The organism is Hyphomonas sp. (assembly GCF_037969335.1).
GTDB lineage: Bacteria > Pseudomonadota > Alphaproteobacteria > Caulobacterales > Hyphomonadaceae > Hyphomonas.
In genome coordinates, this window is the sequence record NZ_JBBKXE010000006.1 from 1 (window position 1) to 56,469 (window position 56,469).

Annotated in this window: 48 protein-coding genes, 1 tRNA gene and 1 pseudogene; 15 read left to right on the forward strand and 35 right to left on the reverse strand. The window is 57.1% G+C overall.

The window, feature by feature from the left end; all coding sequences use genetic code 11:
• Positions 1 to 401: 401 nt before the first annotated feature.
• Entirely contained in the window at positions 402 to 2,630 is a 2,229-nt protein-coding gene (locus AADA04_RS00255; RefSeq protein WP_340691219.1) for a TonB-dependent receptor, read from the reverse strand.
• A gap of 227 nt (positions 2,631 to 2,857) precedes the next feature.
• A complete protein-coding gene (locus AADA04_RS00260; RefSeq protein ID WP_340691220.1) occupies positions 2,858 to 4,129 on the reverse strand; it encodes an MFS transporter in 1,272 nt (423 codons plus the stop codon).
• A gap of 136 nt (positions 4,130 to 4,265) precedes the next feature.
• Here AADA04_RS00260 and AADA04_RS00265 point away from each other — a divergent pair, with 136 nt between their 5' ends.
• Genes AADA04_RS00265 through AADA04_RS00280 form a run of 4 tightly spaced genes read left to right on the forward strand, consistent with a single transcriptional unit; the run spans position 4,266 to position 9,831 of the window.
• Positions 4,266 to 5,999 (forward strand): alpha/beta fold hydrolase, encoded by a 1,734-nt coding sequence (locus AADA04_RS00265; RefSeq protein ID WP_340691221.1) that lies wholly within the window; start codon positions 4,266 to 4,268, stop codon positions 5,997 to 5,999.
• A gap of 3 nt (positions 6,000 to 6,002) precedes the next feature.
• The gene (locus tag AADA04_RS00270; RefSeq protein ID WP_340691222.1) at positions 6,003 to 7,394 is read left to right on the forward strand and encodes an MFS transporter; all 1,392 of its coding nucleotides are present in this window, start codon (positions 6,003 to 6,005) and stop codon (positions 7,392 to 7,394) included.
• Positions 7,387 to 9,000 carry an FAD-binding oxidoreductase gene (locus tag AADA04_RS00275; RefSeq protein WP_340691223.1) on the forward strand — a complete coding sequence of 538 codons (1,614 nt, stop codon included), beginning with the start codon at positions 7,387 to 7,389 and terminating at the stop codon, positions 8,998 to 9,000. The genes AADA04_RS00270 and AADA04_RS00275 overlap by 8 nt, the downstream gene beginning before the upstream one ends.
• Positions 9,001 to 9,009: 9 nt before the next feature.
• Positions 9,010 to 9,831 carry a hypothetical protein gene (locus AADA04_RS00280; RefSeq protein WP_340691224.1) on the forward strand — a complete coding sequence of 274 codons (822 nt, stop codon included), beginning with the start codon at positions 9,010 to 9,012 and terminating at the stop codon, positions 9,829 to 9,831.
• Positions 9,832 to 9,907: 76 nt separating this feature from the next.
• On the opposite strand, the gene AADA04_RS00285 is transcribed toward AADA04_RS00280, so the two are convergent.
• From AADA04_RS00285 to AADA04_RS00315, 7 genes are all read right to left on the reverse strand, one after another.
• On the reverse strand, positions 9,908 to 10,636 hold the full coding sequence (locus AADA04_RS00285) for a hypothetical protein (protein WP_340691225.1): 729 nt from the start codon (positions 10,634 to 10,636) through the stop codon (positions 9,908 to 9,910).
• A 30-nt stretch (positions 10,637 to 10,666) separates the two neighbouring features.
• Positions 10,667 to 11,323 carry a hypothetical protein gene (locus AADA04_RS00290; RefSeq protein ID WP_340691226.1) on the reverse strand — a complete coding sequence of 219 codons (657 nt, stop codon included), beginning with the start codon at positions 11,321 to 11,323 and terminating at the stop codon, positions 10,667 to 10,669.
• Position 11,324: 1 nt separating this feature from the next.
• A complete protein-coding gene (locus tag AADA04_RS00295) occupies positions 11,325 to 12,188 on the reverse strand; it encodes an alpha/beta hydrolase (protein WP_340691227.1) in 864 nt (287 codons plus the stop codon).
• A 35-nt stretch (positions 12,189 to 12,223) separates the two neighbouring features.
• The gene (locus AADA04_RS00300; protein WP_340691228.1) at positions 12,224 to 13,111 is read right to left on the reverse strand and encodes a VOC family protein; all 888 of its coding nucleotides are present in this window, start codon (positions 13,109 to 13,111) and stop codon (positions 12,224 to 12,226) included.
• A gap of 98 nt (positions 13,112 to 13,209) precedes the next feature.
• Positions 13,210 to 13,818, reverse strand: a complete 609-nt coding sequence (leuD, locus tag AADA04_RS00305) for a 3-isopropylmalate dehydratase small subunit (protein WP_340691229.1) — start codon at positions 13,816 to 13,818, stop codon at positions 13,210 to 13,212.
• A complete protein-coding gene (gene leuC, locus AADA04_RS00310; protein ID WP_340691230.1) occupies positions 13,815 to 15,251 on the reverse strand; it encodes a 3-isopropylmalate dehydratase large subunit in 1,437 nt (478 codons plus the stop codon). Before leuC (AADA04_RS00310) ends, leuD (AADA04_RS00305) begins: the two co-directional genes overlap by 4 nt.
• A 46-nt stretch (positions 15,252 to 15,297) precedes the next feature.
• Complete coding sequence (locus AADA04_RS00315; RefSeq protein ID WP_340691231.1) at positions 15,298 to 16,539, reverse strand: CaiB/BaiF CoA-transferase family protein; 1,242 nt, start codon at positions 16,537 to 16,539, stop codon at positions 15,298 to 15,300.
• 54 nt (positions 16,540 to 16,593) lie between these two features.
• On the opposite strand from AADA04_RS00315, the gene AADA04_RS00320 reads away from it, so the two are divergent.
• From AADA04_RS00320 to AADA04_RS00350, 7 genes are read left to right on the forward strand one after another with little or no spacing between them, the layout of a single operon-like run.
• Positions 16,594 to 17,556 (forward strand): hydroxymethylglutaryl-CoA lyase, encoded by a 963-nt coding sequence (locus AADA04_RS00320; protein ID WP_340691232.1) that lies wholly within the window; start codon positions 16,594 to 16,596, stop codon positions 17,554 to 17,556.
• A gap of 20 nt (positions 17,557 to 17,576) precedes the next feature.
• A complete protein-coding gene (locus AADA04_RS00325; protein ID WP_340691233.1) occupies positions 17,577 to 18,257 on the forward strand; it encodes an isochorismatase family protein in 681 nt (226 codons plus the stop codon).
• On the forward strand, positions 18,257 to 19,159 hold the full coding sequence (locus AADA04_RS00330) for a polysaccharide deacetylase family protein (protein ID WP_340691234.1): 903 nt from the start codon (positions 18,257 to 18,259) through the stop codon (positions 19,157 to 19,159). Before AADA04_RS00325 ends, AADA04_RS00330 begins: the two co-directional genes overlap by 1 nt.
• A complete protein-coding gene (locus AADA04_RS00335) occupies positions 19,156 to 20,076 on the forward strand; it encodes a polysaccharide deacetylase family protein (RefSeq protein ID WP_340691235.1) in 921 nt (306 codons plus the stop codon). Before AADA04_RS00330 ends, AADA04_RS00335 begins: the two co-directional genes overlap by 4 nt.
• Before the next feature lie 31 nt (positions 20,077 to 20,107).
• Positions 20,108 to 21,490 (forward strand): 3-isopropylmalate dehydratase large subunit, encoded by a 1,383-nt coding sequence (gene leuC / locus AADA04_RS00340; RefSeq protein WP_340691236.1) that lies wholly within the window; start codon positions 20,108 to 20,110, stop codon positions 21,488 to 21,490.
• Positions 21,487 to 22,077: a 3-isopropylmalate dehydratase small subunit gene (leuD, locus tag AADA04_RS00345; RefSeq protein WP_340691237.1), complete on the forward strand. Its 591-nt coding sequence runs from the start codon at positions 21,487 to 21,489 to the stop codon at positions 22,075 to 22,077. Before leuC (AADA04_RS00340) ends, leuD (AADA04_RS00345) begins: the two co-directional genes overlap by 4 nt.
• Positions 22,078 to 22,085: 8 nt before the next feature.
• The gene (locus tag AADA04_RS00350) at positions 22,086 to 22,940 is read left to right on the forward strand and encodes an isocitrate lyase/PEP mutase family protein (protein ID WP_340691238.1); all 855 of its coding nucleotides are present in this window, start codon (positions 22,086 to 22,088) and stop codon (positions 22,938 to 22,940) included.
• Positions 22,941 to 23,069: 129 nt separating this feature from the next.
• On the opposite strand, the gene AADA04_RS00355 is transcribed toward AADA04_RS00350, so the two are convergent.
• The 7 genes from AADA04_RS00355 to AADA04_RS00385 all read right to left on the reverse strand — a co-directional run bounded on the left by AADA04_RS00355 (position 23,070) and on the right by AADA04_RS00385 (position 32,761).
• The gene (locus AADA04_RS00355) at positions 23,070 to 24,947 is read right to left on the reverse strand and encodes a hydantoinase B/oxoprolinase family protein (RefSeq protein WP_340691239.1); all 1,878 of its coding nucleotides are present in this window, start codon (positions 24,945 to 24,947) and stop codon (positions 23,070 to 23,072) included.
• Between the two features lie 5 nt (positions 24,948 to 24,952).
• On the reverse strand, positions 24,953 to 27,004 hold the full coding sequence (locus AADA04_RS00360) for a hydantoinase/oxoprolinase family protein (protein ID WP_340691240.1): 2,052 nt from the start codon (positions 27,002 to 27,004) through the stop codon (positions 24,953 to 24,955).
• 81 nt (positions 27,005 to 27,085) lie between these two features.
• Positions 27,086 to 28,093: a zinc-binding dehydrogenase gene (locus tag AADA04_RS00365; protein WP_340691241.1), complete on the reverse strand. Its 1,008-nt coding sequence runs from the start codon at positions 28,091 to 28,093 to the stop codon at positions 27,086 to 27,088.
• Positions 28,090 to 29,703, reverse strand: a complete 1,614-nt coding sequence (locus tag AADA04_RS00370; RefSeq protein ID WP_340691242.1) for an FAD-binding oxidoreductase — start codon at positions 29,701 to 29,703, stop codon at positions 28,090 to 28,092. Before AADA04_RS00370 ends, AADA04_RS00365 begins: the two co-directional genes overlap by 4 nt.
• A 99-nt stretch (positions 29,704 to 29,802) precedes the next feature.
• Positions 29,803 to 31,167 carry an FAD-dependent oxidoreductase gene (locus AADA04_RS00375; RefSeq protein ID WP_340691243.1) on the reverse strand — a complete coding sequence of 455 codons (1,365 nt, stop codon included), beginning with the start codon at positions 31,165 to 31,167 and terminating at the stop codon, positions 29,803 to 29,805.
• A gap of 23 nt (positions 31,168 to 31,190) precedes the next feature.
• Positions 31,191 to 31,544: a hypothetical protein gene (locus AADA04_RS00380; protein WP_340691244.1), complete on the reverse strand. Its 354-nt coding sequence runs from the start codon at positions 31,542 to 31,544 to the stop codon at positions 31,191 to 31,193.
• On the reverse strand, positions 31,544 to 32,761 hold the full coding sequence (locus AADA04_RS00385; RefSeq protein WP_340691245.1) for a class I SAM-dependent methyltransferase: 1,218 nt from the start codon (positions 32,759 to 32,761) through the stop codon (positions 31,544 to 31,546). The genes AADA04_RS00380 and AADA04_RS00385 overlap by 1 nt, the downstream gene beginning before the upstream one ends.
• A 77-nt stretch (positions 32,762 to 32,838) precedes the next feature.
• On the opposite strand from AADA04_RS00385, the gene AADA04_RS00390 reads away from it, so the two are divergent.
• Both AADA04_RS00390 and AADA04_RS00395 read left to right on the forward strand, forming a co-directional pair.
• Positions 32,839 to 33,153, forward strand: a complete 315-nt coding sequence (locus AADA04_RS00390; protein ID WP_340691246.1) for an REDY-like protein HapK — start codon at positions 32,839 to 32,841, stop codon at positions 33,151 to 33,153.
• Complete coding sequence (locus tag AADA04_RS00395; RefSeq protein WP_340691247.1) at positions 33,150 to 33,986, forward strand: SDR family oxidoreductase; 837 nt, start codon at positions 33,150 to 33,152, stop codon at positions 33,984 to 33,986. The genes AADA04_RS00390 and AADA04_RS00395 overlap by 4 nt, the downstream gene beginning before the upstream one ends.
• A gap of 80 nt (positions 33,987 to 34,066) precedes the next feature.
• On the opposite strand, the gene AADA04_RS00400 is transcribed toward AADA04_RS00395, so the two are convergent.
• The 11 genes and pseudogenes from AADA04_RS00400 to AADA04_RS00450 form a co-directional block, all read right to left on the reverse strand.
• A complete protein-coding gene (locus AADA04_RS00400) occupies positions 34,067 to 35,428 on the reverse strand; it encodes an MmgE/PrpD family protein (protein WP_340691248.1) in 1,362 nt (453 codons plus the stop codon).
• A complete protein-coding gene (locus tag AADA04_RS00405; RefSeq protein WP_340691266.1) occupies positions 35,425 to 36,054 on the reverse strand; it encodes an NAD(P)-dependent alcohol dehydrogenase in 630 nt (209 codons plus the stop codon). The genes AADA04_RS00400 and AADA04_RS00405 overlap by 4 nt, the downstream gene beginning before the upstream one ends.
• 15 nt (positions 36,055 to 36,069) lie before the next feature.
• Positions 36,070 to 36,438, reverse strand: a pseudogene (locus tag AADA04_RS00410) (alcohol dehydrogenase catalytic domain-containing protein); the annotation flags it as partial.
• A gap of 166 nt (positions 36,439 to 36,604) precedes the next feature.
• The gene (locus AADA04_RS00415) at positions 36,605 to 37,387 is read right to left on the reverse strand and encodes a GntR family transcriptional regulator (protein WP_340691249.1); all 783 of its coding nucleotides are present in this window, start codon (positions 37,385 to 37,387) and stop codon (positions 36,605 to 36,607) included.
• A 189-nt stretch (positions 37,388 to 37,576) separates the two neighbouring features.
• Entirely contained in the window at positions 37,577 to 39,028 is a 1,452-nt protein-coding gene (locus tag AADA04_RS00420) for an NAD-dependent succinate-semialdehyde dehydrogenase (RefSeq protein WP_340691250.1), read from the reverse strand.
• Positions 39,029 to 39,141: 113 nt separating this feature from the next.
• Positions 39,142 to 40,269, reverse strand: a complete 1,128-nt coding sequence (locus AADA04_RS00425; protein ID WP_340691251.1) for an iron-containing alcohol dehydrogenase — start codon at positions 40,267 to 40,269, stop codon at positions 39,142 to 39,144.
• Between the two features lie 533 nt (positions 40,270 to 40,802).
• Complete coding sequence (locus AADA04_RS00430) at positions 40,803 to 41,267, reverse strand: hypothetical protein (RefSeq protein ID WP_340691252.1); 465 nt, start codon at positions 41,265 to 41,267, stop codon at positions 40,803 to 40,805.
• A 63-nt stretch (positions 41,268 to 41,330) separates the two neighbouring features.
• Positions 41,331 to 42,146 carry a hypothetical protein gene (locus AADA04_RS00435; RefSeq protein WP_340691253.1) on the reverse strand — a complete coding sequence of 272 codons (816 nt, stop codon included), beginning with the start codon at positions 42,144 to 42,146 and terminating at the stop codon, positions 41,331 to 41,333.
• Between the two features lie 119 nt (positions 42,147 to 42,265).
• Positions 42,266 to 43,990: a LuxR C-terminal-related transcriptional regulator gene (locus AADA04_RS00440; protein ID WP_340691254.1), complete on the reverse strand. Its 1,725-nt coding sequence runs from the start codon at positions 43,988 to 43,990 to the stop codon at positions 42,266 to 42,268.
• A gap of 725 nt (positions 43,991 to 44,715) precedes the next feature.
• Positions 44,716 to 44,791, reverse strand: a tRNA-Thr gene (locus AADA04_RS00445).
• Positions 44,792 to 44,855: 64 nt separating this feature from the next.
• Positions 44,856 to 45,470 (reverse strand): GNAT family N-acetyltransferase, encoded by a 615-nt coding sequence (locus AADA04_RS00450; RefSeq protein ID WP_340691255.1) that lies wholly within the window; start codon positions 45,468 to 45,470, stop codon positions 44,856 to 44,858.
• Between the two features lie 207 nt (positions 45,471 to 45,677).
• Between AADA04_RS00450 and AADA04_RS00455 the strand changes: the two genes are divergently transcribed.
• Positions 45,678 to 46,151, forward strand: a complete 474-nt coding sequence (locus AADA04_RS00455) for a hypothetical protein (protein ID WP_340691256.1) — start codon at positions 45,678 to 45,680, stop codon at positions 46,149 to 46,151.
• 109 nt (positions 46,152 to 46,260) lie between these two features.
• Here AADA04_RS00455 and AADA04_RS00460 read toward each other — a convergent pair whose 3' ends face one another.
• The gene (locus AADA04_RS00460) at positions 46,261 to 46,671 is read right to left on the reverse strand and encodes a DUF1761 domain-containing protein (protein ID WP_340691257.1); all 411 of its coding nucleotides are present in this window, start codon (positions 46,669 to 46,671) and stop codon (positions 46,261 to 46,263) included.
• Between the two features lie 117 nt (positions 46,672 to 46,788).
• Here AADA04_RS00460 and metG point away from each other — a divergent pair, with 117 nt between their 5' ends.
• On the forward strand, positions 46,789 to 48,519 hold the full coding sequence (metG, locus tag AADA04_RS00465) for a methionine--tRNA ligase (RefSeq protein ID WP_340691258.1): 1,731 nt from the start codon (positions 46,789 to 46,791) through the stop codon (positions 48,517 to 48,519).
• On the opposite strand, the gene AADA04_RS00470 is transcribed toward metG, so the two are convergent.
• From AADA04_RS00470 to AADA04_RS00500, 7 genes are all read right to left on the reverse strand, one after another.
• On the reverse strand, positions 48,516 to 49,433 hold the full coding sequence (locus tag AADA04_RS00470) for an HAD family acid phosphatase (protein WP_340691259.1): 918 nt from the start codon (positions 49,431 to 49,433) through the stop codon (positions 48,516 to 48,518). The two genes, metG and AADA04_RS00470, sit on opposite strands and share 4 nt — an antisense overlap.
• A 468-nt stretch (positions 49,434 to 49,901) precedes the next feature.
• The gene (locus AADA04_RS00475; protein ID WP_340691260.1) at positions 49,902 to 50,564 is read right to left on the reverse strand and encodes a DUF938 domain-containing protein; all 663 of its coding nucleotides are present in this window, start codon (positions 50,562 to 50,564) and stop codon (positions 49,902 to 49,904) included.
• A complete protein-coding gene (locus tag AADA04_RS00480) occupies positions 50,561 to 52,312 on the reverse strand; it encodes a class I adenylate-forming enzyme family protein (protein WP_340691261.1) in 1,752 nt (583 codons plus the stop codon). Before AADA04_RS00480 ends, AADA04_RS00475 begins: the two co-directional genes overlap by 4 nt.
• A gap of 154 nt (positions 52,313 to 52,466) precedes the next feature.
• A complete protein-coding gene (locus tag AADA04_RS00485) occupies positions 52,467 to 53,126 on the reverse strand; it encodes a hypothetical protein (RefSeq protein ID WP_340691262.1) in 660 nt (219 codons plus the stop codon).
• A 119-nt stretch (positions 53,127 to 53,245) separates the two neighbouring features.
• Positions 53,246 to 53,842, reverse strand: coding sequence for a hypothetical protein (locus tag AADA04_RS00490; protein ID WP_340691263.1), 597 nt, complete (start codon positions 53,840 to 53,842; stop codon positions 53,246 to 53,248).
• Between the two features lie 61 nt (positions 53,843 to 53,903).
• On the reverse strand, positions 53,904 to 55,826 hold the full coding sequence (gene dxs / locus AADA04_RS00495) for a 1-deoxy-D-xylulose-5-phosphate synthase (protein WP_340691264.1): 1,923 nt from the start codon (positions 55,824 to 55,826) through the stop codon (positions 53,904 to 53,906).
• A 75-nt stretch (positions 55,827 to 55,901) separates the two neighbouring features.
• The coding region (locus AADA04_RS00500; protein ID WP_340691265.1) for a polyprenyl synthetase family protein at positions 55,902 to 56,469 on the reverse strand (568 nt) is incomplete at its 5' end.

A 56,469-nucleotide genomic window follows, 5' to 3' on the forward strand; every position in this document is an offset into this window, starting at 1 on the left:
AAGGCAACACCGAACGAGGCATATGGACCTGGAAACGAACTCAAGAAAGCGGCCTGATCAACAACCCGGATATACCTTAGCAAGGCCGGAAAACTGTGCAGGAAAACAGGACCACCTCAGACCACCTCAACGTCGGAAGGTACATCAGCTCCCTAACAAGATTAATGCTGAAGCGAGACGTCGCACTTGGCCAATGACGCAGCCGGCTCGTCTTTCAAGACCTGCTGGATCATGAATGTTGGAGAGGGGCTCGCATCAGAATGAGAACGCCATTGGGAGAGCACGCAGTTGCTTGAACAACCGCGTGCTGACCTAATCATCTGAACGGGCTGTTGCCCGAAAACGAAGAAGCAGAAAATCCGCGCGGCGGGAGGACACCGCGCGGATTCCATTGCGAAGCCCTAGAAGTTAACCCAGAGCTTCAGGTTCACCCGGCGGGGTTGCCCGGGGAACAGCGACAGGAAGTTCGCAGTAATCGTCTCCTGTTCGGTGAGATTCGTTCCACGCAATTCCATGCCCCACTCACCCGACTCATGGATATAGCCGACAGAGAGATCAACGTAGTTCTCTTCCGGGGCTCTGGACGTGTTCAGCGTCGAGACATAGTAGGGCTCATTGTGACGGTAAGCCAAAGTGGAACGAATATTCCCTCCAATCGCAGGCACTGCCTGGTCATAGGTAATGCCACCTGCAAGCTGGAAATCAGGTGTGCGAACCGGCTCGGTGTCGGTTGTCACCTGAAGGTTATCCGGAACACCTGGTGTTTCGACAACAGATGCATATTTGGCATCCATAATCGCGCCATTGAGAAAGCCAGAAAGGTTATTGTTGAAGATGTATGCCGTCTCGAACTCAATTCCTTTTGACTCAAGTGTACCTGCGTTGCGCGCGAGGCTGACAATCGCCGTTTCGCCGGGAAGGATCACACCAGAGGTGACCTGAAGATCTTCCGTTTCGCTATAGTACAGGTTGCCGTTGAGGCGCAGACGATGATTCAAGAGCTCGGTTTTGGCTCCGAGTTCATAGGACCAGGTCTTTTCCGGATCGAAAGGCAGGACCAGACGTGGTGAAGAGGCGTTGCCGTTCCAACCGCCAGATTTGAAACCATTTGTCGCCGAAGCGAAGAACATCAGGTCATCTGTGGGCGAATAGGACAGTGCCACACGCGGTGTCACGCGAAACTCTTCAAGCTCCTCGGGGATACCTGCAGCGACGAGGTCCGCGTTCGTGAAGCCCATACCGGCAACACGTGCCGAACCAAGGAAAGCAAGGTTCTTCTTCTCATAAGTATAGCGCGCACCGAGCGAAAGCGTCAGCTTGTCGATGAGGTCGTAGTCGCCCTGCAGGTAAAATGCAGCTGTTTCTACGTCGTGCTTGAAGCGATTGGACGACAGCTGGACATAACCGTCAGCAGTTGAATTTCCGACGAACGCGTTCGCGTCATAATCTGTCGATTCATTCAAATAGTAGAGACCCGCCACATAGCGCAGGCGTCCACCCATAAGGGAATCATCCCATTTGACCTCAACGGACCCCTGCTCATTACCTGTCTGATCCGCCAGGAGAAAGCCGCCATAGGGGCTTCCCGCGCTGCCGCTATACTGGTTGATGTAGCCGGAGTCGAAAGAACGGCGACCAAAAATCACTTCCAGAGAACCCGTATCGGTGGCCTCGAATGTGATCTTGCCGTTCAAGCCGAGAGTTTCCGTCAACGCACAGTTCCCTGCCGATTCTGTAAGCAGAATATCCACGACATCACCGTCGCAGTCGGTTTTGGGCAAGCCGTTGTAAGTATTGTAGAAGTCCGGGGTTGTCGTGGTTTCGAACTTGTCCGACGCCCCTGGCGCACCATAAACACCCAGATATGTGCCTGTGTCGGAGAAGTATTCTACAGCCAGGTCGACCGTTAGCCTGTCAGTGGGCAAAAGGCGCACGTCGCCGCGAAATCCGAAATTCTCTGCGCCATTCAGCGTATCGCCGGTGACTTTATCCTCGAGGAATCCATCATCGGTCAGATAGTAACCGGCTACTTTTGTCAGCACTGTATCCGACACAGGCATGTCAACGCTGCCTTTGACCAGATAGCGATCAAAGGAGCCGGCATTGACTTCAAATTTTCCGCCAAACTCATCGCCTGGCTTGGCCATGATGACATTGACTGCACCACCTGTGGTGTTGCGGCCAAACAGCGTTCCTTGTGGACCGCGCAAGACTTCTACGCGCTCAGTGTCGAGAAACGCATAATTGTTGGCATTCTGACGGGCGATGTAGATATCATCCACATACGATCCGACTGGCGGATCAAACGTGGCAACTGACTGAGAGTTACCCAGACCACGGATCCAGTACGAGTTTGCAGATGCCAATCCGGCATTGTGCGACGCAATCATGGACGGAACATATTGTGCCAGTTCCAAAGTATCCGTCAAATTGAGATCGTTGATGAGTTGCTCATCAAACGCGGTTACCGGCACCGGCACGTCCTGAAGACTCTCGGCCCGACGCTGCGCAGTGACTGTAATCGTAGGGAGCGTCGCTTGCTTGTCTTCGACGACACCCGCTTCCTCAGCATCCTGAGCCGATGCAGCTCCCGTCGCTGTCAGCACAGCAATACTCGCCGCCGTGCTCATGATTATATTCTTCAGGCTTATTCTCATCGCCCAATTCCCCTCTTTCAATTGCTCAATCGCACTCAGGCAAGCGTGAACCACCGCCGACTGACTATGACATTATGTCATATTAACATAACAATTAAACGCGCATGTAATGTCAAGAGCCGTTTATGAAAACGCGAGAAAAAGAGAAGCAGTATGACTTAATTGCATAACAATTTGTCAGATTTCGCGGCCGCAATGCCTCAAACTTGAGCAGGCCGGACATTTGCCTTGAAATCGGGATATCTCCCAAGCAGCAAAAGCAGTGCCCCACCCAAGATTACAGCCAATGTGCCCCCCGTCAGGGTCATCGTGTAATTACCAAGCGTGTCATAGAAGTGTCCGTACACGACAGGGCCCAGGCCACCACCGAATGCAATTACCGCATAGAAGCACCCATATATCAGACCGTACTGACGCAGCCCGAAATAGCGGCTGATAAGATAGGCGAGAAGATCGAATTCGAAACCTGCGCCAAACCCGATTCCCGCCACCGCGATAAACGCCATCGTCGAATCGACCTCCGGAAGTGAAAGGATATAACAACCAGCAGCCGGAATCAGAAGGATGAAGAAAGCACACAATGGCGCCCATGCCCGATCGAGCAACCACCCGCCCAAAAGACGACCGGCGATCACGGCCAGGCCAAAACTGGCTGTGATGGTTCCGATCTCTGCAAGCGCAAACCCTTGCGTGCGTAGTATGTTTTCCAAGTTCGGCGTCGGCGCAGTCAGCGCAAAGGCAATAAGCAGGAATGCCGTGGACATCACCCAGAAATTCTTCTGCCTGAGAACTTCTCTGAGCGTGTAGCCTGCCGCGATTTGCACGACCTCATCCACGGCGCCTTCATCGGGCAGCACAGCCGCATCTTCGGAGAATCGCCTCTCTCGGAGAAAGAGAAGTATGACCGGCAAGCCAACGACAATCGGCAGCATGCCGATCGCCACGAACGCCGTCCGCCAGCCAAATTCTCCGATGAGCCAAGCAGCGAATGGTTTGATTAGAAATCCCGTAATGCCCGTGCCGGCGCTTGCCAGCCCAAGCGCAAGCCCCCTGTTTTTGTCAAACCAGCCATTTACAACATAAGTCCAAGTTGCCGAGAGTGTGCCGGCACCCAGCACCGCCATCACAACCCATTGTGCATAAAAAATGGCAAGCGAGCCGTTATTGAGCGACAGGCTCATGAAGCAAAGTCCGAAACATGTCAGCGACACAGTCGCGACTTTTCGGGCACCGAAACGGTCGACCGCATAGCCTGCAAACGGGCTGACGATCATCACAACAATCGACTGGACGGCGATGCTTCCCATCAGCGAGGAGAAGCTCCACCCAAATGCTTCCGACAACTGCGGGGCAAACATCCCGATCGTGTAGAAGGGAATCGGACTTAGCCCGACCGAAACGCCAACCATGGCCGCGACAACGACAAGCCAGGCACGCACTGCATTGCGATCAAATGCGGGCAGAAAAGACACTTTTTTGAGAATGATATCACCGTTCAGACTAGACTCGCGGACTCAATTACCGCACCAATCGTTATATTCCTATAACATTTACACGTTGAGCAATAGCCTTGATCGAACTTGGGACAAAATTAGTGAGCATGCATACATGAAAGACACCGCCTTGAACGCGAGCGTGCAGTCTATTGACATCAAGCGCGCATTTGTCTGCTCCGGAACACAGCACGTGCATTATCGTGTTTGCGGATCCGGGCCAGCTGTTGTGATGCTTCACGACTCTCCCAGGTCATCCCGCCTTCATTTGCCAACCATGCAACAGCTTGCGCGCCATTTCACCGTCTTCGCACTCGATACACCAGGCTACGGTAACTCCGGCCCGATTTCAGTCGATCAGCCGGAGATTTCTGACTTTGCGGAAGCACTGCATGCTGTACTTCGCGCCCTAGGACTGGAAAACGCACCGCTCTATGCAACGCATACCAGTGCGAAGATTGCACTCGAATACGCAGCAAGTTTTGGCGGCCCGCCGCGTCTCATTCTGGACGGCCTGTCGATTCCAAAGGCGCCGACGCCTCCAGCCTTTATCCAGGCCTATATGCGCCCCTTCCGGAAAGATGATGCGGGTGGCTTCATTGCCAATGAGTGGACGCGCATTCGCGATATGCTGCGTTGGTTCCCATGGTTTGATCCCTGCGCCGGGAATCGAATGCAGCTGGAAGTCACGCCGGAATGGATCCAGGAATACACAATCGACCTGTTTGCCGCAGGACCGCACTATTCAGACGCTTATGCAGCCGCCATGCGTTATGATCCTCTATCCGCACTTAAACGGGTCTGCGCGCCAACGGTCGTCGGAGCACGCGCAGATGACGTTCTCTTTGAGAGCCTCCAGCGCGTTCCAACAGGCGACAATTCCAAACTTGCGACAGCCCCCCTGCCCGCGGACAAATCGGTTTGGCTAGACTGGCTCATTGCTGAATTCAAAAAAAGCCCGGACGTCGCGTTGACACGCCCAGACCAGAGTGCGGGTCCAAGCGGACGCCGCGTCTATGTGCAAGCATCAGAGGGTCAAATGTGCGTATATCAATATGGCGATCGTTCATCCGATACCGTCCTCGTGCTCGACACACCGACAATCGTTCAGGGACAACAATGGGCCAAGCAGCTTGAGTCGCGCTTTCATGTCATTCTTCCCGAATTGCCGGGCCTCGGTGAGTCCGATCCGCTGACAACTCCGTCAACTGACGCATTCGTTGAAGCGCTTGTCGCCGCGATTGACGCACTTGCAAATGGATCAGTAACGATCCTCGCGACCGGGTTGTCTGCTCCACTCGCCATAAGGCTGGCCGCAGATGCACCCGATCGGGTCAAGTCACTCATCATAGATGGCGGTATATCGCGATCAGCGTTTCCGGAAGCGCATCAGATCAGCGAGCTCACACCGCATTTTGAATTCAGCTATGCTGGTACTCATCTGCACGAGATCTGGCAAATGTTGAGAGATAGTCAGGCGAGTTGGCCTTGGCATGATCGCATTTGCGGCAGTCACAGAAAACTCCAACCATTGATGAACCATAAGGCCTTGTACGACAGCTTCTTGGGTATTCTCAAACAGCCTGAGCATTATGGAGATGCCATTGAAGTCTGCTTCAACCTGTCCTCCTCGCTACCTATACTACGAGAGACAGTCGATATCCTGTTCCTGAACCTCGAGGGTGATCCCGCATTTGCTGATGTCGAGAGCATAGCGAGCACCCTAAGCAACGCCGTCGTCCGCGAGCGCCCTAATTCCACGGATGAGGCCGTTTTAATCGTCCATGACTTCCTACAGGCGTCACAAGGCGCCCGCCTCCCAAATTTGCCCCCTCATCTGGAGACTTGAACCATGTCCCAATCGGATAATCCCGTGTCTGGCGACTTGAAACCGCCCGAATCTCCGAATTCGACTCCCGGCATTGTGTGGCCCCACCGTGGTTATGCCTGGTATGTCGTTGCCCTGCTGACACTGGCCTATGCCCTTGCCATCCTGGACCGGGTCTCAATCGCGCTTCTGATCGAACCTTTGGAAGCGTCTCTACACATAACCGATACCCAGTTCGGCCTCCTGCAAGGGATGGCATTCAGCTTGTTCTACAGTGTGCTGGGACTACCGATAGGCCTTCTATGCGACAGGAAAAAGCGGACGCCCATCCTCATCGCGGGGCTAGCCTTGTGGAGTCTCGCAACGATGGGCTGCTCCCTTGCATCGACATTCGAAGAACTTTTCATGGCCCGGATTCTCGTGGGTGTCGGCGAAGCTGCTCTGGTGCCCGCAGCCGCGTCGATCATCGCCGACCTCTTTCCCCCAACGAACCGCCCGAAAGCCTATGGAGTCTTCGTTTCTGGCAGTACTTTGGGCACTGCGGCGGCCTTTCTGTTCAGCGGGTTTTTCCTTCATCTGTCACATGATCTCATCGAAAACGTGCCTCACCTCGTGGGCGGCTTCCAAAGTTGGCAGCTGGTCTTCATCATGTGTGGGCTGCCGGGACTTGTGCTGGCACTACTCATGCTTGTCTCTATGCGAGAGCCCAAACGCCAAGGGGTCGATAGTCCCGTCACCGCGTTCAGCTTGAAGCCCATTCTCAAGATCTTTTCTCAGCAGCCGGTTGCATTTGGGACGTTGATAGGCGGGACGGTTCTGAACCTTGTCTGCGTCTACGCAATTATCGGATGGTTCCCTGCCATGTTTATCCGGACGCATGGTTGGCAAGCGGCCGATGCTGGACAGATGCTCGGACTTGTCGGGATGCCGGTCAGCCTGTTCGCCGCAGCAAATAGCGGGTGGGTAATTTCATGGCTGACTAAACGAGGGCACCTCGACGCCCCCATGTTGGCTGCTGCTGCCTGCGGTGTTTCTATGGTGGTCTTCGGTACGGCGACCAGTTTGGCGCCAACCGGTGCCCTTGCCCTCGTAGCATATGCGTTGAACGCGCTGTTCCTGAACTGGAACATCTCGGCAGTCTATTCAGGAGTTGCGCAAATATCTCCCAACCAACTTAGGGGACAGGTCATGGCTATTCATACGATCGCGTCGAGCCTTATTGCGATGACGGCCGGGAATTTCTTTGTTGGCTTTCTGACCGATACATTTTTCACCTCACCGCAGGGAATCTCCTACGCGCTCGCAATCGTCTTTCTGACGTGCGGAACTGGATCTACCATCACCCTTATGCTCGGTCGTCGTGCGTTCGCGAAGGCTGCCATGGCTAACGAAGAAAGGCTGCTGCCAAATGCATGACACCCAACATCCACCGGTTCAAAAGGCCTATCCGAACGGGACACTCGAAAGCGATCTTTTTGCTCTACTTGGCGAGAACGGTTTCCTCGCGGATGACGCAACCCGCACTTTAAATTCATCCGATTTGCTGGAAGAGGCAGGCCGATGCCGCGCAGTAATCCGGCCCGCGAACAAGCAAGAACTCGCCAAGGCGGTCACCCTGCTTTCGAATGCCAATGTCGCCATGGCTCCTCGCGGTGGAGGGCTGACCTATGTCCGCGGGTACACGATGCCCGAAAGTGGATTCGTCTCTGTCGACCTGAAGCGCATGAATAGGATCATCGAGATCAATGAGCGAGATTTGTATATTACAGTTGAGCCGGGGGTGACCTGGAGACAGATTTATCTTGCCCTGAAACCAAAGGGGTTGCGTCTCCCATTCTTCGGAACATTCTCTGGTCGAGGCGCAACTGTCGGTGGTGGATTGTCCAATGGCGCACTGTTTCTGGGGACCGCGCGATACGGCTCGGCCGCAGAGATCGTACTTGGCATGCAGGTTGTCACGGGTGAAGGCGCCCTTTTGAGAACCGGGCAACTTGCCGTCAAGAATGCCAAGTCCCCATTCTTCCGGACATTCGGTCCGGACATGACCGGCATATTTGTCCATGATGCAGGCGCACTCGGTATAAAGGCACAAGCAACCCTCCGGATGATCCGGGAACCCGCTGTCACCGATTTTCTCTCCTTTGGCTTTCGCGACCGATCATCAGCCGTCGAAGCTTTGTCAGAAATTGGCAGAAGTGAGGTGGCCGAAGAAGCCTATGTAATGGACCCGGACAAGACCCGGTCTGCACTGACCGCCGACACCGACCTCCTACGTGACGCAAAAATCTTGGCGAAGGTCGTTCGCCAGGAAAAGAACATCCTTCGGGGCATGGCGGCTGGCGCGAAACTCGCCGTATCGGGGCGTGGCATTGTGGAAGACGGATGTTTTTCAATGCATTTGGTGCTTTCCGGTCGAAGCCGACAAGCGGTCGAGCAGGATTTGGCAATGGCGCGCAAGATCGCTTTTTCTCTGAACGGTGAGGAGTTGCCGGATTCCATCCCGCGGGCGGGCCGGGCCGATCTTTTCCCTCCCCTGGATTCAGTTCTGGGGCCGGACGCTGATCGCTGGATCGCACTCAACGCCAAGGTTGCCCATAGCGAGGCATCGGGGCTCGTCGATGCCGTCGAGGCTTGTATTACACGGAATATGGACGGGTTTACGCAGCATGGGGTCACGGTTTCGCGGCTACTTACTGTGATCAGCAATCACGCCTTTAGCTATGAACCGGTTTTCAACTGGCGCGACGCGTGGTTACCCATGCACCGCGCAACACTTTCGGCAGATGCCCTAAAGAAGTTTAGCGAACCCGAACCTAACCTGCAGGCGCGTGAACTGGTCATGCATGTCCGGCAAGAAATTGTGGAAATATTTCGAGACTTTGGAGCCGCCTCGAACCAGATCGGACGCACTTATCCGTATGCCGAAGTCCTGCATCCGGAACCACGAAAGCTTCTTGGAGACATCAAGGACGCTGTTGACCCAAAGCACCTGATCAATCCCGGAGCACTCGGCCTCGAATAAGGAACAACAATGGCGCGCCCACATATAGAATTCGTACAAACCCAGAATGTAGATTGGAGTATTGGCGCCAACGGGCTGGCTGAAAAGGTACTCAATGCCGATCCGCAAAGTACTGACGCCACGCTGATCCTACGTTATCCGGCCGGATATAGCGCGCCCGCTCGAAACGACGCCATGCCCGCTGAAGAATACTTCGTGCTGGAGGGCAGTATCGCCATCGGGAGTCGAATTTGCGGACTGCACGCTTATGGGTTCTTGCCAGGAGGAGCCGATACGCCGGCGCGTGCGACGAAGGACGGCGCAACAGTTTTGATATTTCGGCACGCAGAGGGCGATACGAACAGCCTTGCCGACATCGCAGAACGCGTCGAGATCGACACGCCAAACATGCCTTGGGATGTATCGACATATGATCCAAAACTGAACCACTTGAGACTTGCGCGGAAGGTTCTACGCCTCGGACCGAATGACAGTTGCCGCACCTTTCTTCTGGCTGGCATGCCTCACGGCACTCCAGAAGACTCGGAACTCCCAGCCGAGACGCACGATCATTGCGAGGAAATGTTCATGATCAGCGGATCGATGTGGGCTCCGGAGGGTTTGATGCAACCGGGCGCCTATTTCTTTCGGCCCCCGAATATCGTCCACGGGCCCCATGTTTCCGAGTACGGCTTCTTCCAGATCATGCGCTCGCCAATGGCGAACAGGATTGTGACGCACTGGTCCGACGAGACGCGTCCGATTCCGATCGGCTCTGCCTATGCACCTATATTGCCTGAAGGCACGCCCGAGAGCTGGGCGCGCCCCTGGAGCCCTGCCCCCAACTTCTGATGCGAATATCTGGTTTCAAGAACCCTACAAGATAAAGGGCCACGTCACCGTGGCCCTTTATCATTAGAATTAAAGGCTATGAACGCTTGAGCTCGACAAGTTCATACCAGGTCATCATGTAGCCATCGACGCCACCCTTGAGGAAAATCGCATCCTCATCAGCTGTAACCCAGCAATGATAATCAGGATGTGATTCGCCATTCAAAGCGATCATGCCCCCACTTTCGTCTGTAAAGCGATAATGGTAGGCGTCGAAAGTTCCCGCTTTAACCGTCACCTGCTCCTCGCCCTCAAATACCAGCTCGATATTTGCTTCAGCGATCAATGGTGGAGATGCACCGCGGTGATCGGATGACGGAAGAAACGTCCGCAGCTTATGGGTGTGCAGCCCTTTCGATCTGTCGACCTTCTTGGTCATGTAGGCGTCACCCGCGATCGGGTGAGTACCAAACCCATCATAGTAACCGTTCACTGGCACTTTCTGCGAAATACGGCCAATCGACGGCCCGTAGCTTTCACACTCGATATGGTCATCAAGCATGCGAAACCAACCAGAGCCCATGAATTCATCGCCGACCGTGAGGCGCACGAAGCAGTCCATCGGATTATCGTGCTCGTCCACGCTGTACGTAACGTCGCGCAAGACGGTCGGATCAGGATCTTCAAGTTCACACCGTGCACGAAGTGTGCGCTTGCCATCGGCATGAACCGTGAACGTGAAAAACTCACGCCCTCGCTCCTGGCCTTCACGCCCCGGCTTGCGGGATGTGTAGAGAATCTTGCCTTCGATCGTTCTGTGTTTCACTAGACACTCCTTCAATTTTGATTCATGCGATTACAATGGTGTGGCAATGCCCAAATAACTGGCTGCAAGAACCAGTACCCAGATCATGAGCACTGCCGGTCTTGTCTTGGAAATCACCTTCGCGATGGCCTGATCCGTCTGTTGCGTGGGGCCATCGGCGACCATCCCGGCAATAGCGGTCCCGAGCGGGGCGAGCATGCGCCTTATGATCAGCCCCATGAAAATACAAATAGCCAACGCGATCATCTTGAGACCAATGAACATTGGAATATCCATTGACCCGGTCAGGCACGCAGCACCTGTTATCAGAAGGCCAATCAAAACCAGATAGCGAATTGAAAGGTCTAGCGTCTTGGTCCAGCCACCTCCCACTCCATGGCGCAAGTGGACCGCCCATGCCAATGCCAGCCAGACGATGGCAACCAGCCATATGCCGGCGACGAGCAAAGGAGAGGTATCCAGCCACGATTTGGCCACAGCTAGAGTAAACCCTGTCGGCAAGGCCAAAATGAGCGATGTGCGAGGCGCCATATCGACGTTATTCAAAATCTTCAGCGCCAGCATTCGCTCTGGCACCGAACGCTTCGGATCAACGAGAAAACTTGAGCCATAGAACGCCCCAAGATCGCCGCCTAGCCAGTAGACAGGTATGAGAATGTGCAAGAGCGTGAGGAGCGCAATCTCCATTCTACGCGTCTCCCTTGGCGGAAATAGGCGACCTGTTATAGAAGTCCGTCATGGCCCGCTTGCGCGACTTAGCAAAGTCGTCGGCATCAAATCGCGGAAGCGCGACAAATGCCTCACCCTCGAGGTTTTCCGCACTTTGCCGGGTCGTTTCGAATAGCGGGTCGTTTTCGCCTGCCATGATCATGGCAGGAACAGAGAGAAGTGGAAGTCGCTCCGATGCGCTCCAACGAAAAGCCGCTCTATAGTTCAGATGATAGGACTCATTGGCCTTCAGCACCTCAAGCACCCAGGCCCGAATATCATCAGCGCTACCGAGGCCATTGTCTCGGCGGCCGGCACGCGTTCGCTTGTACCAGGGGAAGAATAGATACTGGTCACGACAGAATTGGAAGATTTTGGCCAGGTATGCGCCTTCCAAGTCGGCTGGAAACGGGAACGCATAATTTGCCATCAGGTCGTCAAGCTCTTCTGGTGTCAGCACCATGACGCCATCAATGACCAGACTGTTCACTCTCTCCGGCGCGAGAATGGCAAGTTCCGCAGCAATCGTGCCGCCTGTGTGTGAACCATATACATCTACTTTCTCGAGCCCCATGATATCGAGAAACTTCAGCATCGCTTTTGCGAGGTCGACAATGTTCGGATTGTCCAGTCCCAGCGAATCGCTATCGCCATTTCCAGGTGTATCCGGAGCAATCACAAGCCGCGTATCGGCAAAGTCACCGATGATCTTTACCAACTGGCTCGAACTGCCAGGAGACGCATGAAGGAACAGAAGCGGTGCGCCCTTGCCAGCAGTGCGGTAATGTATTTGTCCTTGCGGCACGTCGACGAAACTGCGGCGTATTTTGAATTTTTCTGTCAAACTGAATGTCCCTGTTTTGAATGCTTGGCCAAAGGTCAACCGGCGCGTTCAATAACTTCAAGAAGAGCGCCATCAGGCGATTTCATTACGCCCGTTCGTCTTCCGTCGTAGATTGCGCCCTCACGTTTGACAGGAGCAAAGCCCCAATGGCCTTCCAGTCGCTCAAAATCGGGATGCTCGATCGTCGTGATTGCAACGCCAGGCGGCAATTCTCCGGGATACGTTTCCCTTGTCGTGGCCTGGGCCGGATACTGGTCCAGCTCCAAAAATACTTCGCCCTTCCATTTCACCGTAACGAGTTCCACTTTCTCATCCTTAGGCAGATTGAATGCCAGAGAGATCATCGAGTAGTGAATCGCAACTGGATCAATCATTTCGAAGCCAAACACAGTGTCGATCCATTTGATCGATTGAGGCAAATCACGGCATGCCAACACCATGATGAATGGCCGGTCGATGGGAGACGCAGGAACCGGAAGCCCGCTAGACGGACCATCGGCCTTGATTTCCGTAAGATAAATCACCTCATCATCAGGCCCACGCACTTGCATGGGCTTGACTGTGGGAAAGCCATCCAATGGCTTCGGCGCACCGATGATCTCGAAGGGAGAGCGCGCCATGCGTTCATTCACTTCTTCCACGTCCTGAACGCAAATTTCTGTCGCGGCCCAGCCAAATGTACGTATTGGTGCGTACGACTCCACTTTGCTGCCCTCGATCAGCCGGACAAAGACCTTTTGGCCGGAGGAAGGCTGCATCACGACATAGGGTTTTCCGGCACTGTTGGGCGCATCCCAACTAGCAGCGATATTTTCACTTACATCGCCACGCTCCACGACCAGATAATCAAACCACTCTTCATAAAGTTTGGCGGTGGCCGGAACATCCTGGACAATCAGCGTCGCACATTTCAGCAAAGTCATTCTGCTTATCCCTCGTCTCGTTCAATCGGCCGACAACATCTTATTTGATATAGTTTTATACCTTATTTGCAAGGCTGTTGATGATCGACATGAGAATATTAGACATATAGCCAAGGCCGCCTGCGCTTCTGTTCGGCCCGGAACGCTTCAATCACACGAATGGACTTTCGGGTCAGCTCGATCAGATCGAGCGCCTCCATGAGCATCGTCCGCGCTTCGTCTTCGATCGAAAATGCGTACACCCGTCCCCCGACGGTGACCGTCATCAGATTCATATCAAGCGCGAACTCGCGGCCCGCTTCAGCCTGAATTGCCAGGTCCCTGACGTCCTCAGCATCAAGCACAACAGGAGCAATTCCATTCTGAATGCAGTTCCCGCGGAAAATTGGCGCAAACGAGGGGGCAATGATCGCGCGAAAGCCATATTCCGCCAGAGCCCACACGGCATGTTCGCGACTCGAACCGCACCCGAAATTGTTGCCTGAAACCAGAATTTTCGCGCCAGAGTACCGACGCTGGTTCAGCACGAAATCCGGGTCGGGTTCTCGGGACTTTTGATCGAGATAGCGCCAACCAGCGAATAGGCCATCTGCAAGCCCCGATTTGGATACAGACCGCATTTCCCGCGACGGAATGATGGCGTCAGTGTCGATATTTTCCCGCATGAGGGGCACTGCGCGGGAAGAGATTCTGATAAGAGGCTTCATGCGCCATTCTCCAGACCGACTGAGCTGACGATCCGGCCAGCAATCGCCGACGCCGCAACTGTTTCGGGAGACGCAATATGCGTTCTTGTCTTAAACCCCTGACGGCTTTCGAAATTTCGGTTGGTAGAGCTGATAACGCGTTCACCAGGTCCGAAGCTCTCGCCGCCGGCAAAGAAACACATAGAGCACCCCGATTCACGCCATTCGAAACCAGCGTCCCGGAAGACCTTGTCCAGCCCCTCCGCCTCAGCTTCGAGCTTGACCTGCGTTGATCCTGGCACACAGATGGCACGCACTCCGGGAGCGACTGTGCGCCCCTTCAGAATCGCTGCAGCCCTGCGCAGATCAGAAATGCGACTGTTCGTACACGATCCGATAAATGCGCCATCAATCGGAAGCTGACCAAGATCGCTTGTCGCCTCAAGCCCCATATATTCCAGGGCCCGATCATATGTTGCCCGGCCATCGCCAAGATCTAGGGTTTCAAATTCAGGAACTTTTTCTCCGATCGCGATGGCATGCTGGGGACTGTTACCCCAGGAAACCATGGGATTTATCTCACTCGCCTGCAGTTGGTAGGAGGCGTCAAAGACTGCATCGTCATCACTTTTGAGGGTGAGCCAATAAGCGCTAGCCTGCTCCCATAGCGCGCCGTCCGGCGCAAACGGACGCCCTTTCAGATAGGTCAGGACCTTATGGTCTGGCGCAATAATGGCGGTGAACGCCGACAACTCTGTTGCCATGTTGCAGAGCGTCATGCGGGCTTCCATGTCGAGTGCCCGAACCGTGTCACCACTGAATTCTATGATATGCCCCTTAGCGCCAGCCGCCCCCAGCTTGCGTATGATATATAATGCAATATCCTTTGCCGTGACCCCGTTCGACAAGGTTCCGTCGATTGTGATCCTCATATTCTGAGGACGTTTCACACGCAGGGTGGCCGTGGCCAGAACATGCTCCGCCTCAGTTGAACCAATACCCCAAGCCAATGCGCCGAAGGCACCCTGAGTACAGGTGTGACTGTCGGGACAGACGAGCGTGGCGCCGGGCATCACAATACCCTGCTCCGGCGAAACAACGTGGACGATGCCCTGACGCGGATCATCGAGATCAAACAACGTGATCCCCGATCGGACCGCTTCATCTCGAAGCGTCTGCAAGAATGCCTTCCCGGTCGGCATCAACGTGTCATCGGTCCGGTTTGGAAACGTGTCGACGATATGGTCCATCGTGGCAAATACCATCGACGGCGCCATCACATCACGCCCCTTCTCACGAAGGCTCTTCAGCGCCACACCGCCAGTGCGCTCGTGAAGCAGCAGTCGATCGATTGCAAGAAGCTCGGACTCTTCATTCACCGGCACCACGACATGCTCGTCCCATATTTTTTGGGCGAGCGTTCGCGGGCCTGTCTGGTCGGGGGACTGGATCATCAATTCAACTATTCAAGACATCTGAAATTTCGTGCGACATGTGAGATCAATCCTGGCGATCGACCTGGTCGGTGCGACCATCTTCGATTGAGGTCTGAACAATCCCGCGCGCAGCCAGGTCACGGACCTGGTCATCGCGCCAGCCAAGTTCCTCAAGGATACAGGCCGTATCCGCACCCGACTGACGAAGATCCAGCCGCACAGTTGGAAGTTTTCCATCCATTTCAACAGGGACGGCCGGCAACCGGATCTCGCCAACCCCAGGAAGGGTTAGATCAACCAGCGCACCATTCGCATTCATGTGTTCGTCTTCGAACAGATCCTGCGGGCGAGCAATTGGCGCAAATGCCACGCCGGCCTCACTAAGTTGTTCCAGCAGGGCTTCACGCGAGAATTCCAACAGCAACGCGCGGATCTCCGGAAGCAGGGAATCTCTGGCCCGGACGCGATCATTATTCGTCTCGAATGCGGGATTGTCGGCAAGATGCTTCAAACCGAACGTCGAGGTAAAGGCTTTCCATTGCGAGTCGCTGACCACACCCACAAAGACCTGCTCTCCAGCGGTGGACGTCTCGAAAACGTCATAGATGGCCCATGCAGAAGAGCGTTCGGGCATTGGCTTGGGTGCAACGCCGGTGACTGCCATTTGCGCCATGTGCTGGCCGACGAGAAATGCCGTCGTCTCGAACAGGGACGAGCGAACCGTCGCCCCCTTTCCCGTCTTGTTACGTCGCTGAAGTGCCGCGAGAATGCCGATCACGCCAAACATGCCGCCAGTGACATCAATCACTGACGCACCTGCCCGCAGGGGGCGACCAGGTGGTCCGGTCATGTAGGCGAGTCCGCCCATCATTTGAGCGACCTCATCGAGCGCTGCGCGGGATTGGTATGGCCCAGTCAGAAAGCCTTTTGCCGAAAAATACACGAGCCCCGGATTGCTCGTCGCGAAAGCTTCCGGGCCGAGCCCCAACTTTTCCAGCGCACCTGGACGAAAATTTTCGATGAGAACATCTGCCCGGCCCACAAGATCTTTCGCGATCTCCAGCCCTTCTTCGGACTTGAGATCGATCGAGATACTGCGCTTGTTGCGGTTGAACATGGGATAGTAGCCCGAGCCTGACCCAAGCAAGCGCCGCGTATTGTCTCCCCCAATCGGTTCGACCTTTATGACCTCTGCGCCAAGGTCCGCCAGAATGACACCCGTGGATGGCCCCATGACCATATGACTGAACTCGACGACCCGAACACCTGCGAGCGGGAGCTCGTCGTAACCTTTATCAAGCTGCATTGCTAAAAATTCTCTCTCGACTCCATTCGTTTAATTGTTATAGATGAATAACAAATGGATCAACCGGAAAAAGCGAATATGGATGTCTTGATCAGTGAGGTCGGCCCGCGGGACGGACTTCAAAACGTTTCGTCAATTATGCCAACAGCGGCCAAAAAGGCTTGGATCGACGCCGCTTTCGCCGCTGGCATCACCGAAATCGAGGTCGGAAGCTTTGTGCCAGCCAAGCTACTCCCTCAATTGGCGGATACAAATGAAATTGTGTCCTATGCAAGACAAATAAAGGGACTAACCGTGGCGGCTCTGGTGCCGAACAGTCATGGAGCGCGAAATGCCATTGATGCAGGCGCGCACAAGATCACCTTGCCGCTTTCCTGTAGCGAATCGCACAGCAAGGCCAATCTGCGCCGCACCCATGCGCAGGTGCTGGCTGAGGCACGAACCATTGCCGAAATGATTTCGGACTTGCCTGCCGGTTCACGGCCTCATTTCGAGGGCAGCCTTTCAACCGCCTTCGGCTGTACCATTGAAGGTGAAGTTTCCGAGGGCAAGGTGGCCACACTTGCAGAAGCTCTCATGGAGGCAGGCTGCGATGAAGTCGGCCTCGCCGACACGACCGGATACGCCAATCCGTCTTCCGTTCGTCGTCTCATCGAAAGAATCTGGTCGTCTGTTGGCAAGGAGGCGCTCACCGGCATCCATCTGCACAATACCCGCGGACTCGGCCTGGCAAACGCTTATGCAGCACTCGAAGCGGGCCTGACGACGTTTGACAGCTCCCTCGGCGGGTTGGGTGGTTGCCCCTTCGCCCCTGGGGCCAGCGGAAATCTTGTCACCGAAGATCTGGTCTATATGTTCGAATCAATGGGGCTATCAACCGGCATCGATCTGGAACGGCTTTTTGCCGTGCGACGCCTCGTACAGGACGCATTGGTCAATGAGGACTTCTATGGGTTCACCCCTGAAGCCGGCCTTCCCCTGGGCTTCACGCCCACGACGCCCCGTCCAACCAATTAACAGCGAACAGGAACGAACTCATGAGCATAGTTGGCACAAAGATGGTATCCGATGGCCGCACTGCAAAGCAGATATTTGAGGAAGTTATCAGCAACCCCGCTCGCGCGAAATTTGGCTTCGGCGAAAAGTTGGCCATCATCAATGTCGATATTCAGAACGCGTACACGCGGATCGACGAATTCAAGACAGCTTATGAAACAGACCCCCGTCAAATAGAACATGTAAACACGATTTCGGATTTGGCGCGCAAAAAGGGCATGCCTGTCGTCTGGACGCATGTGGCCTTTGCGGACGACGCCTCCGATGCCGGCATCTGGGGCACACGAACCGACACACCCGATTCGCTACAAAACATCAAATATGGCAGCCGCCGGTATCAATTCGACGAACGCTGCGAGATTGGAAAAAACGACACGATCTATACCAAACGCATGCCATCTGCCTTCTTCGAGACGCCTTTGCAAAGCCTGCTCGTCTGGTTGAAAGTCGATACGCTTGTCATCACCGGCGGCAGCACATCAGGATGCGTTCGTGCAACCGCCGTTGACGCACTGTCGCGGGGCTACCGCGCCATAGTGCCCATCGAGACCTGCGCTGATAAGCATGAGAGCTTTCATTTTGCAAACCTGACCGACCTTGCATTAAAATATGCCGATGTGGAGCCCGTGCAGACGGTCGTCGACTGGCTGGAGGCTCAGTAATGAAAGAAGGTCAGGCTGATCCGGGTCTCTACGCGTATTCCCCTTATAGGAATAGACCAAAGATAGAGTGGCCGGATGGCAAAACGGTTGCCGTCTGGGTATCTCCCAATCTTGAATTCTATGAGATCGACCCGCCTGCAAACCCCATCCGGAAAAGCTGGAAAACGCCGCATCCCGACGTCGTTGGCTATTCCCACCGCGACTATGCCAACCGCGTAGGCCACTGGCGTATGGCCGAAGTCATGGAGCGCCATGGGTTCAAAGGCTCTGTGTCGCTGTCGGTCGCCTTGTGCCAGCACATTCCTGAAATCGTTGAACATGCCAATGCGCTCGGCTGGGAGTTCTTCAGCCACGGTATCTACAATACGAGATACTCCTATGGCATGGACGAAGCCCAAGAACGCGCAATCATTGAAGATTCCATTCGCACCGTCAAAGAGGCGACTGGCCAGGACATAAAGGGATGGCTCGCCCCGGCACTGACCCACACACCGCGAACACTCGACCTCATCGCGGAGTACGGCCTGACTTATACCTGCGACCTCTATCACGATGATCAACCCATGCCGGTTTCGGTAAAATCCGGCAAACTACTTTCCATGCCCTACAGCCTGGAAGTCAACGACCATTATGGCTTCTTCATCTACAATATGAGTCCGCGGGAATATGCAGACACGCTTATCCGTCAATATGATCGCCTCGCACGCGAGGGCGAAAATTCGGGCACAGTGATGTGCATTCCATTACACAGTTACCTTATCGGCCAGCCACACCGCATCGGTCCATTCGAAGACGTATTGCGTTACATTGCAGAAGATGGGCGCGCCTGGATTACGCGAAGCGGTGACATCGCGGATCATTACCTTGCCAATCAATCGGGCAAGACGGGAGACGAAAAATGACCCTTGATTCTTCGTATACCGAATACCCGAAACGGCAACGCGGCATGGACCACGACCTCTACCCATGGTCCAATATGTTCTCGAGAACGCCTGTCGAATGGCCGGACGGCAAGAAAGTCCTGACCTGGATTGTCATCGATCTTGAATGGTTTCCGATCATTCCGAATGACGCCCCATTTCGAGCGCCGGGTCATATGCAGACAGCTTATCCGGACTATCGCCATTATACGTCACGGGACTATGGCAGCCGAGTAGGAATCTATCGATTGCTCGACGCGCTAAAGCAGGCTGGCGCGAAGGCCTCTATTGCCATGAATAGCGCAATTGCAGAGCGCTATCCGCAACTTGCAAAGGATATTGTTGCCGAAGGGCATGAAATTATTGCCCACTCCACTGACATGAATGCCGCCATCGCATCAGGCATCGAAGCGGACCAGGAAGAAGCCTATATCACCCAATCGCTTGCAACGCTTGAAAAGGCAACGGGCCAACGACCGCAGGGCTGGCTCTCGATCGCTCGCTCCCAATCCTTCAACACGCCTGAACTTCTTGCCAAGGCAGGCCTGTCCTACATGTGCGACTGGGTGAATGATGAATTGCCGTACCCGATGCGCACACAGTGTGGAGACATCTACAATTTACCGCTGAATCACGAATTGTCTGATCGTCAAATCCTGAATGTACAGCAACATTCTGTGGACTCGTATGTCCAACAGATCATGGACGCATGGACCTGGCTCAATACAGAGGCCGCACAGTACGGCGGGCGCATGCTGCCCCTCAATATCACGCCCTATATTATGGGACTTCCTTACAGGATTGACGCGTTCGAACGGTTATTGTCCTGGCTGGGGTCGCAGGAACAAAATGGGTTCGCCACCGGCTCGGAGATATTGAAAGCCGTTACGCCCAAATAGGGCCACTGTTTCAGCCTGAAAGAAAAACGCGATGAGCAAGACTCTCTATGAAAAACTGTGGGAATCGCACGTCGTTTGCACCACAGGCTCGGGCTCTTGCCTCTTATACATTGACCGACATTACCTTCATGAAGTCAGCACACCACAATCCTTCGAGTCGCTAAGAACCGATAAACTGTCAGTCAGGCGGCCCGAAACAAATATCGCCGTGGCAGATCACTCGGTGCCAACACGCCGCGATGGACGCCCCATCGCCGACCCTCAAGCTGCCGCGCAGATTGCACTACTCGAGCAAAATTGCCTCGATTTTTCCATTCCATATATTCCGTTGGACAGCGACGAACAGGGGATCGTGCATGTCATCGGACCTGAGCAAGGACTTTCCCTCCCAGGCATGACAATTGTCTGCGGTGACAGCCATACGTCGACGCATGGCGCCTTTGGCGCTCTCGCCTTCGGCATCGGGGCGAGTGAATGTGGAACGGTCATGGCGACACAGTGCTTGCTGCAAAAGCAAGCGAGGTCGATGCGCGTGCATTTTACGGGGCGCCTGCAAGACGGCATTACCGCCAAGGATCTTGCGCTTGCGCTGATCGCAAAAATCGGAACCGCCGGTGCCGTCGGCCACGCCATTGAATTCACCGGAGAACCAATCCGAAACCTGTCGATGGAAGGACGAATGACCCTCTGTAACATGGCGATTGAAGCCGGATCACGAACAGGTCTTGTCGCCCCAGACGAAACGACACTTGAGTATATCAAGGGTCGAAAAGGTGCTCCAAAGGGCGAGGACTGGGACAAGGCATGCGCCTATTGGGCGACGCTTCAGTCGGACTCCAAGGCCAGTTATGACAAGGAAGTCGAGTTGTGCGTAACGTCGATCCTGCCTCAAGTGACGTACGGCACGCGACCAGACCAGAGTTTGCCGGACAATGGCTGGATCCCTGCGAGCCTCACGGATGACGCCCGGAACGCATTGACTTACATGGGCATAGAACCGGAAACCGAGTTTGACCAGATCGGTATTGACTACGCCTTTATCGGCAGTTGCACGAACGGACGGATCGAAGACCTCCGTGCCGCTGCAGCCCAGATAAAAGGGCGCCATGTCGCACATGGCGTAACCGCCTTGGTCGTGCCCGGTTCAGGATTGGTCAAGAAGCAGGCCGAAGCTGAGGGGCTCGACAGGCTTTTTCTTGATGCTGGATTCGAATGGCGGGCACCAGGCTGCTCGCTTTGCGTCGCGATGAACGACGACCGTCTTCCCGCCGGCAGCCGCTGTGCTTCCACGTCGAACCGCAATTTCGAGGGCCGTCAGGGTGTCGGGTCCCGCACGCACCTGATGAGCCCGTTGATGGCTGCTGAAGCCGCCATCAACGGTCGCATCGTCCGTACAATGGGAACCGGTTCATGAGACCGCTTACAATAGTGAAAAGTCTGGCCGTATCGTTACCCGAAGCCAATATCGATACAGATATCATCTACCCTGCACGGTTCCTGACGGATACCCGCAAGGTCGGGCTCGGCGAGTATGCCTTCCTGGACCGACACGAGAGTAATCCAGATTTTCCAATCCGTACCGGTATGGAGCAGAAGATTTTGATCGCAAATGAAAACTTCGGATCTGGCTCCAGCCGCGAGCAGGCACCGTGGGCGCTCGCTGATCTCGGCCTGCGTGTTCTCATTGCCCCGAGTTTCGGCGACATCTTCCATGGCAACTGCTTTCGCAACGGTTTGCTTCCGATCTGCCTGCCTGTACCGACCGTACACGAACTTCATCGATCAGCGGTCCTCGGCCGAGAGTTCGAGATAAATCTCGTCGACCGCCATATCAGGATAGATGGTACGCGCCTCGCCATTCGCTTCGATGTGCCGCCCGACGGGCGAGAATCCCTACTAAATGGCTGGAACGAAACGACCCGCATACTCGAAAACCACACGGATGACATCATCACATTCGAGCACAAGCAACGCTCGGAACAACCCTGGCTCTGGCATTAGAGAATCTCATGACTGACACACGACTCAAGGATAAACTCGACAAGGGAGACTTCTTTGTTGTTCCCGGAATTCACGACATGATAACAGCCGTCATGGCCGACCGTGTGGGCTTTGATATTGTCTACGGAAGCGGCTATTGGCTTACGGCCTCGAGCTTGGGACTGCCGGATGCCGGTATTGCGACCTATACACAGATGCTCGATCGTATGACGACACTTAAAAAGACCAGCAGTGCCGCTCTGATCGCAGACGCCGATACTGGATTTGGCGGTCTCCTGAACGTTGCGCACACCGTAAAGGGATACGAGGCTGCTGGCGTGTCTGCGATCCAGATTGAAGACCAGGAGTTTCCAAAGAAATGTGGACATACTCCCTACAAGCGGCTGATCCCGGTTGAAGACATGGTGCGAAAGATCCAGGTCGCGGCCGACACACGAGAGAACATGCTGATTATTGCGCGAACGGATGCACGACAGTCCGAAGGTCTCGATGGAACGTTGCGTAGACTGGAAGCCTACGCCGAGGCGGGAGCTGACATCATTTTTCCGGAGGCCCTGACGAGCGAAGAAGAAATGCGCAAGGCCTGCCACACGTTTGACAAGCCCGTTATGGCGAATATGGCGAATGGTGGGCTGACCCCAGTCCTTAACGGAACTGTGCTGAAGGATATCGGTTATGCCTTTGCAATCTATCCTTCGCTGACAAGTTTGATATCAGCCGCGGCCGTCGAACAGGCTCTTGTGCGGCTGCGCGACAATCTCGACGGTGAGCCGGCAGATATGGACATGTTCGATTTCGAGACGTTCTGCCGAATGATCGGATTTCAGGAAGTCTGGGATTTCGAAAAGAAATGGGCTGACTGATTCACGCATCTGAACACGCAAAAAAGCCCGACCAAATATTCTTTGGCCGGGCTTTTTGTTTTGAATGCCTATCGCCTGCAAGTTGCCGCGAAACACGTGACGCGCCGTCGCCACGGCATTCAGGACCAACTATTCAGCAGCTACGCTTGCGGCCCGCTTCCATTGCGGCTGCTTGGGCGCAGGGAGGCCGGTTTCTTCTTCACATCGGGCGCGAAGCGTTTCGATGTCCGGGCCAAAATTGAACACATCCAGCGCCGGTCGTTTCGCTTTCATCGACGCCCTCAGGGACGACGTCGCCTCCGCATCGACGTTGCCTCGCTCGCTGGCAACAACACCGTAGCGCCTTGCCCCCTCCACCGTCACAAGACCTTGTACAATTTCCTTGCCGACCAGTTCAGGATCGCGCTCAAGCGGATCACCCCATCCGCCGCCCCCCCAGGTGATGAAGTGCAGCACATCGTCAGCTTCGACAGCCAGTTCCTCTATCTTGTTGGGCAAAATTGTCTGCGTTCCATCCGGCTTTTCAAGAATTTTGCGGGCACGCATTCCTGGCTCACCACCATTTACGCCCCAAGGCGGCACGAACCAACGGTCATCATGAATCGCAATCTGTCCAGGCTCAAGGAACCGGTACGACATTTTGATTCCATTGCCGCCACGATGGAGTCCTGCACCGCCACTGTCAGCTACTGTTTCATACTTCTCGATGACCATGGGGAAGTAACGCTCGAGGAATTCATTCGGTACATTCGTAAAGCCGGGCCACAGTGAATGTCCATCAGGACCATCGCCCAATGGGCGACCGGGAATACCTCCGAAACCGATTTGGAAGAGTTGGAAGTAATCACCCCTCTTGTCAAAACCGGAATAGAAGAGGTGCGGTGAAGACGAAAACCCAGCCGCATTCAGGAATTCAGGAGTCTTCTGACCGAGCAGTCCGCCCAGAACATCAAAAATCCGTCCAAGCGCGTGCGTCCGGCCCGATAGTGCCGCAGGAAATTTCGGTTTGAGTAGCGATCCATCAGGGATGCGCACATCGATCAAATCATAGTAGCCATCATTGAACAATATCTGCGGATCAAAGACCATGATCATATATATTCCAAAGAACATGCGCAGCATATTTTCGTTCAGCAAAAAGTTGATCGAGGCGGGACTTTGCGGATCGGTACCTTCAAAATCCAAGACAACCTTGTCACCTTCGCGCCACATCGTACATTTGATCTTGTACGGACCGAAACCCATTCCGTCGTCGCAGATATAGTCCTCAAAAGTGACGGGTTCTTTGCCGATTGAGGACGCAATCAGTGACTTCATGGCCTTGTAGTTGCGCTCAAGAAGCTCCTCGCAAGCCGACACAAGTACATCATCACCGAAGCGTTCCGCCATTTCGACGACTCTGTTGCGCGCAACAGTACATGACGCGATTAGCGCATTGAGATCCGCCGCACACCAGTCAGGCGTACGGACCTGATGCATGATCAGCTTGAATACTTCTTCGTTATATTGCCCCTGCTTGTAGAGTTTGATCGGCGGGATGCGCACTCCTTCCTGGAAAATGCTGGTCGCATCAATCGGCATTGACCCCGGAACCTTGCCGCCAATATCCGACTGATGCCCAAACATGGACGTATAGGCAATCAGGCGACCATCCTTGAAGACAGGCAGAAGCACGAGCCAGTCATTTGAGTGGCTAATTGCTCCCCCAACTGAATATGGATCGGAGAGCATGATCATATCGCCCTCTTCGACCGTGCCTTCATATCCGTCGAGAAAGGCGCCGATATAGCTGCCAAACTGGCCTACAATCATCCGGCCTTTATGATCGGCGATTAGCGGAAACGCATCACCCTGCTCTCGGATCCCCGGCGACATGGCCGTTCGCACGAGGGTCGCGTCCATTTCGACTCGCGCATTGCGCAAGGCGTTTTCAATGATGTCGAGCGTGACCGGATCGATATCCACCTTGTTGAAGGGGGCTTCGTTATTCTGAATAATTTGTGCCATGCCGGTTACTCCTTCAGCGTGATCAGGATATTGCCGACCGGGTCAACTGTCGCTTTGCAGTCGCCTTCGACAAGAGTGGTGGAATCCATTTCCACGACGATGGCCGGTCCCGATATTTGGTCCCCAGCCCGAAGTCGGGACCGCTCATATATCACGGCTGGGACCATCCCGCCCTTCATCCACAACTCGTGATCTCTAAGCTTCGCTTCAGACGGATCTCCGTTACCTTCTGGCAGCTTTGCCGCGGCAAGATCAGGCACGGGGCCAAGAGCGACTGCCCGTAGATTCACGATTTCATGCTCACTGTCCATGTTGAACGTGAACAGACGACGGTGCTCTTCATCGAATCGATCCGTAAGCCAGGATAGTCCCTTGTCTTCAAGGTCGCGCGCAGAAACATCCATCGGCACTTCGAACGCCTGTCCAGAATAGCGTACATCCACTTCGAACGTGACCGTGATATCTTTCTTGTCGACGCCTTCTTCCATCAGCTCGTCTGTCGTTGAATGCGCCATCTCCTGCAGGATTACGCCAATCTCGTCTTTCGACGTATTCGACGCCAATTTAGAAAAGGACCTGGCTGCCTCGGTTCGCATACGGGTCGTTGCGTCACCGAGAGCGCATAGAACGCCAGGGGACACAGGCGAGATTGCGGGCCAGCTTCCCATTAGTTTTGCAACAGCATTGACATGCAAGGGGCCGGCTCCACCGAAGCCCATGACTGCAAAGTCACGCGGGTCATAGCCCTGCTGGACGGAAACCATGCGAAGCGCGCCAAACATGTTTTCGTTCACGATGTCGATGATGCCGCGCGCGGCTTCGTAAAGATCGATCTTGAGAGCGTCAGCAACGGTCTGAACCGCCTTTTTTGCCCCTTCACGATCAAGTTCAAATGCGCCTCCAAGAAGGGATTCCGGCAGGTAGCCCAGCACGACATTGGCATCTGTGACAGTCGGCTGGACGCCACCTTTTCCATAGGCAACAGGGCCGGGAACAGCTCCAGCGGATTCGGGGCCGACACGAAGCGCTCCGGTAAGTTCCGGAACGTACGCGATCGATCCACCGCCAGCACCGACAGTCTTGACGTCAAGCGCCGAAGCCCGCACCGACAGGTGGCCCACTTCAGTCGTACGAACACGGCGCGCCTCGAGATTCTCGATCAATGCCACGTCAGTTGAGGTCCCGCCCACATCCAGGGTGAGGATGTTTCGAATTCCAGCATTCTTCCCAACCCAGATGGCCCCTGTGACGCCGCCAGCCGGTCCCGACATCAACAGGTTGACGGGGTGCTCCTCAGACTTCTCGGACGACATCAAGCCGCCATCCGAACGTAAAAGGGAAAGACGCGCGTTCATGCCGGACTTGACGAGACTTTCTCTCAGGTTCCGGACATAGCGACCGACCACCGGGCGAACGGCGGCATTCGCGACGGTTGTTAGCGTACGCTCGTATTCCTGCATCTCCGGAAGCACTTCATGGCTCAGCGAATAAGGAACATCAGGAAGAATTTCCGCAATGAGCTCACCAACGCGTTTCTCGTGGTCGCCATTGAGATATGCGTTCATGAGGGAGACGGTCACGGCCTCCACATTGCGCTCCTTCATCAGCATGAGTTGAGCGCGAACATCTGCAGCGTCAACCGGGCGAAACTCTTCGCCCTTGGCACTCATGCGGCCCTTGACTTCAAATGTATCTTCCAGGGCGGCCATAGGTTCCGGTTTCGGCCAAACGATCCAGCCGGCAAGACCACCGGGAACGAAGCTCCTGGCGATCTGCATCATTTGACGATAGCCTTCGGTGACAATCAAACCGACCCTGGCACCTTTGCCCTCCAGAACAGCATTCGTCGCAACAGTCGTTCCGTGAAGAAGGACAGTCACGTCCGACGGGCTGATTTCAGCCTGTTCGCAGATGGCTTCGATTCCGGTCAGAATGCCTATCGAACTGTCTGCCGGAGTTGATGGCGTCTTGTGACGCCAGAACTTTCCGTCACGCTCACTGAAGAGAAGAAGGTCAGTAAACGTTCCTCCAACATCCACACCTAGTCGATAGGCCATGTAAAATCCCTTTACTCTTGCGAAACTCTGACGCGGCCCGCGGCCACACCTGTTTGAACCCTGTCGGCTCCACTCATGCGATTAACTGAGATCCACGACGACCTTGCCCATGGATTGCCCTGACAGAAGTCTCTCTACAGCGTCGTAAACCCCAGGCAGTCCTTTGAACTGGGGCTCGTCAAATGTTACGGCAATTTCTCCCGCGACATACCGATCAAACAACCAATCTCGGGCACCTGCCCAATGCTCGGTCATCAAGCCATTCATGAACCCACGCACCGAAGCACCCTTGTAATAGAGCTTGTTGGTAATCCGGGGGGCCGTGACTATTTCAGGCTCTCCCTCGAGATCCTGCGCGGCTCCGCCAACAACGAGTCGGCCATGCACGGCGATATTTTCCAGGAAGGCATCGAATATCTGCCCGCTGACTGTATCGACCGCGACATCGAGACGATCCTTGTATTCCGTTGCCAAAACTTCCGCGACCGATTCAGATTTATAATCGATGACCCGGTCCGCCCCGAGGCCACGAACGAAGTCACCCTTCGTCGAACCACCACACACACCGACAACCTCACATCCATGCAGCTTGGCAACCTGAACAAGGAGGTGCCCGAGGCCGCCTGCAGCTGCCGATACAGCGACCGTTTCGCCGTGCGCCATGGCTCCAACCTGCGTCAGCGCGACGTAAGCTGACACACCGGTTGAAGCGAGAACGAGCCATTCCGGTCTCGCGTCTGGTACTTTGATAAAGTGAGATGCAGGTGCTGTATTCCAGTGGCGGTAGCCGGACGGAAATCTTGTCGTTACAACCGCGTCACCCACTGAGAGGCCGGAAACACCGTCACCACACGCCTCAACGACCCCAAGGGCCTCGACACCCGTCAGTGTCGGTAGCGAAACCGAGACGTAATCGACCGCGTTTCGCGCAATCTGAGTATCGAATATGCCATTGATGCCGCAATAGAGATTGCGGACTTTAACCTCGCCATGACCCGGGTCTCCCATGTCGAGACGAATGATATCGCTAGCCTCCCGAAAGCTTGAAGCGAACCGCTGCAGCTGAATGGCAGAATAGGTTGAACTCATGACGCATCCTCCTTCGTCGTGAGTCCAAGCACTCCCGGATTGAGTGTCCCCTTCGGATCCATCACTCTCTTAATCGCATCAAGGATCTGAACGGACTTGTCATCGCGGCTTTCCAGATAGGGGTATGTGCGACCGATTTGAAAATGCCCACATCCAAATTTTTGGAATATCTCGAGAACCTTAGCCCGCAGCAATCTGACCAACGCAGTGGCTTCCGGGTTCTCAGGACGCTGTGATAGTCGCGCAGTATGGGCAGGCTCCATGCCCTCTTCGTGAATTTCCCGCCAGCCCTGTGGCCAGAAATATACCGGCTCAATAATAAGCCCGTTAGTCGACATGGATGTGAATAGAAAACCCGTACGAACGTCCATCGACTCCATTTCATGCGCATGCGCATCATATAGCGCCTGCACTTCATCAAAAATGACAGGCGCGTTCTTAAGCGACGACACACCGTGAATCGGCACCCATGCCTCGCCGGTTGGGCCGACCATGCTGTTCAAGGCCGGGAATGGCATGGAGCGGATGATCTTCGCGATCGAGTTTTCGATTTCCTTGCCGTCGCACTCCTGTGCAATCCTCCGGGCTTCTTTCATGTCCCAGTCAACACCGGATTGCGAACGCCCTTCACAGATGACGTGCAGTGGATATTCGTCCGCCTCCACGATATTGCGTCCGCTCATCGCAATCTTCGACGCGGACACAAGCCCTTTAAGCAACGTCTTTTCCTTGCTGATAACAGAGCCGAGTGTCTTCACGTCAGACGTCAGGCTCGCGCGACTCAAGCGGATTTTGGTGAGCCCCGGGTCAAAGGCGCAAAGCTCGCAAGCGACGCCCGCCCGGCTAAGCTCGGCCATGGCCCGCAACAAGTCCGCCCCGGACCTGAACGAAAACGAAGCTTGCTGCTCATGCTTTGGCGCGGTCATCAATCGAAGCGTAATCTCGGCCTTTACGCCGAGCGCGCCACAATCTCCGCAGAACAGGCCAGCCAGGTCAGGCCCGAAGTGACGATAGAAAGGCTCCGCGCCATCAATACCTCGTGCGCCGGTACGGATGACCGTACCTTCGGCAGAAACCACCGTCATGGCGATAACGCTTTCGCTGGACGTCCCATGCTGGGCCGCGCCAAACATCGCATTCAGTTGAGAAATTCCGCCGCCAATCGTGGATTTCAACCCCGACATCGGCCCCCAGAACGGCGTGCGCAGGCCCAACGGCGCAAGCGCGTCGTTGAGTTGCTTCCAGGTAACGCCGGCTTCAACGGTGATCGTCATGTCATCACGACTGATGGCCAGAATGCGATTCATGCGGGTCATGTCGAGCGACACGGTTCTCGAACCGACCGGAACATAGCCGCCCGTATAACTCATGCCGCTGCCCCGCGGGGCGATGAACGCACCAGCCTTGTATGCCACTGCAAGTACAGCCTGAAGCTCATCAAGCGAACGAGGAGACACGACCATGTCCACAAGCTCGTCCGCCGGCACCCATATATCCTGACTGAAAAGTTTTCGTGTCGCGCCGTCAGTTCGGACATTCGACTCGCCGACGAGCGCAGCAAAGTCAGAGGCGAGATCGGAACCTAATATCGGAGGTGCACTGTCAGCCATATCGCTTTCGAAGCCCATTCTTTAAGGAGAACGCTATTTGTACTAATACTATGACATATAAAAATCGACACGCAAGTATCAAATCCTAGGCAGATGAGCTCAGCCTAATTTTTGGGCATACTTGGCTGCGCCTTGCCCAGCAACGTACCCAAGCGCCACTGCTGTGGTCAGCCCCATCGCCGGCAGATACCCCCAGGATGACGGCCCCGACACGGACCGTGCGGATCCGCCTCCGGCAAACAGGTTTGGAAATGGACGTCCGTCCCGGCGCACGACCCGCGCTTCAGAGTCAATCTGAAGCCCGCCCTGTGTATGATAGAGCGCACCGGTCACTCGCACGGCATAGTATCCGCGCGACGGCCCTTCACCGCGCCCCCATGACCGGCCAAATTGGTCGACTTCACCAGCCTTTTCAGCCAACCGAATTTTGGCCAGCGTGGTCCGCAACGCGCGATCCGGAAGACCGGTACGTTCGGTCAGTCCCTCGATGTTCGCCGCGTCACGAACTGCGCCGAGTCTTGTCAGCTCCTGCAATTCAGGAATGTGTGCACATTTGCGATAGATGCGTTTGTCAAAAATGACCCAGCCTGCGCCATCTGGCTGCTCGGACAGGGGCAAGACCATGCCGGCAATATCTTCCGACTCGTCAGTAAAGCGCTCACCGCTTGTGTTCACGATGATGCCGCCCTCGATGAGTACGTTGGGCGGAACCGAAATACCTGCAGGATCCGCCAGCATGGCATAGCCCTGATAACTACCCATATCGGCAACGGCGGCTCCAAGCCGCTCGCCGATCTCGATCGCATCACCTTCGCTGCCTTCATGACCATTGTACCTGAACGCCTCTGTCTCCGGCATGTATTTACGCGTCATGTCTCGGTTTGCGCCGAAACCTCCACACGCAAGCACAAGCGCGTCGCACCCGACGGTCAACACTTCGCCGTCGCCACCCTGAATTGCGGCGGCCACAACACGGCCGTCATCGTCTGTGATAATATCGACCAACCTGGTGTTGAGCAGAACATCAACGCCGACATCGTTCAGCCGGCGATGCAGCCATTGGACCATGTCCGCACCGCTATGGCCGGCCCAACCGTGGATGCGAGCTCGCGAATTGCCATAGGACGGCCGAAACCTTGCATCGAGCGTCCACGGCAAGCCATGCGACTGATGCAGCCACTCAAGCACGGGACCGGACTGATCAGCAATCAGCCGGCCGATCACTGGATCAGCCAGGCCTCGCGACTTCGTCTGAATATCCTGGAAAAAAAGGTCTGGACTGTCGTCGATTCCCGCCTCTTGTTGAAAGCGTGTGCCTGCCGCACAGAAAAGCCCTTGAGACATGCCGGTCGACCCGGAGGGATGCCCATCGCGCTCAATGAGCAAAGGATCCAGCCCGGCGTCCCGTGCAGCCAAAGCCGCCACGGCACCACACGCTCCACCCCCAACAATGAGGATCGGCACGGAATACTCAAACTTTGGCATGACTAGCGAGCGATCTCGTCGCCAAGGTCTTCAGACGCCACGTCCTCAGGAACGTTTGCGGCCTCCCCGCGCTGCTGCAGGACGCGCAGCACGCGCGCAATATATTCCTGAACCCACATTGCGCGTTCTTCCGCAGCTTGTTTGTCGGGCACAAAGTTCTCGATTTCTGTGCGAGACAGGATTCCTTTGGCTTCCAGGATCCTTTCGAGCGTATCCACACGTTGGCGCGCCACCGACAATTCCTGTGAGATTGATAACGTGATGGCCAGAACTGTCTCGACATCCTCGTCAAGGAACCACGGGCGTTTGCCTGCCGGTTTAGCGCCAGCCTCGCGAAGTGCAGCCTCGAAACTCATCAGACTCTCCCGCCGATAACGTGCCAGGCAGCCTTGCGCCCAAAATCTTCGCTTTCGTCGTCAGCGGCATCGGGAAACAAGTCCCTGTCCACGACACCCGTCACCGCACCATGGATGATGTTCTCGCGATCAAATCCGGCTTCGACCATCTGCTGCTCGAGGTCAATCTCATGCATGCGGCTCCAGAACGGCTCATTGTTGTAGAAGGCGTCCCAGTCTCGCATCGTCTGTTCGAACAGCGGCATGGTGGCTGAATATTGCGGCTGCTCAACGTGGAGTACGATCCCGCCCGGACGAAGAAGGCGACGCGTCTCGCTGAATATCTTTCGCAATGCGCTGGTAGACAGCTCGTGCAGGAACATCGTCGTTTGAATCCAGTCGAAACTCGCATCCGGAAAGCGGGAAAGATCTTCGCCGCTCGCCTGCACAAAGCGCACATTCTCGACACCCAGCGATTTTGCCCGCGCAAGCGCATATCGAAGCACCGGGGCGCCGATATCAACCACCGTCAACTGGGCGTCAGGAAACGCTTCTGCAATCGGCAGGCTGCTGTGACCAACTGTGCCGCCAATCTCCAAAATGTCAGTAGGCTGGAAATCTGTCAGGTTTTTCTTGACCCAGTTGACGACGGCCTTCCCGCCGCCATCGGAATACTTTCCGAGGAGACCAGCGGTGGTCACGAATCCGGCATGGTCGTAATTCGCTCCGTTCGTCACATCACCCGGGAAATATTCGCTGTGATAGCTGCCCGGCATACAGTGATGGTCCACACCTGAAACATAGCGCGGAATCGCCAGCGAAGGGTCAAGCTGCAGTCGATCGTCGCCCTTGGTCAGATCGTCCGCAATCCGGGCGAGCTGGTCGCGCTGTCGGATCGCCGTCCATCGTCCGGCCTGTTGGCGCTGCTCCATTGTGGCGCGGCGCGCCGCCGACCAGAAGCAAAAGGTATAATTATCGAGCAATGCCTTTCTGGCTTCATGCCGGTTGGCAATCTCACGTCCGTTCTTTTTCTCGAATTCCGGCGCGACGACAGTGTCGAAGGCCGCCCTCACGCCCGGGACGACGCTCGTCGACAGGTGCCGATTCATCTGGGCGAGATAGTTGATCCTCTCGACTTCATCATGAGTCGTTTCCGGAAACACCGCATGACGACCGACAACACGATAATCCGGCGGGCCATCATAGGCAGGTGCCGAAGTTTCAGGATTCTGTTTCACGAGCGGTTCCCTTGTTTGGTATAATCATATAACAATAATGGCAGGCGAAACGCGATGTGACAAGAGGGAGCACTTTCATGCGAATTATCGTTCTGTTGAATCTCAAACCTGGAAAGGTCGAGGCCGACTATCTTGAATGGGCTCGGGGAACCGATCTTCCCACAGTGAACAGCCTGGAGTCTGTCGCGCACTTTCAGGTACTGAAGGCGACCTCCCTGCTCGGCAGCGACGAAAAACCTCCCTACCAGTATATTGAGGTTCTGGACGTAGCAAACATGGAGATGTTTGGGGAAGAGACGAGCACTGAAGCAATGCATAAAATTGCAGCGGAGTTCAATGAATGGGCAAATCCGACTTTCATCCTTACGGAAGACGTGGGGGCGCGGTCATGAGCGGCCGGTTCCAAGGCAAAACTGCTGTCATTACCGGCTCTGGAAGAAAGCGTGGACTTGGCGAAGCGATCGCCATGAAACTTGCGGCTGAAGGCGCGAATATTGTCCTGTCGGATATCGGAACCTCCCGCGACACGTCAACGCCCGACGACATGATCGGCGGCCAGTCTGAAATGGACCAGATCGCTGAAGCCATTCGGACCACGGGCGTTAGCGCAACGTCAAAGGCCTGCGACGTGCGCAATCGGGAAGAAGTGTTCGCGCTCGCCGACCACGCCATGGATGCTCATGGCAGCCTTGACATCTGGGTCAACAACGCCGGCATCGGCTACATCATGAAACCATTGCTGGATGTATCAGCAGAGGACTGGCGTGCCGTTATCGACGTGAACCTGACCGGTGCATTTTTTGGCATCCAGGCCGCAGCCACGAAAATGGTCCATCAGGGACGGGGCGGTCGCATCATCAATATCGCAAGTCAGGCCGCCAAGAGCGGCTTTCCCTGCGCGCAGGCCTACACGGCGTCAAAGCACGGTCTCGTCGGACTTGCCCGATCGGCGGCAATCGAATTGGGGGAACACGCAATTACGGTGAACAATGTCTGCCCCAATCATGTTACCACCGGTCTCGGTGCCTGGCAGAATGCCTACTTTGCAGAGCGACAAGGCAAGACACTGGACCAGTACATGCAAGACATGGCCTCGCGGATTCCACTTGGGCGACCAGGTCTTCCAGAAGACACAGCAAAGGCAGTCGCCTTTCTATGCAGCAGTGAAGCTGACTATATCACCGCCGAATCCATGAATGTTTCAGGCGGCGAAGAGCCTCATTGAATGACAAAGTCAGCGGTAGGCTTCGGACTGCCGCTGACATCCTTCAACCAATCCGAGCCGATATCGCCAGACAGATTGGTTCAGGCTTCGAACACGCGCGTGAGTTCGGCATGAACATCGTCCAGCATCTCAAAGTCCTCCACGACCGCAGCAAGCGCCTCATCGGTTCTGGCCAACCCGCCAAAAGCGAGACAGGCGCTCGCCTTATCAAGATGTTGCTGCTTCGACAGCGGCCATTCAGGTGAACCAAACTGCTTGTCAACTTTCGCATGAACGGTCCGGCCATCCGACAGGTCTGCTATTCCGACAGCCGGAGCAAAGGACGCCCAGTCTTCTGTTGCATCACTCTCGACAAAGATCTTCTCCGCCAATTCCAGTAATGCCGGATTCTCCAAGTTGGCAGGCGTGAAATCGGTCAGAGAAACCGATCCCTTGCTAATGACATTCGCCCCGAGCCAGGCAAAGCATAGCCGGGCATAGTTTACACTCATGCCCGGGATGGGCCGACGCCCGACAAGGCGCTCGATCAGCGGCGGGGCACGATATACAAATCGCTCCAGTGACTCAGACGCAAGCCCTTCATTCTTCATGAGATCTTGAAGAGCGACAATCGCTCCGTGTGCAGCACGTCCGGTTGGGAACGGCTTCCAGCTCAACTCCTGAATCCGATGACGATTTCCTAGAGCGGCCAGCACGGGCGCCAGATCCACATTATTTTCGAACAGGGAAAAATATCCGAACGGGCCTTCCAGCGAGCCGTTCGGCGCCGGAAATCCAGCTTCAGCCAGATCTATCGCCTCGATAGCCGATCTCGCCGCACCTGCAACCTGCAACGCGAGAGTCGGCTTGCCCTCGATATGAGCCTGCATGGTGCCGCTGGCATAAGACAGTGCATGACCAAATGCTGTCCGTGTCCTGTCTGGCGCCATCCCACGCAAATGAGCCAGTGCAGCGACTGAACCGAATATGCCGGCTGTCGCTGGCCGAAAGAATCTGAGACTGCCCTTAACAGCCACGCCCAGCGCCGCCACGATTTCCACACCGGCGATGAGTGCCTCGAGAAAGCGCTGCCCCGAGACCTGAGACTGCCCGGCCTGTGCCAGCAGGGCTGCAACAACAGTGGCCATAGGGTGCGCCACTGCAGGCTCGTGAACACAGTCGTATTCCTGACAGTGAATTTGATAGGCGTTTACAAACGCCGCATATGGAGCAGTCAGGCGCTCGCCGGGGCGGCCGAGGACGAAACTCCTGCCCCCGACCCCGGTCCAGCGCTGAGCTTGTTCAAACACAAGGTCCGCCAGTGGTTCATTGCGTCCAGCCACACCCACGGCCAGCGTATCGTGAAGAAACGTTTTTGCCGCAGCCCGACTGGCGACTGGCGCATCTGCCCAGTCGAGCGCGAGGACATGCCCGATCAACCTGCCGGTCGCATCAACACTCACAGTTCGACAAGCACCTTGCCCATATGTCCACCCTTTTCGAGATAGGCATAGGCCTCTGGCGTCTGTTCAAACGGAAAGACCCGGTCGATAACCGGCTCGATCTGGTTTTCGGCAGCAGCACTCACCAATGCACAAAGCATGTCGCGGCTACCGGCAGCTACGCCATGCAACCCAAGATTCTTGCCGATAATCGAACCGAAGTTCGGCAGTCCTTCGGTCGCAGCACCGGCAAGAGCACCAATGATCGCGATCCGCCCGAGAGGAGCCGCCGCAGCAATGGATTGCGGCAATGTCGCCTGCCCTGCAGTATCAACAACGATGTCGGCCCCGCCGCCGAGAGCCTCGAACGCAGCCGCGCCCCATTGCGGGTTTGTACGATAATTTACGGTGACGTCCGCGCCGAGTTTGCGCGCGGCTTCAAGCTTTTCATCACTGGAAGATGTAATGCACACTTTTGCGCCATGCATTTTGGCAATCTGCAGGGCCGCGATCGATACGCCGCCGGTGCCAAGCGTCAAAACCCGGTCACCCGCCTTGATCCGGCCAATTTCCACTAACGCATTCCAGGCCGTGAGGCCTGCCGCTGACAAGGGAACCGCCTGCTGATCACTCAGCGCATCAGGCACCTTCACAAGGGCGCCAGCTGGAATAGATATGAGTTCAGCCAGCCAGCCGTCTTCTGTGACACCCAAGTCGCGGGCGAAGACTGACTGGAAGAATGGACCACGGCTCCACGAAACGAAGTGCGGCGCAATGACCCGATCACCCTTGGCGAACCCCGAAACGTCCGGACCACATTCGACGACATGTCCGAGACCTTCGGAATTTGGAATACGTTTCTCGTCGCGAAGAGGTCCGTACTCTCCACAAACAATCCGTACATCACGATGGTTCAAGCAAACCAGCTTCACCCGCACGATAACGTTTCCCGACGTCGCTTTCGGCTCAGGCACGTCGACGGCCTTGAGGGACGAAATTCCGGTCTGCGACCCAATCTGATAAGCTTTCACTGATTTCCTCGATTCATCGATGCTAATGGCAAGTTCACCTTATCCACCTCATGCGAAGCGGAATCCAGCTTTATTTGTTCTATCTATATAACAATTAAATCTGGGTGTCACCAAGAAGCAAAATATAATCAGAAAGCTCGAGGCCATGCTGGCATGGCATTATCGCTCAGACCTCGAGTGCAGACCCCTGAAGCTCAATGCGAATGTTGAATTTGTCGGCGCGGTAGTTCGCAACCGTGACAAGAAAGGGCTTTTCATGCTTGTCGTACACTGTCCGGCCGATGCGCAGCAACGCGGCGCGAGGCTCAAGCTCCAACGCTTCGGACAAACGTGCATCAGCCAAAATTGCGCCGATTGTCTGCTCGGCGCGCTCTGCCTTGTATCCGGCATTCTCGAGAACCTTGAGAATTGGCATCTTGGATAGATTGATCGCGGTGATGTGTTCGGCGAGGCTGCTGGGAACATAGCTAACGACGTGGCCAAGTGGCTGACCATCCATGCACCGAATACGAATTGCGCGCACAACCGACTCATCTTTTTCGAGTCTCAAAGCGCCTGCGATAGCAGCGCTCGGCGCCTCCTCCACCACTTCCATGACATTGACTGTCGTGCCAGCGCCCAACGCCATCAGTGAGTCCAGCGCCTGGTTGATATTGCCTTCAATCGGCTTCGCTGGCGATTTGAAAATAACTCTCGTCCCAAGTCTTCGGCGACGTTCGACGAAGTGGTGCTGAGCGAGTTCGTTGAGAACGCGCCGTGCTGTTATCCGCGATACACTGAACAGTTCGGTCATGTCCTGCTCGGTCGGCAGAATGCTACCATACGGTCTCTGGCCACTCAGTATTTCGTCCCGGATCTGAAGATAAATCTGATGATAGAGCGGCATGGGTGCGTCGCGATCCACAACCGTTTTCCCCTCGTCAAGCTCGTTGACTTTATCGCTAAACACGATTTTCCGCTCCTGTATCTGATTGGCGAACCGGTACATCCAGAATTTGCGCCGACGGTCGGCGCAATGCCGCCCTCCATATCAACTACCAATTGAGATTACCTTACTATAATACATATAACGTAAGGACATAAAGACAATAATCAAAGGGCGCAGGGGGCTCGTTTTCGGTGAGGCGTCCGACTCGGGTCAGCTTTTTGCACCGATCCCACCGAGCGAAACGTATTTCCACTCCATGTATTCGTCGAGACCATGTCGGGAACCTTCCCGACCAATTCCCGACTCCTTGACGCCTCCGAACGGAGCAATTTCCGTTGAAATCAACCCATCATTGACCCCAACCATCCCATATTCGAGTTTTTCCATGACGCGCCACATACGTATGGCGTCGGTCGTGAAGAAATATGCGGCGAGACCATAAGGCGTATCATTGGCGAGCCGAACAGCTTCGTCTTCTGTCGCAAAGCGGGAAATGGGCGCTACCGGACCAAATATCTCGGTCCTGAAAATGTCCATGTCGGGCGTGACTTTTGACAGGACAGTAGGGGCGTAGAATGCAGCTCCCGCTGGGTGGCGCCCTCCTCCAACGTGAACCTCAGCCCCCATTGCAACCGCTTGCGTGACGAGAGCGTCGACCTTTGCAACGCCGGCTTGATTGATAATGGGTCCAATATCCGTGCCTGCTTCGTCTCCCCGCCCAACCTTCAGGCCGGAAACGCGCCTCGCAAGTGCGGCAACAAAAGCGTCATGAATTCCATCCTGCACAAGAAGGCGATTGGTACACACACAGGTTTGACCGGCATTCCGAAACTTCGAAGCAATCGCCCCCTCCACTGCGGCATCGATATCAGCATCATCAAACACAATGAACGGCGCATTTCCGCCAAGCTCCATGCTGACGCGCTTGACCGTTGTGGCGCATTTTTCGAGCAGCAGTTTTCCAATCCGGGTCGACCCCGTAAAAGACAGCTTTCGAATTTCGGGTGTTCTGCAGAAGACATCGCCGATGGCCGCTGGATCAGTGGTAGGCACCACCCTGAAAATGTCCGCCGGAATCCCTGCCTGATGCGCCAGATACTCCAGTGCGAGCGCGGAAAGCGGCGTTGCTTCCGCCGGCTTGACGATCATCGCGCAGCCTGCGGCCAGAGCTGGACCGGCCTTGCGGGTGATCATCGCGAGCGGAAAATTCCATGGCGTTATCGCCGCCGAAACACCAACTGGCTGTCGGATTGTCAGCAGTCGTTTGTCAGCTACATGTGCTGGAATAACCTCACCATAGGCACGTCTGGCCTCCTCGGCAAACCATTCAACAAAGGAGGCTGCATAAACGACCTCCCCCATGGATTCGCCAAGCGGTTTCCCGCATTCAAGCGTTACAATCTGAGCTAACTCATCTGCGTGATCGAGAATGAGGTTATTCCAGGCTTTCAATCGGGTTGACCTGACCTTCGCACTCAACCCACTCCATGCAGGCCAAGCGGCGTGCATTTGCGCGATGACTGTTTCGACCTCAACCGCATCATAAGCCTTAACGTTCGCAAGCAAGGTTCCGTCGGCCGGATTGCGAACTTCGAGTCCCCCTTTGGAGGCGGCAAGCGATTGCATGAGCACCGACTTCGCTGATGTCGTACTTTCTAGCATGATCGGGACTTTCGTTTGGGCAGGATGAACGATGGGCGCGAATCATCCGCCATTGCATCGCGCCATTTCTCTGTGATCTTCTGGGCAATACTTGCCCGGTCTGTATCGCGTGCCTAAAGCACCTCGGAATAGAGCTTCAACGCATCATCATAGGTGACGGGCCGTGGATTGTTCTGCATCAGGCGTTCATTGGCTGATGCGTCCTGAGCCATTCTCGGCAGATCATTGTGATTTACGCCAACCTCCGTCAGCCGAAGTGGCGTGCCACTCGCTTCGCAGAGTTCGACCATGCGATCGATAAATGCCGAGGCATCGGCCTTTACACCAACCACGGGCCCGAGCTCCGCATATTGGTCAGCGGCGACCTTCGCATTGAATCTCAGGACGGGCGATAACATCAGCGCATTGGAGACTCCATGCGGAACGTGAAACAAGGCACCCAGTGGATAGGCCATGGCATGAACTGCTGCGACCGGAGCATTCGTGAAGGCCTGACCTGCGATTGTCGCTCCGATAGACATCGCCTCACGCGCGCTGAGGTCATCAGGCCTGTTGCACGCTTGAAGGATGTTATTGGACAGCAACCCCAATGCTTCGCGAGCCAGCGCACAGGAAACCGGGTTGCGGCGCAATCTGGACGTATAGGCCTCGATTGCATGAACCATTGCATCAATGCCTGTTGCCGCAGTGACGCCGCGCGGTGCGGTAAGCGTGAGTCTCGCGTCCACGATCGCGAGATCAGCGAAAAGCTGGTCGGCAACAATGCCAATCTTGCGCATGTCGTCAGACGTAACCACGGAAATGTTGGTGACTTCCGAGCCGGTGCCGGATGTCGTCGGCAACAGGACAAGTGGCGCACGTGGGCCGGTCACCTTGTCAACGCCGTAGACGTCCTCAAGTGACTGATCGCTGTTCAGAAGGACGGCAACAAGTTTGGCCGTATCAAGCGACGAGCCGCCCCCGAATCCGATCACACCATCAGCCCCATGTTCACGCGCCATGCGAACAGCATCCCGAATAATCTGTGCAGGCGGATCTGCTGCGACGTCCTCGAAAACGAGCACCTCACGTCCCGACTCTCGCAGGCTTTCAAGCGCGCCCCCGACAAGACCAGCCGAGATAACCCCCTTGTCCGTTACGAAGACAGGTCGAGTCATCCGATCATCAATCAACTGCCCGATGCGTGACGCGCCACCGCTCTCAAAAATTACGGCGGGTGGTGTCTTGAATGAAAAACCCATCGGCAATCTCCCTATGTCTTGAATTGTAACCAGTTCCGGAAAATGCCCCATTTGTTATATAATGCAATCATATAATGCGTTCTTCGCGACAACTGCGGCTTCAAACGAGAGCGAAACCACGCGGCAAGATTACAATCGCATTCGCCATTTTTCTCGCACGAGCAGGCGCCAGGCGACGAAAAAGTCGCGCCAGTTGCGCGCCATTCGGTCATGCGGCTTTGCGCCACGGCTTTGCCGCTGAAGTGCTCAGCTTTGGCTTCCTAGCGAGACGGACTTCCCGCGCCACAGGAGGCCAAGTCCAATGTCGAGGTTTGGCGAGAATTTGACAACGACACTGATCGCCTCAGCACAAAATTCCGACGACTGCCTGAGCTCCTCGCTCACCTTGTTACTGACTTTGGATTTCAGAAGGGCGTCCAGTCTTTCGTGTTCATTTTGGAGAACTGTCACTCGTGCCGTCACGCCAGCCACAGTCGTCGGCAGCACTGTGTCACGGCCGGACGGCGCAGGCGCCAACGATCATATTGACAGGATTAGTCCTGCTTTGCCATCTCGATCAGCGTTGCAAGCGCGGTTTTCATCATGGCTGTGTGGCCCTCATCCATCGGCGCGATCGCGTAGCAATTATTCACCATGACGGCATGGTCTGAAAACAGGCGCGGTTGCGAGTATTTCTTCGCCAGAGCATCCTTCAATGTGTTCTGGTATTGATCGATCTGAACCTGCATCGCATCTGTCTTTGCCACATCGCCGCCATTCAGGGCGCTCAGGCCGGGGGCCATATGCGCGGCCTGCAGGAAAGCGCCATACGTTGAGAGCGCCGCGCTGACCGTCTCGACATCCGTAGCGCCATATTTGGCTTCAAGGCTGTTCGCCTTCTCGGCGATGAAGGCAAGCGTGGCCTGGCAGCCCGAGATGTCATTGATCGACGGGGCCGCATGGGCAGACAGCGACAGGCACATTGCGATGGTCATCATTGAGAGGGAGCGGACAATCATGGGAGCATTTCCTGAGTTGGCGTGTCCAGCTGCGGGCATTGTGCCCGCAGCGGAACCGGATACCTAATTGGGTGTGCGCATATATTCGAACGCAAACAGGCTGGTGCGGGTTTTCGCATTATAATACTGGCAGTACAGATTTTCACCGCCCGCCGGAGCGAGCGTGCTTGTATTGCCGTGCACGCTGAGCATCGTCATACCGCGGGCTTTCAACTGCTTGTCCCACGCGCCGCTACGGCTGCTATTGCTGCCTTCAGCGCATTCATCAATGCCTTCGGAATTGCCGCAATGCAGCATCATCGCCTTGCCTGTCAGGAAATTCACCGTGTAGGGATATTCTGTCTTTCCCTCGGTCTGGCTGACCGCGCCGGCGCCCGGATTGGCGGACTTGACGCACTGCATTTCCCAGTCATTGGAGCTGCCCATTGCGGCATAGGCGTCGGTGTCGACCTCCATGTAAGCGACCTGGCGCGATTCCAGGGATGGCAGGATGCAGCCATCTGTCAGCGTGGCGGATTTGCGATTGATCAGGCCGGAGCGTGATTCCGTCGAAAACCCGTTCTGGAATGTATAATCGCCGACATTGCCAATCACGATATTGACCGGCTTGACGCTGGCGCATTTGGTCATCGCGATCAGGTTGGCGTCCGGCTTTCCAGACGATGCGGTGGCGGTGGCTGCCGGACCGGCACTGGCGACCGCCGGGGCCTGGGTCGGCGCGCCGGCACCCTTGCCATCAACGGCCTCGACAACCTCCTCTACGGCTTTCTGCTTCAGGCGATCCTTGAATCCGGACAAGCTCTGGGCCTGCGCTGTATTGGCCAGGCACAAAGCCGCGATCAAGGCAGAGCCGGTCGTGAACGTGATTGCGTGTCTCATGTCGTGAACATCCCTTATCGGTTTGACTGACGCGTGTTGTCGCTGCGCCTCGCCGAAATTGAATGTCCCATATGGTACACAGGCTGAAATTTGGCCTGCGCGAGGTCTGCGGCGTCATGTCAGCCCGGCAGGTGGACAATGCGCTTCAGGACGTCATCGGGCTGCTGGTACCAGAGCAAGGCCCCGGCATCGGCGACTTGCTCACACATGATGTTCGGAAAGCCGGCCACCGACTGGGATACCATATTGTGACTGTATTCGGTGTCCTGGTCCCCGTTCAGCAAGCAGATGGGCAGCGTCACCGCGTCCAGGTAGCGATCCCAATCGGACACTTCGGTGCGCAGGTGTTGGACTGGTGTTTCGTGACCATTCTGGAAGGCGCGTACGATGGACAGGCGTGCGAGGCTACGGATTTCAGGTGAGAGCACCGTCGCCTGGTCAATCGGACTATCCTCATAATAATGCGTAATATATTCCTCGTCATAGCCGGCATCCAGCTTGGCCTGGACTGACCTGACATAGAATTTGAGCAAGGCCGGAACGTGCTTCGAGACCAGATAGGGAATGCGTTGCTGGATGCTGACCTGACGAAACTGCCGAGAGGATTTGAGCGGCACGGCAGCGTTCGCGACCACGATCTGGGTCAGTCTTTCCGGCGAAGCCATAGCCAGCGCGAGCGCATAGAGATAGCTCGTGTTCACGCCGATTGCGGGACAACGCCTGATGTGCAGGTCATCGAGCACATTGCAGAGGTCTTCGGCATACCGGGTCACCCGGTCCGGACTCGGGTCGGGGTCCGTCGTCCCCTTATAGCCGGGTAGAAGCGGCATGATGAAGCGCAGGTTTCGCGCGGTGATCAGTTCGCGTTGCTGCTCAGAGAGCAGCGTCCCGCCCATGAACGGATGGAAAAACAGGACTGGCTTGCCATTCGCGGCCCCAAAGAACTCGACCTCAAGCGGCGAGCCGTTGCGCCGCTTGAACAGGTGCGCGCTGGTATCCTGGCGCACCGGCGGGACAATCGGCGTATTCAGGCCCGATGGCATCACGGCGATCTGGGCAAACCCGGCATAGAGGCAGATCAGTTCGGTTTGTGATTTCAGGCCAAGCTTTGCGAGCAGTCGCTTCATCTGATTGCGGACCGTGCCGATGGAACGACCGCGCGAGCGCGCGAGATCATTCAGTGACTGACCTTCGACGACCGCCTGGACAATCACCTGCTCGACCGGGGTGAGCTTGAAGGCGTCGGAAAATCCCGCCCCGGTATGCGATTGCCAGCGCGTCTTGAGGCTTGCCAGATGGGCGACGGACTGGCCGTCCGTATCGACGGCCTTTGACAGCACCATCTTCCAGGGCGTGTCACCATCCTGTCCAAGAAACTCATAGACGCTGATGAAACGACTGGCTGACCGGCTATTGATGGTTTTGAGGTCCTGCATGAATTTGGCGCCGTCATGGCGTGAAAAGAGTTCGAGGTTCAGGAACTGGCCTTCAACAGCGTTCAGCCGCTCAGTCGCAGGCGTGTTGGACCTGAGAATCTTCCCCGTTCGATCGATCAAAAGCGAAGGCTGTGTATCGAGGTCGACCAGCTTGCGCGCAATTGACCTGTTCGGCTCATTCGCCTCCCGGCGCTGCAGCATGTCGAGGGCATTGTCGAAATGGACCTGCAGGTCTTCGAAGAAATGATCGCCGCCCTGAACGGTGTCGTGGTCAAAGACCGGCGACACGGCATCATTGAGCAATTGCAACATCAGATGCAGCCGCTCAGGTTCGACCGCCAGCGTATAGACAAGCTTGATCAACTCGGTTTCGGCACTGCCGTTTTGCGCGTTTGCGTGTGACATCATATTGCGTGTGTATCATTGCAGCCCGTCTCCGCCATAATGCAATCGCACGCGCGCGGCGTGTCTGCTCTTGGACCACGCCGCCACGATCTCATTTTGCCCACATGGGCGAAAGGCAGGACGCCCCCCTCTCGCAGACGCGTTGGCATCGCCCTGCCCCAGCCCGCTGTCGCGGGGCTGTCCGGGAGACCAGAGCGCTGAAGCGTGTCCAGTTGATGCGACCGGCCCGGCTCGTCTCCGGTCACGCGTGCCCCCTGCCGGGATCACGCGCGCTGCGGGGGCTCGCCGGCTGGGGCCGCGCCGCATGCGTCCCACTGGCCTTTCGGCCAGAGGGGTCATGGGCACGAGACAGGATGCTGGCCCGCATATTGGCGTCCGGAACGGAGGGTTTGATCCTGTATGACGGATCAGCCGTTGAGAGCGTGAAGAGCAGCTGGGCAACCACACGCACGGCTTCCGGTCTGATGGGTAATGTCCAGACGTACTCGTTCAGGCACACCGTCGCCCGATGGCTCAGGAAGCAAAGTGTTCCCGCTTGGGACGTTGCGGCCCAGCTCGGCCACAAAGCGCCGGATTACTCGACGACCGATATCTATGCGCCATTCGATCCTGCATACCTCACGAAGACGACAGCAGCGATCGACCTTTTTGTGCCAAGTCGCGCACCAATTGCGCGCCAGTTCGATGTCGGGATTCTTGCTAAACGAGGCCTAATGCCTTGTTTCCAGTGGTGCCGGTTGAGAGACTCGAACTCCCGACCCTCTGATTACAAATCAGATGCTCTACCAGCTGAGCTAAACCGGCGGCTGGAGGGGTGTCACTACTTCGATCGGCGCCGGGGCGCAAGTGGGGTTTCCAGTCGCGTTGGTTAGCCAGCCAGCCGGGGCTGGTACGCGCCAAACCGGTCGAACGCCGCGAACACATCGCTGACGCCGTCGAGACTCTCCATCGATCTCAGCAACCGGTCCATCACGGCAACATCGAAGGTAAACACCATATAGGCGCCGTCTGTTTGCGTGCATGTGCCGCCCAGCGCCCTGAACAGGCTGCGGGCTTTCTTGTTCTCCGAAAGCACATTGGCTTCAAGCGTGTGAATCCCCGCCGCCAGGCAGTCTGATGCAATGGTCGCCATCAGGATTCGCGCCAGCCCGGTATTGTGAAACGCGTCGAGTGTGGCAATCGCCAGTTCCGCGACGCCGGTTTTCGGATCGCGAATCACCCGGACGACCCCGATGGCCGGCAGGTCGTGTTCGGACAGGTCCAGCGCACCCCAGGCGAGATGGTGGACGCCATCGACCGCCAGGAGGCGCTCCAGCACCGATTCGGGCACCTTTTTCATGCCAGAGAAGAAGCGGTAATAGCGCGACTGGTCCGACAGGTTGGCGATGCTTTCGCGTATGCGCAGGCCGTCCTGTGGCCGGATCGGCCTCAGGTAGATGCGCTTGCCCGTCTTGAGGCTCGTATAGATGGCTCGGTTGTCCATGCCCCATATGTTGCACTGCAACATGGAGAAACAAAGGCAGGATTGCAGTCTCACGGATATTTCATGTTCCGCCTGCCGGGGGCCGCTGGACACGAATTCTCGCAATCACCTTGCAACCGCCCCATTCGCCACGCGGCTTGCACCTTTCGGCCCCAATTCATGCGTAGGTCCAGTATCAACAATTGTATATGCAAGAAGGAACACGCCATGAAACGCTCGATGATCGCCCTTGCCGGCCTGACTGTCGCGGCCGTGATGCAGGCCCCTGCCTTTGGCCAAGTGCCACCGCCGCCCCCAACGGGGCCCGCCCAGATTACCCACGAAAAAGCCTGTGAGGACGTGACTGTATCGGTCTATTTCTCGGCTTACGAAACCATGCTGTCATCCTACTCGATGCGCGCCGTGAACGCGGCCAGCGACCGCCTTGCGGGCTGCGCCGTGACCAAGATCAATGCCGATGTCGTGTCGGAAGAGGCGCATGCCGATGAGGACCTCGCCGCCCTGTCCGAAGCGCGCGCAACCGCTGTGCTCGACGCCTTCAGTGCCCGCGGCATCCGTGCGCCGGACGTCCACATGGACATCACCCCGAAGGTCGATGCCACCATGCCGATGCGCGCAAAGGCCCCGCTGGCCCGCCGCGTTGACGTCGTGCTGACGGCCGAACCCGGTTACGGCCTGTAATTCCTGCTTCCCTTGGCTGGACCGAAGGGGTGTCACCGCTCCCCTTTGTCCACCGCACTGCCCCGGAAGGCCCCAATGGCCGTCCGGGGCTTTTCTTTGCTCCGGATGCCTAGTCGAAGAAGGACAGGACCGCCCCGGCAAGGCCGAGCGACACGAGGACATGGCCCCAGTCGACCAACAGGCCCGGCAGGTAATGATAGAAGCCGCAGACAAAATCATAGGCCAGGATCGGGAAGGCCACGACCACGGCCAGCATCAGGGCTGTCGATACGCAGGCGGCAAGGCCCTTGGCGCCCTTGAGCTTCAGCACCCAGCCGAGCCCGAAGGCCAGCACCAGTTCGATCAGGAAACCGCCAGCCATCCAGGCCGGATTGGCGTCTGCCGCGATATCCGCCGTATAGCCGCGGGCGGCCATCCAATGGCCTGAAAACAGCATTCCGTAGAAGACGAATCCGACGAAGAACATGACAATGGCGGCCAGCAGGACACCCAGCAGGTTCACTCCACTGAGTCTTGGCATGTTAAATCCTCCCAAGTTTCTTTCTTTTCCGGCTCAGCCCGCTTAAAAGTCCCGTTCCAGCGGGCAGCCGACCCGAATATTGCCTCAAAACGCCCTAAGCGGAAAGAAAACACGCCCATGACGCGACCCCGGCGCATCCTGATTACGTACGCCCTGCCCTATATCAACGGCATCAAGCACCTCGGAAACCTGGCCGGCTCAATGCTGCCCGCCGACGTCTATGCGCGCACCATGCGCCTGCTCGGCCATGACGTGACCTATATCTGCGCCACCGACGAGCACGGCACGCCGGCCGAACTGGCGGCGCAGTCAATGCAGATCCCGGTCCAGCAATATTGCGACGAACAATACGCCATCCAGCGCAAGGCGGGCGAAGGCTTCAACCTGTCCTTCGACTGGTTCGGGCGCTCGTCGCGGCCTGCCAACCATGCCTTGACCCAGCATTTCGCGCAGGCGCTCGAGGCGCGCGGCCTGATCGAGGAGCGCACCAGCCAACAGGTCTATTCGGTCGATGATGGCCGCTTCCTGCCCGACCGCTATGTTGAGGGCACGTGCCCGCATTGCGGGTTCGAGAAGGCGCGCGGCGACCAGTGCGACAATTGCGGGCGCCTGCTCGACCCGGTCGACCTGATCGATCCCTATTCCTCGGTCTCTGGCAGCAAGAATATCGAGATCCGCGATACCAACCATCTCTACCTGCTGCAGGAGAAGTCGCAGGACGAAATCCGCGCCTGGGTGAACAAGAAAGGTGCCAACTGGCCGAGCCTCGCGGTGTCCATCGCCAACAAGTGGCTCGACGAGGGCCTGATCGCCCGCGCGATCACGCGCGACCTGTCATGGGGCGTGGAAGTGATCGGGACCGACGGCAAAGTGCGGCCCGGCTACGAGAACAAGGTGTTCTATGTCTGGTTCGATGCACCAATCGGCTATATCGCGGCGACCCAGGAATGGGCTGCAGCCACCGGCGGTGACTGGGAAGCCCTCTGGCGCACGGACAAGGGCGCCGACGAGACCGAGTATGTCCAGTTCATGGGCAAGGACAATGTCGCCTTCCACACGGTGAGTTTCCCGGTCACGCTGCTGGGCAGCGGCGAGCCGTGGAAGACGGTCGACAAGCTGAAGGCGTTCAACTGGGTCACCTGGTATGGCGGCAAGTTCTCGACCAGCAACAAGCGCGGCGTGTTCATGGACCAGGCGCTGGACCTGCTGCCGGCTGATTACTGGCGCTGGTACCTGATCGCCAATTCGCCGGAAGGTTCCGACGCGGCCTTTACATGGGAAGGCTTCCAGGCGGCGGTCAATTCAGACCTCGCCAACGTGCTCGGAAATTTCGTCAACCGGATCACCAAATATTGCGTCGCCAAGTTCGACGGCAAGGTGCCCGATGGCGGCGAGCCGGGCGAGGCCGAGGCATGGATCACGGCCGAACTGGCCGAGCGCCTGCCGCGCCTGATCGACTATTACGAGGCCATGGAGTTCCGCAAGGCGGCTGCCGAGACGCGCGCGATCTGGGCCGCCGGCAATGAATACCTGACCAAGGCCGAGCCATGGGTGAAGTACAAGTCGGACGTCGATGCGGCGGCTGTCGGCGTGCGCACGGGCCTGAACCTGGCGGCGCTGTTCGGCATCCTGTGCCTGCCGATCATTCCGGAAACGGGCGCGAAGATTCTCGATGCGCTGGGCATTCCGCAGGAACACTGGAACTTCAACTTCCGAATCCCGGAAGCCGTGCTGAACGCCCTGCCGACCGGCCTGGCGATTACGCCGCCAGACGTGCTGTTCCAGAAGATCGAGGACGAGCAGGTGGCGGCGTGGACCGAACAGTTCGGTGGCGGAAACCAGGCCTAATTGATCGTCGGCGTTTCAGCAGGCAGTGTCGGCTCCCAGTGCGTTGCCGGCGGGAACACGTCATCAATGCTGCCCCGGATCGACGGCCCGTAGAGCGGGTTTGGCAGGACGAACCAGCCATTGCCCCAGAGGCTGGCGACAGCGGGCGCCTCGGTCAATTCCCGGCGTTCAGCCACGCTCAATGCCTTGTCATTGAACGGGTCGGCAATATCGCCCAACTGGTCGCCGACGAGCGCGATCACGCAATAATTTTCCGAGATCATGGCGCGGCGGCCATCCTTGCCGGACCCGTCAGGCGCATCACCGCGCAAGAACAGGGTTTCGCCATGGGAGAAGTCGCCAATTCCTGCGGCACGCAATGTCTCCGCTGTCCCAACCGCATTCACGGCCTCGCGGTTCGTATTCACGATCACCGTCACACCCGCCGCGCGGATGCGGTCAAGCCCCGCCAGCGCGCCAGGAATAGGCACGGCCTTGCCGGCACCTGTCTTCTCCCAATTATCCCAGATGGCAGGATCGAAGCTGGTTCCGGTGCGCATGAAATAGCCCGTCGCGCCGAGGTTCCAGATCAGGGTCTCGTCCGCGTCGAACACCGCCGCCAGCGGCTTGCCTTCGCAGGCGAGGAATGACGGCTCGCCGGGGCTGCTGTCCGCCGCGAGCACAACGCCATGGGCTGGCGCGCTAGCGGCTGTCGCTTCGACATAGCCGGCAATGCTTGCCCAGGTCTGGCGCATCGTCACGCTAGCCTCGGCTGAGCCGTGCAGCCATTGGGCGGCAGGTGTCGGAGCGGGTGCATCGACGACGCTTTCCGCTTGCGGCACCTCGATCGGGCTATCCGCTACGGGGGCTTTAACAGGCGCTGTCTGGCAGGCCGCCAGCAACGCCACGAAGGCAAGGCTCATGATCTGTTTCATGCCGCCTATTTCAGACAATCATCCGGAAAAGTCCACTCCAACTTCCTGCGCCGACATCCCCATCGGGCGGCCCGTGGGGTGCGGCGGCGAAGGTGGCGCGGGCGGATGCAATGGCCCGAGCGTATGGCTATGGCTATTGGCGTTGGCTGGCTGCCAGGCCAGCGCCGCCCGCGCGATCGGATTTTATGGTCTGGTTATGACAGTTTGGGTGTACCCGTTTGTTTCTGCCCGATGCCGCCATGCGCCCAACATTCCTGCCCGTCGACAGTTCCGATACAGCGCCGCCCGATCCCGCCACTTCCCCGACCGACCGGCGCCGGTCGGGCCTTAGTGAAGCAACGATGGGCCTAGTATGCGCGCATTTGGGTAACGGTCAGAAAGACAGGCGCATATTTCCTGTGCGCTGTTGTCGGTACGGGCCGTTCCGTGGTGCGCGTGTGGGAAAGAGGCGCGCCTCTCCCCTTTTTCTCAGCTCCGCTCGAACACGACGGCCAGATTGTTGGCCGGCATTTCAACGACGCTCTGCAAGACAAGCCCCGCCAGAGACGCGAGCGGCAGCAGTTCGAGATCAAGGTCGCGCACACCCCAGTCCGGGTTGCGGCGCTTCAGGTTTTCGCGGAACGCCGCATTCGACGGGGCGATGATCCCCTTGCGGGCAAAAGGCCCGTACAGGAACAGCTTGCCCCCCGTATCCATCATCCGCCCTGCCCCCGCGAAGAGGCCCTCAGCCACCGCGAAGGGCGCGATGTGCACCATGTTCATCGACACGACCGCATTCCATGGCCGGGCGGCTTCCGCCTCACCCCAGTCAGGGAGGCTCGCGTCGAGGACCAGCGGTCCGTGCAGGCGGTCATGCCCGCTGGCGGCCCGCCAAGCCTGCTGGCTATCAAGGCCGACCTGATCGATATCGGAATAGGTCCAGTCGAGGCCGGGCAAGGCCTCCGTCAGGAAGGCGCCATGCTCGCCCGTGCCGGACGCGATCTCAAGGACCCGGCCGTCACGCGCAACATGCGACGCGAACACGTCGCGTATCGGTTCGCGGTTGCGCGCGACCGAAGGCGAAAAGCGCCGCCCGTCCTCGCCAGTCTCGCGGGCTTCCAGCGCGACTGGCTTGGCGGGCGTGTCGCTCATGCGCGGGCCGTGAACCGGGCCCGAAGTTCCGGCTTCAGTATCTTGCCGTTCGCATTGCGCGGCAGCGGATCATCCTGGAACTGGATCTCGACCGGCACCTTGAACGCGGCAAGAAGGTCTGCCACGTGCGCACGCAGCTCGTCCTGCGACACGGTCTTGCCAGGCTTCAGCTGAACCACGGCGCCAACCTCTTCGCCCATGATCTTGTGCGGAATGCCGACAACGGCCGCATCCATCACAGCCGGATGATCGTAAAGGGCGCTCTCGACTTCGATACAATAGATGTTCTCGCCGCCACGGATCAGCATGTCCTTGGCCCGGTCGACCAGGAAGAGGAAACCTTCCTCGTCAATACGCGCAAGGTCACCCGTAACCACCCAGCCATCGCGGAAGGTTTCGGCGGTCGCCTCGGGCCGGTTCCAGTAGCGCTTGCAGTTGGATGGGCTCTTGCACCACAATTCGCCGACTTCGCCCTGCGGCAGGGACTTGCCGTCCGGGTCGCAGATCTTGAGTTCCACCGCATTCGGCGGCGCACCGGCGCTGTTGGGCCGGTTCACATAATCTTCGCCGATATTCAGCGTGGCCGTGGCGCAGGTTTCCGTCATGCCCCAGCCATTGCCAGGGGCTGCATCCGGGAACCGCTTCTTGATCGTCGACACGAGCTCCGGCGCCGACGGGGCGCCGCCATAGGAAATCGCCTTGATCGTCGACAGGTCATATTTGTCCCGGTCCGGATGTTCCAGCAGCTGCCAGGCAATCGCCGGCACCCCGCCAACGGAGGTGAGCTTTTCCCGTTCGATGATCGGCAAGGCTTCGCCCGCATCCCACTTGTACATGGAAACAATCTTGTCGCCGCGCATCAGCGACGGGATCAGGATCGCAAAGGCGCCCGTGGCATGGAAGAACGGAATGGCCAGAAGCGTACCGCCCTGCACATCCGGATCCGGCTCGGGGATCGCTTCACCGCGGCGCAGCAACATGCGCGCCTGACAGGTCGACGAATTGAACATGTTGGAGATCACGGCGCGGTGCGACGCAAGTGCGCCTTTCGGCTTCCCGGTCGTGCCCGACGTGTACATGATCGTGGCATCGTCGTCCGGCAGCAGCGTCACATCCGGCAGGCCGATTTCTTTCAGATTGGCCCAGCTGTTCGCCTCACCAATATATTGTTCGAGGCTGGCGATACGCGGGTCGTTGTGCTCCTCGCCTTTATCCCGGGCGATGACGATATGTTCGAGGTCCGGCAGGTCTTTCAAATGGTCGCGCATGCGCTCGAATATCTGAGGATCGACAACCGCCAGCTTCACACCGGCGAATGACAGGCCGTATTCCAGTTCTTCACCCGTCCACCAGGAATTCATCGGCGTCGCAATGGCGCCCAGGCTTGAGGCCGCAAAGAAGGCCACAGGCCATTGTGGATAGTTGCGCATGATGATCGCAACGCGGTCGCCCTTCTTGATGCCGTAAGTGTCTCGCAGCACGGCGGCAAAGTTCTGGACGGCGAGCATCAAGGCCTTGTACGTCACGCGCTCGTCTTCGTAGACGATGTAATCGCGCTCGGGCCAGGTCGCGGCCGCCATTTCCAGGATCGACCGGATGGTCGGCGGCGCGTTGGCATAAAGTTTCATCTTCACGCCATTGATTTCACCGTCCACCAGTTCCAGCGGTGAACCGGGGCCAGCAAGGGCAGCATTGGCATCAGCAATGGAGATGACGGGCCATGTCGGCGCAGCGGTGTCAGCGGGCATTCAGTATCCTCCGGTGTTTTCTGTTCTGATCCACAGAAACCACGCCCGATCCGGGGATAACAGTACCCTTAGTGCGGAAACCTGCATTTCCGGACAAAAAAATGCCCCGGAGCCATGGCAACGGGGCATTTTGAGGCACGATGTCGCAGAAAACCTATTTCCCGAAATCGCAGAACCGCAATTGTCGCACGGTGCCGTCGCGTTCCACAGCGTCATAGGCTCGCCCTGTCAGTTCTTCGCCTTCACACAGGTAGCCGATGTCATACATGGCGATCAGCGCTTCATTGTCGGGCGACAGGTCATTGGCGATCATCAGGTCGATGGCATCTTCATGCAGGCCCAGTTCCATGAGGAAATTGAATTTCTGGAGCTTGCTCGTTTCCGGTTGGGTCAGCTGGGTTTCGAACGTGGTCACCTTGCTGCGGGCCGAATCGAGCATCGGCATCGCTGCCGTGTACCAGGCGGAATCGCCATAGGAATCGACAATTTCCTGAAAGTCCTCGACCGCGCCCAGCGCGTCGTAGCCACCCGGGCCAAAGCGGAGCTCACCGCGCCGGAACAACGCCTCGGCATACTCGTCCTTGCTCAAGGCCGGGCTGCCAAGCAGCTGGGTCAGGCGGTCGTTCGCGGCCTGTGTGTTGCCGCCCTCAACGAGCCCTTCAACCGTCTGCATTGCCAGTTCAAAAGCCGATTCCGGGGCGGTCGTGGCAATCGCGGCATCGCTGCCTCCGGGAACCTTGCCAGTTTCAGGCGCTGAGGCGCAGGCCGCCAGCATGAGCGCCGACGCGGCGGCGAAGAGGGAAATACGGATCATCTGTTTGGCTCCATCAGGATTCTGGTTTGGGCAGGCGGTGAACTTCACTAGCCGGGGAAGAAGTGCGCAGGCAGGGCGGATTTGTGGAGAAAGTGTGTTTCCTTCGGTCGATCCGGTGTTCAGGCACCCGGCCCGGAGCACCAATGCAGGCTCTCAAGGTCAGGCCGCATGTCGCCCAGCGTGTAGACCGGCGTTTTGCCACCTGCATCCCGGCAGACAAATCCGGCTGCTGCCAGCTTGACGATCTCGGCCTCGTTCGGGCTGAGGCCGGACTTGCGATAGCGCGCCACCGGCACGTCACGCTCGCCCAGGACCCACATGCTGTCGAACCATTGGGTCAGGCTCAGCATGCGCTTAAGGCCAGCTTCGATGGTCTCGACATCTGTCCGGGCGAATGCCAGTTCTTCCTTGGCATTCGGCACCAGCGGATGATTGGGCGCCAGTTTCAGCATCGCCTCGAAATCCTCGACGGCACCGCGGCGATTGTCGCCCGCCTGGCGGCGCAGGCTGCCGCGCGCATACAGCACCCGCGCCCGCTGGTCATCGGACAGGCTCGCGTTCGACAAGAGTTCGGACAAGGTCGCGTCTGCGGCGTAGGGATTGGTATCGGACCGCGCATCGGACATGGCTGTTTGGAAGGCTGGCCCCATGCCTGCAGGCCCTGTGGCGCAGGCCGCGAGCAATGCGACGAGCATCAGCGCGCACAAGGGAATCATTCTGGACATCATGCGACGGACACTACTACCGGCCAGACTCGCCGGACAAATTGCATTTCCGTCATGCGCGGGCGAGCCGGTCGATTTCGGCAATGTCACCGCGCCCGAGTGCCTCGATCGCACGCGCCGCGATGTGCCGGGCGGTGAGGCACGCCTCTTCGTACATGGCCTGCGGTGTATCCTGGTTCTGGAACACGTCCGGCAGCGTCATCGGGCGTATTTTGAGGCCCCGGTCGAGCGCGCCAACCTTGGCGAGATGCTCCAGCACGAAACTGCCGAAGCCACCGGTCGCGCCTTCTTCCAGCGTGATCAGCACTTCATGGTCCCGGGCGAGGCGTTCGACGAGGTCGGTATCAAGCGGTTTGGCAAAGCGCGCATCGGCGACCGTCACGGACAGGCCTTGCGCCGACAGCATCTCGGCGGCCTTCAGCGCCTCCTGCAGGCGTGTGCCATAGGAGAGGAGCGCGATTGTCGTGCCCTCGCGCAGGATGCGGCCCTTGCCGATTTCGAGCGGCAGCAGCAATTCGGGAATGACCGCGCCCGTGCCCTCGCCGCGCGGATAGCGGAAGGCGCTCGGCCCATCGTCGATTTGCGCAGCCGTCACGACCATGCGCGCGAGTTCGCACTCGTCGGCGGCGGCCATGCAGATCATGCCCGGCAGGGCGCCAAGGAAACCGATGTCGAAACTGCCGGCATGGGTCGGGCCGTCGGCACCGACGAGACCGGCGCGGTCGATCGCAAAACGCACCGGCAGGCGCTGGATTGCCACGTCATGCACGACCTGATCATAGCCGCGCTGGAGGAAGGTCGAGTAGATCGCCGCGAAGGGGCGCATGCCATCGGCCGCGAGGCCCGCCGCGAAGGTCACCGCATGCTGTTCGGCGATACCGACATCGAAACTGCGGTCCGGGAAAACCTTCTCGAAAACATCCGTACTCGTACCTGATGGCATGGCGGCGGTGATCGTGCAGATCTTGTCGTCCGTCTCGGCCAGCTTCACGAGCGTTTGCCCGAAGACCTTCTGATAGGCCGGCGCAGACGGTTTGGCCTTGGCCTGCTCGCCGGTGATGACCGAAAATTTCGATACGCCGTGATACTTGTCAGCGGAATTCTCCGCGTGGGCATAGCCCTTGCCCTTCTGGGTGACCGCATGGATCAGGATCGGGCCTTCACGCATCGCTTTCACGTTCTCGAGGATCGGGATCAGCGTATCGAGATCGTGGCCGTCAATCGGGCCGATATAGTAGAAGCCCAGTTCCTCGAACAGGGTGCCGCCCATGGCGAAGCCGCGAAGGTATTCCTCGGCGCGCCGCGCTGGCGATTCCAGGCCAATCGGGCTGACAACTTTCTTGGCGATCCGGCGCAGGCCACGATAGGGCCGCGAGGAGACAAGCTTGGACAAGTAATTGCTCATCGCGCCGACAGGCGGTGCAATCGACATGTCGTTATCGTTGAGGATGACGATCAGGCGCGACTTGTCGGCGCCGGCATTGTTCATTGCCTCATAGGCCATGCCGGCGGTCATCGCGCCGTCACCGATGACGCAGATGACATTGTTGTCCTTGCCCTGCAGGTCACGTGCCTTGGCAAAGCCGAAGCCCGCCGAAATGGAAGTCGCCGCATGCGCCGCGCCGAATGGATCGTATTCGCTCTCGTCGCGCTTGGTGAAGCCGGACAGGCCGCCCCCCTGGCGAAGGGTGCGCATCTGGTCCCGGCGTCCGGTGAGAATCTTGTGCGGATAGCACTGGTGGCCGACATCGAGGATCAGCTTGTCGGCAGGCGCGTCAAACACGGCATGGATCGCCACGGTCAGCTCAACCACGCCCAGGCCGGAACCGAGATGCCCGCCGGTCACCGACACGACATCGATGACTTCCTCGCGCACTTCCTGCGCAATCTGTTTCAATTCGGCGCGCGACCGCCCTTTCAGGTCGTCGGGCGAATTGATCGCATCGAGGAGCCGGTTCGGGCTAAGTTTGGTCATCTATCCATGGACCCTTGAATATTCGCTGACTGCCGAGAGACAGCCCATTTGGGGTTATATTATGACTCGCCCTATTTAACGGGTTCTATCCAATACAAAATCAACCGATTGCAGTAAAATATCGGCGCGATCACGAAATATAGCGAGATGTTCCTTCGCCTGAGCGGCGAGAAGCCGCACACGCTGACGGGCACCATCAATGCCCAAAAGGGTCACAAAGTTCGCTTTTCCAGCGATTTCGTCGGTTCGCAGCGGCTTGCCGACCTCTTTTTCGTTGCCCGTTGCATCGAGCAGGTCATCGGCGATCTGGTAGGCCAGGCCAAGGTCATTCGAGAACCCGGCGAGCGCATTGCGCTCGGGTTCACGGGCACCGCCGATAATGCCGGCCGCTTCGGTTGCGTAGGAAATCAGCGCACCGGTCTTCAGGCGCTGCATCCGGGTGATCGTGTTGAGGTCGCGGGGACTGTCCTCTTCCAGCATGTCGATCATCTGGCCGCCGACCATGCCGCGCGCACCCGCCGCATCTGCCAGCCGCTCGATCAGCATGGTCCGGACCGTCGCGTCGTCATGTGTTTCGCTGGAGGCCAGTATCTTGAAGGCCAGAGTCAGCAGCGCGTCGCCCGCCAGAACTGCCGTCGATTCG

Coding starts and splice junctions, on each gene's coding strand:
- AADA04_RS00320 (WP_340691232.1), top strand. CDS start 16,594: ATGGATCAACCGGAAAAAGCGAATATGGATGTCTTGATCAGTGAGGTC.
- AADA04_RS00425 (WP_340691251.1), bottom strand. CDS start 40,269: ATGGGTTTTTCATTCAAGACACCACCCGCCGTAATTTTTGAGAGCGGT.
- AADA04_RS00390 (WP_340691246.1), top strand. CDS start 32,839: ATGCGAATTATCGTTCTGTTGAATCTCAAACCTGGAAAGGTCGAGGCC.
- AADA04_RS00460 (WP_340691257.1), bottom strand. CDS start 46,671: ATGCCAAGACTCAGTGGAGTGAACCTGCTGGGTGTCCTGCTGGCCGCC.
- AADA04_RS00355 (WP_340691239.1), bottom strand. CDS start 24,947: ATGGCACAAATTATTCAGAATAACGAAGCCCCCTTCAACAAGGTGGAT.
- AADA04_RS00370 (WP_340691242.1), bottom strand. CDS start 29,703: ATGGCTGACAGTGCACCTCCGATATTAGGTTCCGATCTCGCCTCTGAC.
- AADA04_RS00450 (WP_340691255.1), bottom strand. CDS start 45,470: ATGGACAACCGAGCCATCTATACGAGCCTCAAGACGGGCAAGCGCATC.
- AADA04_RS00275 (WP_340691223.1), top strand. CDS start 7,387: ATGCATGACACCCAACATCCACCGGTTCAAAAGGCCTATCCGAACGGG.
- AADA04_RS00270 (WP_340691222.1), top strand. CDS start 6,003: ATGTCCCAATCGGATAATCCCGTGTCTGGCGACTTGAAACCGCCCGAA.
- AADA04_RS00485 (WP_340691262.1), bottom strand. CDS start 53,126: ATGATCCGTATTTCCCTCTTCGCCGCCGCGTCGGCGCTCATGCTGGCG.
- leuD (WP_340691237.1), top strand. CDS start 21,487: ATGAGACCGCTTACAATAGTGAAAAGTCTGGCCGTATCGTTACCCGAA.
- AADA04_RS00255 (WP_340691219.1), bottom strand. CDS start 2,630: ATGAGCACGGCGGCGAGTATTGCTGTGCTGACAGCGACGGGAGCTGCA.
- metG (WP_340691258.1), top strand. CDS start 46,789: ATGACGCGACCCCGGCGCATCCTGATTACGTACGCCCTGCCCTATATC.
- AADA04_RS00330 (WP_340691234.1), top strand. CDS start 18,257: ATGAAAGAAGGTCAGGCTGATCCGGGTCTCTACGCGTATTCCCCTTAT.
- AADA04_RS00490 (WP_340691263.1), bottom strand. CDS start 53,842: ATGATTCCCTTGTGCGCGCTGATGCTCGTCGCATTGCTCGCGGCCTGC.
- AADA04_RS00300 (WP_340691228.1), bottom strand. CDS start 13,111: ATGACTTTGCTGAAATGTGCGACGCTGATTGTCCAGGATGTTCCGGCC.
- AADA04_RS00440 (WP_340691254.1), bottom strand. CDS start 43,990: ATGATGTCACACGCAAACGCGCAAAACGGCAGTGCCGAAACCGAGTTG.
- AADA04_RS00290 (WP_340691226.1), bottom strand. CDS start 11,323: ATGGAGATTGCGCTCCTCACGCTCTTGCACATTCTCATACCTGTCTAC.
- AADA04_RS00265 (WP_340691221.1), top strand. CDS start 4,266: ATGAAAGACACCGCCTTGAACGCGAGCGTGCAGTCTATTGACATCAAG.
- AADA04_RS00335 (WP_340691235.1), top strand. CDS start 19,156: ATGACCCTTGATTCTTCGTATACCGAATACCCGAAACGGCAACGCGGC.
- AADA04_RS00365 (WP_340691241.1), bottom strand. CDS start 28,093: ATGAGTTCAACCTATTCTGCCATTCAGCTGCAGCGGTTCGCTTCAAGC.
- AADA04_RS00380 (WP_340691244.1), bottom strand. CDS start 31,544: ATGAGTTTCGAGGCTGCACTTCGCGAGGCTGGCGCTAAACCGGCAGGC.
- leuC (WP_340691230.1), bottom strand. CDS start 15,251: ATGATCCAGTCCCCCGACCAGACAGGCCCGCGAACGCTCGCCCAAAAA.
- AADA04_RS00430 (WP_340691252.1), bottom strand. CDS start 41,267: ATGATTGTCCGCTCCCTCTCAATGATGACCATCGCAATGTGCCTGTCG.
- AADA04_RS00315 (WP_340691231.1), bottom strand. CDS start 16,539: ATGCAGCTTGATAAAGGTTACGACGAGCTCCCGCTCGCAGGTGTTCGG.
- dxs (WP_340691264.1), bottom strand. CDS start 55,826: ATGACCAAACTTAGCCCGAACCGGCTCCTCGATGCGATCAATTCGCCC.
- AADA04_RS00280 (WP_340691224.1), top strand. CDS start 9,010: ATGGCGCGCCCACATATAGAATTCGTACAAACCCAGAATGTAGATTGG.
- AADA04_RS00435 (WP_340691253.1), bottom strand. CDS start 42,146: ATGAGACACGCAATCACGTTCACGACCGGCTCTGCCTTGATCGCGGCT.
- leuC (WP_340691236.1), top strand. CDS start 20,108: ATGAGCAAGACTCTCTATGAAAAACTGTGGGAATCGCACGTCGTTTGC.
- AADA04_RS00325 (WP_340691233.1), top strand. CDS start 17,577: ATGAGCATAGTTGGCACAAAGATGGTATCCGATGGCCGCACTGCAAAG.
- AADA04_RS00350 (WP_340691238.1), top strand. CDS start 22,086: ATGACTGACACACGACTCAAGGATAAACTCGACAAGGGAGACTTCTTT.
- AADA04_RS00420 (WP_340691250.1), bottom strand. CDS start 39,028: ATGCTAGAAAGTACGACATCAGCGAAGTCGGTGCTCATGCAATCGCTT.
- leuD (WP_340691229.1), bottom strand. CDS start 13,818: ATGAAGCCTCTTATCAGAATCTCTTCCCGCGCAGTGCCCCTCATGCGG.
- AADA04_RS00455 (WP_340691256.1), top strand. CDS start 45,678: ATGAAACGCTCGATGATCGCCCTTGCCGGCCTGACTGTCGCGGCCGTG.
- AADA04_RS00480 (WP_340691261.1), bottom strand. CDS start 52,312: ATGCCCGCTGACACCGCTGCGCCGACATGGCCCGTCATCTCCATTGCT.
- AADA04_RS00475 (WP_340691260.1), bottom strand. CDS start 50,564: ATGAGCGACACGCCCGCCAAGCCAGTCGCGCTGGAAGCCCGCGAGACT.
- AADA04_RS00470 (WP_340691259.1), bottom strand. CDS start 49,433: ATGAAACAGATCATGAGCCTTGCCTTCGTGGCGTTGCTGGCGGCCTGC.
- AADA04_RS00395 (WP_340691247.1), top strand. CDS start 33,150: ATGAGCGGCCGGTTCCAAGGCAAAACTGCTGTCATTACCGGCTCTGGA.
- AADA04_RS00360 (WP_340691240.1), bottom strand. CDS start 27,004: ATGGCCTATCGACTAGGTGTGGATGTTGGAGGAACGTTTACTGACCTT.